Source organism: Microbispora sp. ATCC PTA-5024 (assembly GCF_000511135.2).
Classification (GTDB): domain Bacteria; phylum Actinomycetota; class Actinomycetes; order Streptosporangiales; family Streptosporangiaceae; genus Microbispora; species Microbispora corallina.
In genome coordinates this window covers 984,182-1,038,818 of record NZ_KI866524.1, presented here as the reverse complement: position 1 = coordinate 1,038,818, position 54,637 = coordinate 984,182, and the positions used below count along the sequence as shown (strand labels likewise).

The window sequence follows — 54,637 nt, the reverse complement described above, 5'->3', positions numbered from 1 at the left end:
GTCGACGAGGCCGGGCTGCCCGCCGCCGAACCGGACCGGCTCGCGGGCCCGTTCGCGCACATCGTCGTGGACGAGGCCCAGGAGCTGACCGACGCCGAGTGGCAGATGCTGCTGCTCCGCTGCCCGTCCCGGAGCTTCACCATCGTGGGGGATCGCGCCCAGGCTCGGCACGGGTTCACCGAGTCGTGGCGGGAACGGCTCGAACGGATCGGGCTCGACCGGATCACCCTGGCCTCCCTCAGCATCAACTACAGGACGCCGGAGGAGGTCATGGCGGAGGCCGAGCCGGTCATCCGGGCCGTGATCCCGGACGCCAACGTGCCGACCTCCATCCGCGGCAGCGGCCTCCCCGTCGTCCACGGATCCGTCTCCGACCTGGGCCCGATCCTCGACGCCTGGCTCGCCGAGCACGCCGAGGGCGTCGCCTGCGTCATCGGCGATCCCACCTTCGAGGAGACGTCCCGCGTACGGTCGCTGACCCCGGAGCTGGCGAAGGGGCTCGAGTTCGACCTGGTCGTGCTCGTCGACCCGGAGGCGTTCGGCACGGGGGTCGAAGGAGCGGTCGACCGCTATGTCGCGATGACCCGGGCCACCCAGCGGCTCGTCATCCTCACCGGCTCCTGACATCAGGTGCCGGCATCGTGATCGGATAATCGACCATGGAATTCTTCTGTTATCACCGGGACCGGCCCGGTTCCATGACCCTGCGCGACGAACTGCTGGAAGAGCACTGGTCCTACATGGACCGGTACGCGGCCGAGATGATCGCCCGCGGCCCGACCATCGCGGGCGACGGCGGCGACGACGACCCGGCCACCGGCAGCGTGCACATCGTCGACCTGCCCGATCCCTCCGCCGCCCGCGCGTTCGCCTTCGACGAGCCCAACTACCAGGCCGGCGTGTACCGGGACGTGCTGCTGCGCCGGTGGCGCAACGCCCTGGGGCGGACGATGTGGGACTTCTCCGGCGGCCGCACCGGCGGCAACCGCTACCTGGTGCTCGGCCTCGGTGCGGGGCAGGCCGCCGACCTCGCCGTACCGGCCGGTGTGGAGGAGGACCTGATCGCGTACGGGCCGCTGCTGTCGGACGACGGCGCCGCCTGGCTGGGTACGGCGGCGCTGCTCCGGGCGCGGGACGCGGACGCGGCGCGCGCCATCCTGACTCAGGACAGGTACGCCGACATCGAGGTGCACAACTGGGCGTTCGGTGGCAGGCCCTCGTGAACACCGGCGCGGGAGTAACGCGGTGTAGTAAGTTGGCGTCGAACTGGTGTACGAGGCCTGTCGCATCGCCGCGATGAGAAGGAGCGACCCGCATGACCGAGCCCGAGACCCACACCCTCGAGACGTCCGGCTGCGTCATCTGCTACGACGTACGGAAGGCCGAGGGGAGCGGCTCGCCGATCCTGCTGATGATCGGGTCGCCGATGGACGCCGGCGGCTTCACCGCCCTGGCCGGGCACTTCCCGGACCGTACGGTGGTGACCTATGACCCGCGCGGGATCGGGCGGAGCACGCGGGCCGAGGGCGCCGGCGAGTCGACCCCCGAGCAGCACGCGGACGACCTCCACCGGCTCATCGACGTGCTCGGCGGCGGGCCGGTGGACGTGTTCGCCAGCAGCGGGGGCGCCGTCAACGCGCTCGCGCTGGTGGCCCGGCATCCCGAGCAGGTGCGCACGCTTGTGGCGCACGAACCGCCGGCCGCGCAGGTGCTTCCCGACCGGGAGCAGGCGCTGGCCGCGGTGGTGGACATCCGCCGGACGTACGAGCAGAGCGGGTTCGGGCCGGCGATGGTGAAGTTCATCGCGGTGACCGGCCTGCGCGGCGAGATTCCGGACGGCTTCGCGGACCGCCCGGTCGCGAGCCCGGCCGAGTTCGGGCTGCCGGCGGACGACGACGGCTCCCGCGACGATCCGCTGTTCAAGCAGAACCTCATGACCAGCACCCACTACGAGCACGACTTCGACGCGCTGCGCGCGGCCTCCACCCGCATCGTCGTCGGTGTCGGAGCCGAGTCGGAGGGGGAGATGGCTCACCGCGCGGGCCTGGCCGTCGCCGAACGGCTCGGCACGAAGCCCGTGGTCTTCCCCAGCCACCACGGCGGTTTTCTCGGCGATGAGTTCGGCATGAAGGGCGACCCGGTCGCCTTCGCCGTCACGCTCCGCCAGGTCCTGACCGAGGAGCAGTAGCGGCATCGCGTGTCAGTCGCCAGCGAAAACGGCCGCGCCGCAGGCGTCCACGGCGCCTCATGGTGGAGGTGGTGGGCGTGGTCACGCGACCCTTCGGTCGTCGATGGCGTCACGGTCCCACTCGATGCCGAGGCCGGGCGCGGCAGGCGGCAGCGCGTGCCCGTCGGCGACCGCGATCTCCCCGCGGGTGATCGCCCTGAGCTGGGGGATGTGCTCCAGGTAGCGGCTGTTGGGCACCGCGCAGCACAGGCTCACGTGCAACTCCATCAGGAAGTGCGGGCAGACCGGCACGTTGTACGTCTCGGCGAGGTGCGCCACCTTGAGCCACGGCGTGATGCCGCCGATGCGCGCCACGTCCACCTGCACGACGCCCGCCGCCCGCCGGTGGAGGTACTCGCGGAACTGCGCCGGCGAGTAGAGCGACTCGCCGACCGCGATGGGAATGGTTGACGCCGCCGCCAGCGCCTCGTGCCCGGCGACGTCGTCGCCCGGCAGCGGCTCCTCGAACCAGTACGGGTCGTACGGCTCGAGGAGCCGGGCCCGCCGGACGGCCTCGGCCGGGGTGAGCGACTGGTTGGCGTCGAGCATGAGGTCGAAGTCCGGCCCGACGGCGGCCCGGACGGCTGCCAGGCGCTCCGCGTCCTCCACCGGCGAGCGGCCGATCTTGAGCTTCACCCCGGGCCAGCCCGCGGCCCGGCTCGCCGTGGCGCCCGCGATCAGCTCCTCTGTGCTCAGGTGCAGCCAGCCGCCCTCGGTGTCGTACAGGGGGATGCGGTCCTTCGCCCCGCCCGCGAGGACCCACAGCGGCTGTCCCGCGTCGCGGCACCGCAGGTCCCACAGGGCCGTGTCGACCGCGGCGAGCGCGAGGGAGGTGATCGCGCCGACCGTGGTCGCCCGGGTCGCGGCGAACAGGTCGCGCCACACGGCCTCCACCCGCCGGGCGTCCGCGCCGAGAAGCCGCGGTACGAGGTAGTCGCGCAGCAGCGCGAGGACCGCCGTGCCGCCGGTGCCGATGGTGTACGAGTAGCCGGTGCCGGCGCCGCCGTCGTCGGTCCGGATCTCGACGAAGACGGTCTCCTGCTTGACGAACGACTGGACGGCGTCGGTGCGGACGGTCTCGACCTCGAGATCGACGAGGTAGGCCTCGGCGTGGGTGATCGCGGGCAAGGGGAGGGCCTCCTGGCTGGGCGGACGATCGTAGATCCTATAGGATTCGTCTCAGGGGTATACACGTCAGGGCTCAAGCCCGGGGAGGATTGGGCTCGATGGCACGGCCAGAACCGATCCGGCTCAGGCGGTCCACGCTCGGCGACGACGTGTACGAGACGTTGCGGGCGCTGATCCTCGAACACAGCATGCGGCCTGGCGACCGCGTCAACATCGACGCGCTGGCCCGTGAGCTCGACGTTTCCCCCACGCCGGTCCGCGAAGCCCTGGCCCGGTTGGAGTCCGACGGGCTGGTCCGCAAGCGGCCTCTCGCCGGCTACACGGTGAGCCCTCTCCTCACGCGCGCCGAGTTCACCCAGATGTTCGAGATGCGACTCTTGCTGGAGTGCGCGGCCGCCCGGTGGGCCGCGGAGCGCGCCACGCCCGAGCAGCGGGAGGCGATCGCCGTGGAGGCGACGTCACCGACCTCGGAGGCGGACGACCCCGACGGCTGGCACGCGGCCTTCACCACGCACGACGCCCGGTTCCACGACCTGATCGCCGAGGCGTCGGGCAACCCGCTGCTCCACGACGGGGTCGAACGCCTGCACGTCCACCTCCACCTGCATCGCAGGTACTTCCCGTACGCCCACGCGGTCACCACGGTGGAGGAGCACCAGCGGGTCGCCGCCGCCATCGGGGCCGGCCGTCCAGAAGAGGCGGAGGAGGCCATGCGCGCCCATCTCAGCCGGGCGCGCGAGCGGCGGTTGCCGGCGTTCGACTGAACCAGGCCGCGGTTTGCAGGCTGGTCAGGGGCGGCCGTCGTACGACTCCTGGGCCGTCGCGACCTGGTCGAGCCTCGCCTCCACCCAGCGGGTCAGCTCCCAGATCCGTTCGGCGGCCTCGCGGCCGAGCGGCGTCAGCGAGTAGTCCACCCGCGGTGGGATCACGGGCTTGGCGTCGCGGTGGACGAACCCGTCGCGCTCCAACGTCTGCAGGGTCTGCGCGAGCATCTTCTCGCTCACGTCGCCGACCCGCCGGCGCAGCTCGCTGAACCGGTACGACCGCTCCAGCAGGGCGATGAGGACGAGGACCCCCCATCGGCTGGTGACGTGTTCGAGCACGGCCCGGGAGAAGCGGCAGAACCGGTCCACGTCCGGGACCTCGGTCGTCCTTACCTCCATCCCAGTACCTTACTTCAAAGTGGGTACTTACTTCCCGCCAGTAGGGCACCTAGGGTCGAGCCGCACGGATCCACCCACTGAGGAGAGAAGCACGTCGATGGGCATCGTCATCACCGCCGCGACGGGACGGCTCGGCCGCCTGGTCATCGGGGACCTGCTCGCGTCCGGGGTGCCGGCGGCCGGGATCACGGCCGTCGTGCGCGACAAGGACAAGGCCGCCGACCTGGCGGACCGGGGCGTACGGCTGCACGTGGCCGACTACGACCGGCCGGAGTCGTTCGCCGGCGCCTTCGGGCCGGACGACCGCGTGCTGCTCATCCCCGGAGGGGACCTGGGCAGGCGCGGAGCGCAGCACGCGGGCGTCATCGAGGCCGCCGGGGCGGCGGGCGTGGGCCAGGTGGCCTACCCCGGCGTGTTCGGCGGCCCGAAGGCCGACTTCCTGCTCGCGGCCGACCACCGGGAGACCGAGCAGCTGATCCTCGACTCCGGCCTGCCGTACACCTTCCTGCGCAACAACTGGTACTCCGAGGTCTACGCCGGGGACGTCGGCGACCTTCCCGGCGTCGTGGAGCGCGGGGCCGTCGTCACCAACGCGGCACCGGGAAGCCGCATCGCCACCGCCGCCCGTGCCGACTACGCCGCCGCCGCGGCCGTCGTCCTCCGCGAGGACGGCCACCTGAACACGGCGTACGAGCTGAGCGGCGACACCGCGTGGACGTTCGAGGAGTTCGCCGAGGAGGTGTCGCGGCAGACCGGCAGGACGGTCGTCCACGCCTCCGTCACCCCGGAGGAGCGCCGCGCGATCCTCGTCGGCGTGGGCCTGCCCGAGCCCGTCGCCGAGGTCTACGTCGACGTCGACCTCGCGATCGGGCGCGGCCTGCTGGCCGGCACGCCGGGCGACCTGTCGCGTCTCATCGGCCGTCCCACCACGCCGATCGCCCGGAGCATCGCCGGCGCGCTCGCGTCCTGAACGCCGTCCCCGGCAGGGGTCACATCCGGCCGACGAGGGCGACGATCAGGGCGGCCACGCCGTCCTTGACGACGGAGAGGACGGCGTCCTTGGCGCCGCCGGCGACGGCGCCGGCGAGCGCCCGCAGCCGGTTCGGCTGGGACTCCACGGCGGCGACGACCGCGCCGGGGTCGGCGACGCTCCCGTCCGCGTGGACCACGCCGTCGCGGGTCAGCTGGGCGACGAACGCGCGCAGCTCCGCGACGGCGGCGTCCACCTCGGCCCGCGACACCTCCGCGCCGTGGGTGACGACGAAGCTGTTGTTGCTGCCGCTCTGCGTGTACTGGTCGCGCCCGACCTTGCTCCCGAACACCTGATCCGGCATCGGCCACCCCTCCTGACGACGTTCACTTGTTGACGGTCATCGAGTTGCCGGCACCGCCGACCTGGTACTTGTCCCGGCCGACCTTCTCGCCGATCACGAGGTCACCGTGGACCTGAACCACGCGGTCGTGCGCCGGCGGGTCCTCGATGGCCCGGACGATCTCGCCCTTGATCCGGTGGATCTCGTTCCTGTCCGTCCCCGACAGCGCCGCGTACTGCGTGCCCGCCGTCTCGATCATCAGCGCGTACCGCGATCGCCTGACCAGCAGGCGGTGGAGCAGCACGAGGAGCAGGTACGCGATCCGGACCCCGGCGAGGACGGCGGCCCCGGCGGCGACCGTCCGGGCCAGGTCGTCGACGTCGACGCCGGTGGCGTCCAGGCCGAGACGGGGGACGAGTTCCGCGGCCGCGACGACGACCGCGGCCAGCAGGAGGGTCACGGCGATCTGCCGGAGCGGGTAGAGCGTCGCGAGCCGGCCGCCCCAGACCAGGCGGAGGCTCTGCACCCGCGAGATGTTCGCCAGCGGGTAGACCTCGTGCCCGATCTGGACGGTCCGCCTGCTGATGCGGATCTCTCCGACCCGTTCCCTGCCCATCTCGTCCCCACCTCCGGCCGTCGCGTGGACGGCGGCCCGTGCGCCATCGACGCCTCGATCGTGGAACGGGAAGGGCCCGGACGTGGAGAGTACCCCCCTACTCACATCATGGCGGCGGCCAGCGACCAGAGGCGGTCGGCGTTGCCCGGGTCGAGGGCGAAGGGGGCGACGCCGCCGCCGAACAGGGGCGGCGCCTCCCGCCTCACCTCGGCCTCGGCGCAGTCCTCGAAGTAGCGGCCGCCCACCCCGGCCAGCAGCGGCGAGGCGGCGGCGAGCACCGAGGTGGCGGCGCCCTGGGCCGGGGTCTTGCGGCGCTCGGGAGGGGTGCGCAGGCCGCCGGTGTGCCGCTGGAGGCCGGTGGCGATGGCCCCGGGGTGCACCGCGTTGGCCAGCACGCCGTCGTCCGCCCACCGACGGGTGACCGCCACCGCCAGGAGCACGCAGGCCGTCTTCGACTCCGCGTACGCCGGGAGGGGGGCGTACGGCCGGAACCGGTAGTCGAGGTCGTCGAACACCGGAGGCCCGAACAGGTGGGCGTTCGAGCTGAGCGAGACGACCCGGGCGCCGCCCGCCGCGGCGAGGGCGCGGTGGAGACCGACGGTCAGCGCGAAGTGCCCGAGAGCGTTCACGGCGAACTGCATCTCCCGCCCCTCCGGCGTCCGGGTGAGCTCCGGCAGCGCCATGATCCCGGCGTTGTTGACGAGGATGTGCAGCGGCCCGTCCCAGTCCTCGGCGAACCGCCGGACCGAGCCGAGGTCGGCCAGATCGAGGGCGGCGGCGCGCACGTCCCGGTTGCCGGTGGACTCCGCGATACCGGCCGCGGTCCCCGCGCCCGCCTCCCGGTCGCGTACGGCGAGCACGACGGCGGCCCCGGCGGCGGCGAGGGCGCGGGCCGTCTCGGTCCCCACCCCGGAAGAGGCTCCGGTGACCACGGCCCGGGCCCCGGTGAGGTCCACGCCGGCGAGGACCTCGTCGGCGGTCGAGCTGAATCCGAAGGGTGTCGTCAGGGTCTGTGTCATGGCGTCCACCCTGGACACATCCGTGACGTGGAGTAAGTCCCCGCCGACACTGGTAGTCGCGGGGACAGGATCCGCCGGCGGCCCCGGCCTACCCTGAAGCCATGGCGACCAGCAGCACCCTCGGCGACTACCTGCGCGTGCGCCGCGAGCGCCTGCGTCCGGAGGACGTCGGCCTGCCGCCGGGAGGCCGGCGACGGGTCCCGGGCCTGCGGCGCGAGGAGGTCGCGTTCCTCGCCGGGATCAGCGTGGAGTACTACCTGCGCCTGGAGCAGGGCCGCGACCAGAACCCGTCCGACCAGGTCCTGGAGAGCATCGCCCGCGCCCTGCGGCTCGACGGCGACGCCGTCGCCTACCTTCGTGAGCTGGCCCGTCCCGCCCGGCCCGCCGCGCGCAGGCCGTCCCGGCCCGAGCGGGTCAGCGCGAGCGTGCAGAGCCTGATCGCCAACTGGACGACGACGCCGGCCCTCGTCCACGGCCGGTACATGACGACGCTGGCCGCGAACCCGCTGGCCGTCGCGCTCAGCCCGTTCTTCGCGCCCGGCGTGAACACGCTGCGCGCCGCGTTCCTCGAACCGGAGATGCGCGTCTTCTACCGCGACTGGGACGAGATGACGGCCAAGGCGGTCGCGTACCTGAGGTCGGTCACGGGGCCGCTCGCGGGCGACCCGCGCTTCCTCGAGTTGATCGGCGAGCTCAGCCTGGGCAGCGACCGCTTCCGTACGCTGTGGGCCCGGCACGACGTCCGGCAGAAGACGAGCGGGCTGACCCGCCTGCTCCACCCCCAGGTCGGCCCGCTCGACCTGCGCTACGAGAAGCTCGCGCTCCCCGGCGCCCCGGGGCAGATGCTGGTGACGTACCACGCCGAGCCGGGCTCGGCCTCGTACGAGCGGCTGCATCTGCTCGGGCACCTGGCCGTCCCGTCCGCTCCGGCCCGGCCGTCCTCGCCGGCCGCCACCCGCCCCTGACGGCCCGGGCCGCCGCGTCAGGGGCAGGCCGACGGACTGCGCTGCGGCGGAGACGCCTGGTCAGGGGCAGGCCGACGGGCTGCGCGCCGGCCGGCACGTCGTCCCCCGGTGAGGGCGAGGTCGCCCGCCGCCGCCAGGACGGCCACCCCGAACAGCGCGGCCGTGATCAGCAGCAGAGCATCGCCGCCCAGCCCGGCCGCCGCCCCCGCCGTCGCCGACCCGACCGAGGCGAGCGCCACCTTCAGCCCCGCGCTCGTGACGAAGACCTGCGCCCGCGCGCCGGGCGGCGCGTACGCCTGGCGGGCGGCGAGGGTGGCCGTGAAGGAGACCGCGTTGGCCGCGCCGATCGCGGCGAACCCGGCGAGCGCCAGGGGATAGGCCGGCGCGAGCGCGCACAGGGCGGTGGTGGCCGCCGTCACCGCGAACAGCCGCAGCGCCAGCGTCTCGGGCTCCCCCCTGAGCGGGAAGACGGTTACGACCAGCGATCCGGCGAGGCTGCCCAGCCCGGTCGCCACCGTCAGCGTCGCGGCGGCGCCCGGCCGGTGCGTCAGGTGGGGCGCGAGCACGGCGGCGATGACGGGGAGTGCGCCGATCTGCGGCGCGCTGAGCAGGGTCAGCAGCGTCACCCGGCGCAGCGGCCCGATCCGGGCCATCACGGCCATCCCGGCCAGCACGCCGGGGGTCTCCTCCCCGGCCGGCCGTTCCCGGCCGTCGCGCGGCAGTGTCCACGTCAGCAGGGCGGCCGCCGCGGCCGCGCAGCTCAGGCCGAGCAGGGCGGGCAGCGGGCCGAGCAGCCCGGCGAACGCGGCCACCACGCCCGGCCCGGCCGTACCGGCGATGCCGTACGTCAGGGAGTCCCAGCCCTGGGCCCGGCGCTGCTCGCGCACGCTGGGGCCCACGATGCCGCCGAGCCTGCTGCTCAGGCCACCCGTCAGCAGGGGGCCGCACGCGCCGGCGACGGCCACCAGGGCCACGGCGGCGACGAGCGGAGCCCGGCCGAGGGCCAGCGACCCGGCGGCCAGCCCGGCGCCGTAGAGGAGGTACGCCACGGTCAGGATGCGGCGGCTGTCGCGGGACCGGTCGAGCCGATGGGCCGCCCACGGCCCGATGAGGTGCGGCGCGCTCAGCGCCGCCGCCAGCAGGCCGCCGGTCGCCGCGGCGTCGCGCAGGCGCAGCCCGGGGTCGAGCGCGAGCAGGACCAGCCCCACGGCCGCGCCGCCGTCCGCCGTACGGACGAGCACCGCCGCCGCCAGGTAGCGGACGATCCCCGGAACGCCCCGCCGCTCCGCTCGGTCCCGGCGCGGCTCCGGCGGTTCGCGTCGCCCGTCCGCGCGGTCCCGGCCCGGTTCCGGTACGTCGTGCCGTATGGCCCTGTCCCGGTCGCGTTCCGGTGCGTCGTGCCGTATGGCCCGGTCCCGGTCGCGTTCCGGTGCGTCGTGCCGCGTGGGCCGGTCCTGGCCGGATTCCGGCGGTTCGCGCCGCTCCTTCGCCCGGCCCGCCGGGAAGCCCGGCACGCTTCGCGGTCCCTCTGCCGTCACCGTCGCCCCCGATCCGCCCGCAGCGCGCGAGCGATTCAACCCTTTCAGACGATCTAGTCACCGGTCTAGGGGGTTACTGCCCTCCGCTCCACGGTCCATGACCGTCGGCGCGACCAGCCGGCGCAGCCGCCGACGTGCTGCACAAGACCGTGTACGGCATGGCCACCGGTGTGGTAGCCGACGCCCTGGCCGCCCGCAGTGGCCCCGGGCCCGGCCGCCGCCACGCGGCCGTACAGCCCGGACGCCACCACGACGTCGGGCCTGTGGGCGCCGGCTGGTTCCCCTCGCGAGAGCCGGACCGCCCGGGGGAGGTCGGCGCCCGGGGCCGGACGTAGACGCATGGTTCGCGCGTCCTCAGACGGACGGGACGCGGTGCGAGGCCGCCGGCGCTCCGGATCCGGCGGCCTCCGGGTCCGGAGAGACCGCACCGGTGCGGCCGGTAGGGGAATGACCTGCGGGTTCGCCGCTGTTCGTGACGAGACGGCGGGCCGTCGACGAGGCGGCTGCTACTCGACAGGGGGTACTCCATCATGACGACGACGGCCGATTCCATGCGGGCCCTGGTGCTGGAGGCGTACGGGCAGCCGTTGCGGCCCGCCGCTGTCACACGACCGGCGCCCGGTGCGGGCGAGGTGCTGGTCCGGGTCGGGGCGAGCGGCGTGAACCCGCTCGACATCAAGATCCGAAACGGCCAGGCGGCCCACGCCCGGGTGTCGCCGCCGGCGGTGCTCGGCATCGACGTCGCGGGCGTCGTGGAGGCCGTGGGCGCGGGCGTCACAGGCTTCGCGCCGGGCGACGAGGTGTACGGCATGACCGGAGGTGTGGGCGGCGTCCAGGGATCGCTCGCGGAGTTCGCCTCGGTGGACGCCCGGCTTCTCGCGCCCAAACCGGCCGCCCTGACCATGCGGGAGGCGGCGGCCCTGCCGCTGATCGTCATCACGGCCTGGGAGGGGCTCGTCGACCGGGCGCGGGTCCGGGCCGGACAGAAGGTGCTCGTCCATGGGGGAGCCGGCGGCGTGGGCCAGGCGGCCGTGCAGATCGCCCGCGCCCGAGGAGCCGAGGTGTACGCGACCGGCTCGGCCCGGAGCCTGGGGGCGATCGAGCGGCTCGGAGCCACCGCGATCGACTACGCCGCCACCCCCGTCGAGCGGTACGTCGCGGCGTACACGGACGGGGAGGGCTTCGACATCGTGGTCGACACGGTGGGAGGCGCGACGCTCGACGCCTCGTTCTCAGCCGTACGGACCTACGAGGGGCACGTCGTCAGCAGCCTGGGGTGGGGCGCGCACAGCCTCGCGCCGCTGTCGTTCCGCGGCGCCACGTACTCCGGCGTGTTCACCCTGCTGCCGCTGCTCACCGGCAGGGGCCGGGAGCACCACGGCGAGATCCTCAGGGAGGTGGCGGCGCTGGCCGACTCCGGCGCCCTGCGCCCGATCCTCGACCCCCGCCGCTTCACGCTCGAGACCGTGGAGGAGGCGCACAAGGCGGTGGCGAGCGGCGACGCCGCCGGCAAGGTCGTCGTCGAGGTCGTCCCGGCGATCACCTGAGCCGAACTCCTCGGGCGGACGCCTCTGGCGGGTCGCGCGGCGGAACCGCCCCGCCGGGCCCCGGGGGACACATAATGAAAGGCGATGAACACGGGGAGTGACGACGGGGTCGACGTCAGCGTGATAGTGCCGGCGTACAACTGCCGCGCGCACCTCGACCGGTGCCTCACCTCCCTGCTCGTGCAGCGGGTCAGCAAGCAGATCATCATCGTGGACGGCGGCTCGCCGGACGGCACGAGGGCGCTCCTCGATCTCTACGCGGCCCACCACCCCCGGCTGATCACGGTGGTCCGCGAGCCGCACCCGAGCACGCCGGGCGCCGCCCGCAACCGGGGCCTCGACCTCGCGACCGGCCGCTACGCCTTCTTCTGCGACGCCGACGACCACCTCGGCCACGACGCCTTATGGCGGATGGTGGCCGCGGGCGACCGCAACGAGTCCGACGTCGTCCTCGGCCGGGTCGTCGGCGACCCCGAGCGCGTCCCGGCGTCCGTCTACCGGGAGAGCGCCGAACGCGTGCCGTTACGCGGCAGCCGGGTCTACGACGACCTGTCCTGCTTCAAGCTCTTCCGCCGCTCGACCCTGCTGCGGCACGGCATCCGGTTCGACGAGGGCCTTCGCCTGGGCGCCGACATGGCCTTCGCGGTCCACGCCTACTGCCATGCCCGGATCATCTCCGTCGTGGCTGACCACGACTGCTACCACGTCAGCCGCCGCCGTGACGGCGACGCCCTCCCCGGGCCGCCGGCCGGCCGCGATCCGCTCGCCTGGCTGCGCACGGTCCGCGTCCCCATCGAGCTCATGGCCCGCCACGTGCCGGCGGGCCCGCTGCGCGACCACCTGCTCCTGCGCCACTTCCGCCGGGACGTCTTCCCCCAGCTCGGCGCGCCCTTCCTCGCGGCGGGGGAGGCCGACCGGGAGAAGATCGCGGTCGAGGTTGCCGACATCTGCGCCCAGTGGCTCACCGCCGGCGTGCGCGACCTCCTGGAGGCCGCCGACCGCGCCCGCGCCGCGTCGCTCGACGACCTCGGCCACCTCGTACGGCTGGCCCGCGTCGGGACGGCGACGCTGCGCCACCGCCTGACCGGGCTGGAGTGGGACGGCGACCGGCTCACGATCTCTGGAAGTGTCTCGCTCGCCGGGATGCGCGGCGAGCCGGGGCTGGTGCTGCGGGAACGGACGTCCCGGGAGGAGCGCACACCCCCGGTGACCCGGGTGGCCGACCTGTTCAGCGGCACGGTCGAGGCGTCCGCGCTCCCGCCCGGCGTCTGGGACGTCCACGCGGCCGTCGACTGCGAGGGCGCCCGCCGGCTGGTGCCCCTCGGCCCGGCCAGGGACGCGTCCGTCGCGGTCCCCGATCCGCGCTTCACGGGCGGTGTGGTCGTGGTGCCCTTCCTCACCCGGACGGGCGGCCACCTCGGGATCGACGTGGGCGGCCACGCGGTCCGGGTGCCCGGCGCCGTACGGCTCACCGCGACGGCCTGGCGCGGCAGACGGCTGCGGATCGAGGGGGAGGTCCGGGTCGGCCGGGCCCCGGCGGCCTCCGCCGTACGGCATCTCGTGTGGCGGGAGCGCGTGTCGGGCGAGGAGCGGCGGGAGGCGGTCGAGGTCGCCGGGCCGCAGGGGTTCGCCGCGGAGACGGGCGGCTTCCGCCCCGGGACCTGGGACGCCTACTTGGAGCTGGACGTGGGCGGCCCGCCCGCCCGGTTCCCCGTGAAGGTCGGCGGCCCTGACGCGCTCGACCGCCCGCTGCGCTGGTGGCGGGGGCCCGTGCAGTGGACGGCGCGGCCGTACGCGACGGCCGTGAACCGCAGGCTGAGCGTGTCGGTGCGGTTGGCGACGCCGCTCACCGTCGTGCGGCGCACGCTGCGCGCCCTGCGGCGCGGCTGAGCCGCCCCCGAGCCCGCCAAGCCGAGCCTGCCAAGCAGAGCCACTCCCGGCCCGCCAAGCCGAGCCGCCTCCGAGCCTGCCAAGCAGAGCCACTCCCGGCCCGCCAAGCCGAGCCGCCCCCGGCTCAGCGCCCTTCGCTCGCCCGGCGTGATCCGCAAGTAAAGTGGGCCTGGCTGAGGAGGTTCACCGATGAAGCTGCGGCTCGCGCGCCAATCGCTCTCCAATGCCGTCGTCGTGGCCGTCGAGGGCGAGCTCGACCTCTTCACGGCGCCGTTCCTGCGGGACGAGGTGCGTGAGGCCATCAAGAGCGACGGGCCCACGCTCGTGCTCGACCTGGCCGCCCTGTCGTTCATGGACTCCAGCGGCCTCAGCGTGCTCATCGAGGCGTGGCGGCTGGCCACCAGCCAGGGCGGGGTCGTGTGCCTGGCGTCGCCGCAGCCCCCGGTCGCCCGCATCCTGAAGACCACCGGGCTCGACCGGCGCATCAAGGTCTATCCCGATGTCGATACCGCGATTTTGCGTCACCCCGAGTAGAACTTCATTCGGTTGGCGCGTTAAGGTCCCGCTATGGATCTGAACGGAGCAGCAGCAATCATCTCGGGCGGCGCCAGCGGCCTCGGCGAGGCGACGGCCCGCGAGCTGGCCCGCATCGGCGCGACCGTGGTCATCGCCGACCTCAACGCCGAGCGCGGCAAGGCGCTGGCCGACGAGCTCGGCGGCGTGTTCGCGCAGACCGACGTGTCCGACGAGGGCTCGGTCCAGGCCGCCGTGGACGCCGCGGTCGCCACCGGCAGGCCGTTGCGGGCCGTGGTCAACAGCGCGGGCATCGGCTGGGCCTCCCGGACCGTGGGCCGCGACGGCTCGCCGCACGACCTCGCGTCGTACCGCAAGGTGATCGACGTCAACCTGATCGGCACGTTCAACCTCATGCGCATCGGCGCGGCGGCCATGGCGAAGACCGAGCCGGCCGACGCCGACGGCGCCCGCGGCGTGGTGATCAACACGGCCTCGGTCGCCGGCATCGAGGGCCAGACCGGTCAGGTGGCCTACTCCGCCTCCAAGGGCGGCATCATCGGCATGACCCTGCCCGCGGCCCGCGACCTGGCCGCGATCGGCGTGCGGGTGCTGACCATCGCCCCCGGCATCATCGACACCCCGATCTACGGGAGCGGGCCGGAGGCCGAGGCGTTCAAGGCCAAGCTGTACGCGCCGGTGCCGTTCCCCAAGCGCATGGGCCGGGCGTCGGAGTTCGCCCACCTCGTACGCTCGCTCGTCGAGAACGACTACATGAACGGCGAGGTCATCCGCTTCGACGGCGGCATCCGCTTCCAGCCCAAGTGACCGCAGGGGAGATCAGGTGTCCGACGCTGCCGAGGCGGAAGAAGTACTCGTAGAGGTGGACGGCGGGGTCGCCGTCATCACGATCAACCGGCCCAGGGCCAGGAACGCCGTGAACGGCGCCGTGGCGCGCGGCATCGCCGCCGCCCTGGACGACCTGGACGAGCGGAGCGACGTGTCCGCCATCGTCCTCACAGGGGCGGGCGGCACGTTCTCCGCCGGCATGGACCTCAAGGGCTTCCTCACGGGCGACCTGCCCGTGGTGGAGGGCCGGGGGTTCGGCGGGCTCGTCGAGGCGCCGCCGCGCAAGCCGCTGCTCGCCGCCGTCGAGGGGTACGCGCTCGCCGGCGGGTTCGAGCTGGCCCTCGCGTGCGACATCGTCGTCGCGTCGGAGGAGGCCAGATTCGGCCTGCCGGAGCCCAAGCGCGGCCTGGTCGCGGGTGCCGGCGGCGTGATGCGGCTGCCGCGCCGCATCCCGTACCACGTCGCGATGGAGATCGCGCTGACCGGCGACCACTACCCGGCGTCCCGGCTGTACGAGCTGGGGCTCGTCAACCGGGTCACCCCCGCGGGCGGCGCGCTGGAGGGCGCCCTCGGGCTGGCCCGGACGATCGCCGCGAACGCGCCGCTGGCGCTGGCCGCCACCAAGCGCGTGATGATCGAGTCGGCCGACTGGTCGCGGGACGAGATGTTCAGGAAGCAGGGCGAGATCGTCAACCCGGTGTTCGGCTCCAAGGACGCCATGGAGGGCGCCGCCGCCTTCGCCGAGAAGCGGGCGCCCGTCTGGAAGGGCGAGTGACGCCTCCGCTGGAGGACGACGCCCGGGGCTCGCGAGTCCCGGGCGTTTCCATACATAAGCCTGTGCTTACGGGGCAGATCGCTCGTTCGTGAGCGGGACTGCGTACCGTAAGGCCATGAGTGATTCCGGGACCGGACTTCCTCCATCCGGCCGGTCGATGAAGGACCGTACAGCGAGGCTCGTCAGCGGCGCCCTCGGCAGCGCGATCCTCATGATCGCCCTCGTGGGTGTCATGTGGGCGGTCGAGGTGGTCGACTACGTCGAGGACGGCCGGCTCGACCGGTACGGCATCGTGGCTCACGAGCCGGATGGACTGACCGGAATCGTCTTCGCCCCGTTCCTGCACGCGGGGTTCGGCCATCTCATGGCCAACTCGGTGCCGCTGCTGATCCTGGGCTTCGTGGCGGCGATCCGGGGGATCGGCCGGTTCCTCGCCGCGAGCCTCGTGATCATCGTGGTGAGCGGGCTGGGCGTGTGGTTCACCAGCCCGCCGAACACGCTGACAATCGGCGCAAGCGGCCTCGTGTTCGGATATTTCGGCTTTGTCGTGGCCCGGGGGCTCTTCGACCGCCGGGCCCTCGACATCGTCCTCGGCGTCGTCGTCGCCGTGCTGTACTACTCGATCCTGTGGGGCGCCCTGCCGTCCCAGCCGGGCATCTCCTGGCAGGGCCACCTCTTCGGGCTGATCGGCGGTGTCCTCGCCGCCTGGCTGCTGCGCCGCCGCGCCTCCTGACGGGCGCGGCGGCGGACCGCGGCGGACGGCGGTGCCTAGAGCCGCTCGACCACGTGATCGACGCAGGCGGTCAGCGCCTCGATGTCGGCCGGGTCGATCGCGGGGAACATCGCGATGCGCAGCTGGTTGCGGCCGAGCTTGCGGTACGGCTCGGTGTCCACGATGCCGTTGGCCCGCAGCACCTTGGCCACGGCCGCGGCGTCGACCGAGTCGTCGAAGTCGATCGTCCCGACGACGTTGGAGCGCTGCGCGGGGTCGGCCACGAACGGGGTCGTGTACGACGTCTTCTCCGCCCAGGTGTAGAGCCGGGAGGCCGAGTCGGCCGACCGGGCCGTGGTCCAGGCGAGGCCGCCCTGGGAGTTCATCCAGTCGATCTGGTCGGCCAGCAGGAACAGCGTGGCGACGGCCGGCGTGTTGTAGGTCTGGTCCTTCGACGAGTTGTCGATGGCGGTCGGCAGGCTGAAGAACTCGGGTACGAAGCGCCCGCTCGCCTCGATCTCCGACACCCGGTCGAGGGCCTTGGGCGAGAACAGCGCGATCCACAGGCCGCCGTCCGAGGCGAAGCTCTTCTGCGGGGCGAAGTAGTAGACGTCGAACTGCTCGGCCGACACGGGCAGGCCGCCCGCGCCGCTGGTCGCGTCGACGAGGACGAGCGACTCGTCGTCCACGACGCGCTCGATGGGCATGGCGACGCCGGTCGAGGTCTCGTTGTGGGTGAGCGCGTAGACGTCCACGCCCTCCTCGGCGCGGGCCCGGGGGTGGCTGCCGACCTCCGACTTGATCACGGTGGGCTCGGCCAGCCAGGGGGCCTTGGCGGCCACCGCGGCGAACTTCGAGGAGAACTCGCCGAAGTGGAGGTGCTGCGACTTCTCCCGGATGAGCCCGAAGGAGGCGATGTCCCAGAAGGCCGTCGTGCCGCCGTTGCCGAGGACGACCTGATACCCCTCGGGGAGGGAGAAGAGCTCGGCGAGGCCCGCGCGGACCCGGCCGACCAGGTTCTTCACGGGCTTCTGGCGGTGGGACGTGCCCATGACGCTCGCTCCGGCCTCGGCGAGAGCGGCGAGCTGCTCGGGACGTACCTTCGAGGGCCCGCAGCCGAAGCGGCCGTCGGCGGGCTTGATGTCAGCGGGAATCACGATGTCAGCCACGTGGTCCAGCGTAGTGAGCCCGGGCCGTGGTCCCGACGCGGGTCCGGATTCTGAGACCCACGTCTCACCGCGTCATCGCGGCATGCCGGACGCCGGACCCTGAAAAGGACATGTCACCGGCACGCGAAGGGCCCGCGGTCGTGGGGACCGCGGGCCCTCTCGGGGCGGTTCAGATCCTGCCGACGACCTCGGTGGCGCCGGGGACCTCGCTGATCGAGCGCTGCTTCGGGCCCACATAGTCGGCGCTGGGGCGGACCAGCCTGCCCGTGCGCTTCTGCTCCAGGATGTGGGCGGCCCACCCGGCCGTGCGGGCGCAGGTGAACATCGAGGTGAACATGTGCGAGGGAACCTCGGCGAAGTCGAGGATCACCGCGGCCCAGTACTCCACGTTGGTCGCCAGGACGCGGTCCGGCTTGCGGGCGTGCAGCTCCTCCAGCGCGGCGGTCTCCAGCGCGGCGGCGACCTCGTAGCGCGGCGCGCCCAGCTCCTTCGCCGTACGGCGAAGGACGCGGGCCCGCGGGTCCTCCGCGCGGTAGACGCGGTGGCCGAAGCCCATGAGCCGCTGGCCCTTGTCGAGCTCGCTCTGGACGTACTTGCGGGCGTCGCCCATCTGCTCGACGCCCTCGATCATGTGCAGGACGCGGGCCGGGGCGCCGCCGTGCAGCGGGCCGGACATCGCGCCCACCGCGCCCGACAGGGCGGCGGCCACGTCGGCGCCGGTGGAGGCGATGACGCGGGCGGTGAACGTGGAGGCGTTCATGCCGTGCTCGGCCGCCGAGGTCCAGTAGGCGTCGATGGCCTTGACATGGCGCGGGTCGGGCTCGCCACGCCAGCGGATCATGAAGCGCTCGACGATGCTCTCGGCCTCGTCGACCCGCTTCTGCGGGACCATGGGCAGGCCGAGGCCGCGGGCCGACTGCGCCACGAACGACAGCGCGGTGACCGAGGCGCGGGCGAGGTCGTCGCGGGCCTGGTCGTCGTCGATGTCGAGCAGCGGGCGGAAGCCGAAGGCGGGCGCCAGCATGGCCAGCGCACTCTGCACGTCTACGCGGATGTCGCCGGAATGGACGGGAACGGGGTACGGCTCCGCCGGGGGAAGACCCGGCTGGAACGTGTTGTCGACGAGCAGGCCCCAGACATGTCCATAGGAGACGTTGCCCACGAGCTCTTCGATGTCGACGCCCCGGTACCGCAGGGCGCCCCCTTCTTTGTCCGGTTCCGCGATCTCGGTCTCGAACGCGACCACGCCTTCGAGCCCGGGTTTGAAGTCGGACATTCTCGGCCGCCTCCCTCTCTTGTGAAGTCCAGAGCCTTGATGTCGAGATACCGGCGGGTCAATTTAACCCTCAGCGTGGCACTGTTGTGCCCCCGGCCCTCCCCCACGCCGTTCTCCCTGGTAGGGGGTAACGCGCGGGACATCAACCGAGCGCGCAAGAATACCGTTCCGTGGACAGCGCTTCGCAACTCCCCGGGCTCCGCCACAGTTACGAGGGCGAGCCCCTGCTCGAGTCCGGCATGGCCGACGACCCGGTGGAGCAGTTCGCCGTCTGGTTCGGCGACGCGGTGGCCGCGGGCCTGCCGGAACCCAACGCGATGATCGTGGCCACCAGCTCCGCGGGCGGCCGCCCCTCCGCCCGCACCGTCCTCCTCAAGGGCTTCGACGAGCGCGGGTTCGTCTTCTTCACCAACTACGAGTCTCGCAAGGGCCGCGACCTCGCCGAGAACCCGCGTGCCTGTCTGCTGTTCCCCTGGCATCCGATCCGGCGCCAGGTCCGCGTCGAGGGCCGGGTGGTCCGGCTCCCGCGTGAGGACAGCGCCGCCTACTTCCATTCCCGCCCGTACGGCTCCCGCATCGGGGCGTGGGCCTCCCGCCAGTCGGCCGTGGTCGCCTCGCGGGAGGAGCTCGACAGGAGGTACGAGGAGCTCACCAGGCGCTGGCCGCAGGACCCGCCGCTGCCGGACTTCTGGGGAGGCTTCCGGGTCATGCCGTCCGAGGTCGAGTTCTGGCAGGGGCAGACCGACCGCATGCACGACCGGCTGCGCTACCGCCTGACGGGAGGCTCCTGGGTGCGCGAGCGGCTCGCGCCCTGAGACCGGCGGCCCCGGGGCCGCCGCGCGTGCGCACGTCACCGGTCAGGGCAGCGCCGCGGCGACCCGGATGTCCGCCAGGAAGCCGTCGTAGGCCGCGTCCCTGTCCGGTGCGCGCAGGATGGCGGACGGGTGGATGGTCGCCACGTAGTACGCGCCGTCGCGGCGGGGGACCGGCTCCCCCCGGTGCCGGGTGACCCGGAAGGACGGCCCGAGCAGCGCCCGGGCGGCCGTGGCGCCCAGCACCACCGTCACGAGCGGGTCCACCAGCCGCATCTCGGCCTCCAGCCAGGGGCGGCAGGCGTCGATCTCGGCCGCGTTCGGCTTCTGGTGGATGCGCCGCTTGCCGCGTGGCTCGAACTTGAAGTGCTTGACCGCGTTCGTCACGTAGACCCTTTCGCGGTCGATCCCCGCCTCTTCGAGCGCCTTGTCCAGCATGCGACCGGCCGGGCCGACGAACGGGGCGCCCCGCCGGTCCTCCTGGTCGCCGGGCTGCTCGCCCACGAGCATGAAGGTGGCGTCGGGGACGCCGTCGCCGAACACGGTCTGGGTGGCGTTCCGGTAGAGGTCGCACCCCTCGCAGTGCCGGGCGGCCTCACGGAGCGCGGGCAGGCTGACCTCGCCAGGAAGGAATCGTTCGGCTCCGATGTTTCCCATCCTGGGTCGCTTCCCCAATAAGGTCACCTGCGAACGCGGGGGAGGTCGTAGCATCGATTTACAAGGACTGGAGGAGCCTTGACCGCACACGGCCTGATCGATACGACGGAGATGTATCTCCGTACGATCTTCGAACTCGAAGAGGAAGGCATCGTGCCTCTGCGCGCCCGCATCGCGGAGCGCCTGCAGCAGAGCGGTCCGACGGTCAGCCAGACGGTGGCCCGTATGGAGCGCGACGGCCTCGTCAAGGTGCAGGGGGACAGGCATCTCAGCATGACCGAGCGCGGCCGCACCCTGGCCATCCGCGTCATGCGCAAGCACCGCCTGGCGGAGTGCCTTCTCACCCAGGTCATCGGCATGCCGTGGGAAGAGGTCCACATCGAGGCGTGCCGGTGGGAGCACGTGATGTCGGAGTCGGTGGAGAGCCGGCTCGTGAACCTTCTCGACAATCCCCGGTTCTGCCCGCACGGCAACCCGATTCCCGGTCTTGACGAGCTCGGGGTGGCGCAGTCCGGATTCTCCGCAGATGAGATGGTGTCTCCCATGGCGAACCTCGCCGGTGCGGCGGAGACCCCGGTTGTAGTGCGCCGAATCAGCGAACAAGTGCAAAGCGACCCCGCCGTGATGCTTAAACTCAAGCAAGTTGGGATACAACCCGGACGCGAGGTGACGCTCGCGGCGAGCGACGACGGTGTGCGGGTGACGGGTGATGGTGAGGCGGGCAGCACGGCCGTGGATCTTCCGCGCGACGTCGCCGCTCACGTTTTCGTCACCAGACGATGACGGAAAGAGTTGTGCCTGGTTGAATCCCATAGGGAGTCCCTCATTTCTCGCGACCCAGCCCTTGCAGGAGCGCCCGTGCCCGGCATAGCGAAAGCACCCCGTCGAGGGGTGGTCGTGGGATGAGACGCTGGGGAGACCTGTCACAGGACACCGACGACCACCTCACCGCCGGCTCCGTCCTCGATCACGCCGAGATGGCCGTGGTCGTCACCGACCGCTTCAGCAACGTCCTCTACTGGAACCCGTTCGCCGAGCAGCTGTTCGGCCGGGTCGGCGCTCCCACCGGCAAGGAGTCCCTGCTCTCGCTGGGGATCATGGAGAAGGACCACCCCCTCGCCGTCGACCTCGCCAAGCACGTGCTGCGGGGCGGGGTGTGGGAGGGCACCTTCGACGTGGTCCGCGGCGACGGCACGATGATCTACGTGCGCGCCCAGGCCGTCCCGCTGCGCCACCCGTCCGGCTCCGTCACCGGCATCGTGATCACCGCCCGCGAGGCGATGCGCAGCAACGAGCGCGAGAAGGACCGCTTCGGCCTGCTTGAGCGCATCGGCGAGCGGCTCGCCGGCTCGCTGTACGTCGAGGAGACCCTCAACCGCGTCGCCGAGATGCTGGTCCCCCAGTTCGCCGACCACTGCTTCATCGAGCTCGTCGAGGGCGACCGGCTGATCCGCAAGGTGTCGACGCACGTCCACGGCTGGACGCCGCCGCCGGACAGCTGGCAGCCGGTGGGCGGCGAGATCAGGTACCCGCCCGGCCACTACGCCGACACCGCCATCCGCCGCCAGGAGACGATCCTCGTCGAGGACTTCTCGCAGGTCAGCTATCCCGCTCCGAGCGAGGGCGCGGCCCGGGTGTGCGGGGAGATCGGGATGACCTCGGCGATCGTCGCGCCGCTGTGCGTGCGCGGGGAGACGCTCGGGCTGATGTACCTCGGCATGTCCAACCTGACCGACCGGCGCTCGCCCCACTACGACACCTTCGACCGCGACTTCGTGGGCGCCATCGCGACCCGGGTCGCGCTCGCCGTCGACAACGCGCTGCTCTTCGAGGAGGAGCGCCACACGGCCGAGTCGTTCCAGAAGAACCTGCTCCCGCGTCAGCCGCTGCCCTCGCTCGACGGCCTGGAGATCGCCGTCCGCTACTACCCGGCCGCGCCGCTCGCCTCCCACGGGCAGGGCATCCAGACCCAGGTCGGCGGCGACTGGTACGACGTGATCCCGCTGTCGGCCGGCCGCGTCGGCATCGTGATCGGGGACGTCGAGGGCCGCGGGGCCAAGGCGGCGGCGGTCATGGGCCAGCTCAGGGCCGCGTTGCGGGCCTTCGCCCAGGACGACAAGCCGCCGGCCGACATCCTCGCCCGCCTGGACGAGTGGACCAGGATCGTCGCCGCGCCGGAACACGACGACTTCGGCGCCGACATCACCAACCCGCCGATCGTCACCTGCCAGTACATGGTGTACGACGCGTGGTCGCGCCAGCTGTCGTTCGCCAACGCCGGTCACGCCCCGCCGCTGCTGATCGTCGACGGCAACGTGACGGAGCTCGACATCACCGAGGTCGGCCAGCCCCTCGGGGTGCGCGCCAAGGGCGTCCACGCCGACCTGGTCTACAAGGAGGAGACGCGGACGCTGCCGCCCGGCGCGACGCTGCTCCTCTACACCGACGGCCTGGTCGACCGGCGGCCGCCGCGCGACGCCGAGGGCGCCCCGCCCAGCGACGACGAGACGCTCGGGGTGCTGTTCGAGAAGCTCGCCAAGGTCTCCAACGAGCCCGTCGAGCGGATCGCCGACATGGCGACCGTCGCCGTCCCCGGCGAGATCGACGACGACATGGCGATCCTCGTGGTCAGGTCCGCCGGCAGCGAGCTGGAGGTCGAGGAGCGCACGTTCCCGGCGCAGCCGATCATGGTGAGCGAGGCGCGCCGCATGGCGGCGGAGGCGTTCGCCGCCTGGCAGGTCCCCGAGGAGCGTGCCGAGCTGGCCTGCCTGCTGGTCTCCGAGGTCGTGACCAACGTGGTCCTGCACGCGGCGAGCGCCAGCGTCCCCCGGCGGGAGCTGGTCTTCGACGGCCCGCCGCTGCCGTTCGACGAGTCGTGGGACGTGCCGGGGTTCGAAGAGGAGATCGCCGGCGACAAGGAGTTCATGCTCCGGCTGCGCCGCGGCGGGGAGTCCATCTGGGTCGAGGTCTTCGACCAGGACCTGCGGCTGCCCCGCATCCGCAGCGCGGGCGAGAACGACGAGGGCGGCCGCGGCCTCTACCTGGTCGACCAGCTGGCCCGGCGCTGGGGCTCGCGGCCGACGCGCGAGGGCAAGGCCGTCTGGTTCGAGATCCCCATCGGCGGCCGCTGACCGCCGGGTCGTTCCTCCGGCCAAGGCCGCAGCGGCCGAGGCCGCAGCGGGCGAGAAGGCGGCGGCGGTCTCCCGCACGCCCGCGCCGGTCCCGGACGGCGTGGAGCGCCGGCGTGCCGACCTGACCGGCCCCGGACGGCGTGGAGCACCGGCGAGCCGACCTGCCCCCCCGGCGGCACGGCGGCCGGGGCGTGTGCGGGTCGTGTGCGGTCGTGTCCATGGGCGCGGACGCTGGCCGGTGCGGCCGTTCGGTGCTTGACTCGCAGGTATGGAGCTCGCCTACGACCGCCGGGGCAGCGGGCCGCCGCTCGTCCTGCTGCACGGCATCGGCCACCACCGGCAGGGTTGGCTGCCGGTGCTGGACCTGCTCGCCGAGCGGCACGACGTCATCGCGGTCGACCTGCCGGGCTTCGGCGAGTCCCCGCCGCTGCCGGCCGGCATCCCGTACACGCCGGAGACGCTCGGCGGCGCGGTCGAGGAGTTCTGGCGGGGGCTCGGCGTCGACGCCCCGCACGTGGCGGGCAACTCGCTCGGCGGCTACATCGCGCTCGACCTGGCGTCGGGCGGGACCGTCCGCTCGGCCGTCGCCCTCTCGCCGGCCGGGTTCTGGTCCCGGCCGGAGCACCTGTACGCGCGCATGGTGCTGCGCGTGCTGCGGGCGACCGCCGACGCCGGGGGAGGCGGGCTGGCCGCCGCGCTGACCTCGACCCGGTGGGGCAAGGCGGCCGCCATGGGCCTGCTGGTCGCCAGGCCCGAACGGATCTCCGACGAGGCGGTGCTGGCCGCGGCTCACGCGCTGGGGACCTGCCCGGGCTTCGACGAGACCCTTGAGGCGATGTCCTGGACGCCGCCGCCCGCCCCGCCCAAGGTGCCGATCACGCTCGCGTGGGGCGAGCACGACCGGCTGCTGCCGCCGTACCGGCAGGCCGTACGGGCGGCCCGGTGGGCGGGGCAGCGGGTCAAGATCCTCCAGGGGTGCGGCCACCTGCCGATGAGCGACGACCCCGCGCTCGTGGCGCGGATCGTCATCGAGGGCAGCCGCGACTCCTGACGGTCCGGGGGCCTTCCCCTCCGGCAAGCCCGCGCCGGAGGCGAAAGCCGCGCATACTGATCAGCATGGACCCCGGACTCATCCTTCTGGTCTTCCTGGCGTTCCTGTTCGCGTGGCTGCTGAACCGGGTGCGCAGGTTCTTCCGGCTGGGCCCGGTGGCCTACGCGGGCGTGATGATCGTGTTCGTCATCGCCATGCTCGCCATCTGGGGTCAGCAGCACCGCTGACCGGGGTCAGAAGCCGAACGAGCGGCCGATGATCTCCTTCATGATCTCGGTCGTGCCGCCGTAGATCGTCTGGACGCGGCTGTCGAGCCATGCCTTGGCGACCGGGTACTCCAGCATGTAGCCGTAGCCGCCGTGAAGCTGGAGGCACCGGTCGATGACCTTGTTCTGCAGCTCGGTCGTCCACCACTTGGCCTTGGCCGCGTCCACGACCGTCAGCTCCTTGGCGTTCAGCGCGAGGATGCACTTGTCGACGTAGTGCCGGGCGATCTCCACCTCGGTCGACAGCTCGGCCAGCAGGAAGCGGGTGTTCTGGAACTGCCCGATGTTCCTGCCGAAGGCCTTGCGGCTCCTGCAGTACTCGATCGTCTGCTCCAGCACGGTCTCGGCGGCGGCGACGGCCGCGACGGCGATCGACAGCCGCTCCTGGGGCAGGTTGACCATGAGCTGGATGAAGCCCTGGCCCTCCTCGCCGCCGAGGCGGTTGGCCACCGGCACCCGGACGTTCTCGAAGAACAGCTCGGCCGTGTCCTGGGCGTGCATGCCGACCTTCTCGAGGTTGCGGCCGCGGGTGAACCCCTCCATGCCGCGCTCGACGACCAGCAGGGTCGTGCCCCGCGCCCCGGCCGTGGGGTCGGTCTTGGCCACCACGACGACGAGGTCGGAGTTGATGCCGTTCGTGATGAACGTCTTCTGCCCGTTGACGACGTAGTGGTCGCCCTCGCGGACGGCGGTCGTCCGCACCCCCTGCAGGTCGCTGCCCGCGCCCGGCTCGGTCATGCCGATGGCCGTGATCAGCTCGCCGGAGGCGAACCCGGGCAGCCAGCGCTGCTTCTGCTCGTCGTCGGTCATGTCGACGAGGTACGGCGCCATGATGTCGTTGTGCAGGCCGAAGCCGAGGCCGGTCGCGCCGTGGCGGATGATCTCCTCGACGATCACCGTGTTGTAGCGGAAGTCGGTGATGCCCGACCCGCCGTACTCCTCCGGGACCGAGAAGCCGAACATGCCCAGCTCGCCGGCCTTCTTCCACACCTCTCTCGGGACGATGCCGTCCTGCTCCCACTGCGCGTGGTGCGGGACCACCTCGCGAGCCATGAACTCGCGGACGGTCTCGCGGAAGAGGTCGTGCTCCTCGTCGAAGAGGTCTCGCCGCATCGGGTACGCCTTCCGAAGTCGCGTGGTCGTTGCCGCGGCCAGAATACGATTCTAGTCTCTCGGGGTCGATTGTCGCGGCTCGTCACGTTAGTGGACGAGTCGATTACAACTCCGCCACCATCGACGATTACACCCCATAAGCCCCTGACGTAACCCGTAAGATCTAGCCTCGGTTTGCTGTTCTTGCCCGTGGGGCCAGGCTTCCCGATCGGAGCGCGTCGTGGTTCGGTGGAGAGCGGGGCGGCGCACGCTCGCCGCCGCGGTCGTGAGCGTGGCCGGAGGGGTGCTCCTCGCGCTGCCCCTGACCTCGGCCAGGGCCGAGGCGGTCGAGATCGACCTCAACTACACGTGCGTCTCCGGCCCCCAGGGCGTGGCGCCCACGCCGGTCAACCTCAAGGTCACGCTCACGCTGCAGACCGCCTTGGCCGTGGGCCAGCCGCTCGACGTCCGCTGGGGCGTCGCCTACCGGGACGGCACGCGGTTCCTGTCGCCCGGCCTGTTCCAGCCCGGCGCCCGCCTGTCGGCGACCGGCGTCTCCGGGATCAGCGGCGACCTGTGGAACGGAGAGCTCAACTCCCTCGGCTACAAGGACCAGGCGCTGCTGCAGAACGGCGGGCCGATCGAGCTGCCGGAGCTGATCTCCGGCGCGGTGTCCACGACCCAGGCCGGGACGCTGGAGCTGGTGCCCAAGAAGCTGTTCATCGACTTCACCCCGCCGGCGTCCGAGACGGTCGTCAACGACGACGACCCCTCGATCGGGTACGTCGGCTCCGACTGGGCCGACTACAACGACCGCGCGCCGCAGTTCAAGGACATCCACGAGGACGTCCACGCGAGTGAGGTGTCCGGCGCGGAGGTGTCCTTCCCCTTCACCGGCACGGGCGTCGACTTCATCACCGAGCAGGACTACCGCGCCGGGCAGGTGCAGTTCGCGATCGACGGCAAGCCGGGCATCCCGGCCACGGCGGACGCCTCGAAGGACGAGAACGGGAACCCGGTGGTGGTCGCCAACCAGGGCAACCACACGCTGTGGGGCATGCGCGGCCTGCCGTACAAGCAGCACACGCTCACGGTGAAGAAGCTGGACGCCAAGTGGGCCATGGTGGACGGCTTCCGCGTCGTCACCGAGCAGATCATGACCCCGCCGAAGCAGCTCCAGGCGGTGTGCACGCCGACCAAGAAGCCGACGGCCGTCCGGGTGACGATCGGCGGCGGCGACGGTGGCGGCGGGACGACCCCGCCCACGAGCCCGTCTTCCTCGGGCTCTCCCAGCGGTTCGCCGGACCCCAGTGGCTCCACGCCTCCTCCGTCCGGTTCGCCCAGCCCGAGCGGCTCGGCCGCCTCCGGGTCACCGAGCTCGACTCCGTCCCAGTCGCAGAGCCAGGTCGTCGCGGTGGTGGTGCAGGGAAGCCCGACGCCGACGGCGACCACGACCGTCACGCTGACCGCCACGCCGACCGTGGCGCAGGTGCGGGTCACCCCCAAGGGCGGGGCGCAGACCGGTGAGGAGCCGGTCCGCACCTCCGCGTCCGGCCCGCTGCTCGTCGGGTCGGGCGGCGTGATGCTGGTGATCGGCGTGTTCAGCGGGGTGGCCCTGCTCAGGCGCAGGGCGGCCCACTCGGGCGACCGGAACCTCACGGTCTGAGGAGGATCACGATGACCGCCACTCCTCCCGAAGGCCAGGCCTCCCAGCCTCAGCAGCCCGCGACGCCCGCGAAGCGCCGGTCGCTCCCGCAGCCCGTCCTCGCGACGCTGCTCGTGGCCGGGTCGTTCGGCGGCATCGTGGCCGTGATGGCCGGCATGCTGGCCGTCCTCGCGCCCTCCTCCGGGACGGAGGAGGTGCCCGGGTACCAGACGACCGTCCAGGACGCGGGGAACGTCGCGTTCCTGCCGCCGACCGTCGGCCCGGGCGGCCCGGGAGTGCCGCTGACGGCGGCCGACCCGACGGCCCCGCCGCCGGCGCCCGCGCTCCAGCCGTTCCCGCCGCTGTCGCTGACGACGACCACCGCCTCGTCCTCGTCGCTGCCGGTGAACGTCCCGACATCCTCGTCCTCGTCGTCGAAGACGGCCACGGCGCTGAAGACGTCCAGCCGGCCAGTCAAGATCAGCATCCCGTCCATCGGCGTCAAGGCGAAGGTCGGGGCCGTCGGCGTGCAGAAGTCCGGTGAGATCCAGGCGCCGCCGCTGAGCCGGCCGAGCCTCACCGGCTGGTACCGCCTCGGCCCGGCCCCCGGCGACCAGGGGCCGGCGATCATCCTGGGCCACGTGAACACCCGTACGGGCGCGGCCGTTTTCAGCCGCCTGCACGAGCTGAAGCGGGGCAACAAGATCTCGGTGCTGCGCGCCGACGGGAAGATCGCGATCTTCACGGTCGACGGCGTCGAGCAGGTGGGGAAGACGACGTTCCCCACCAAGCGCGTCTACGGCAACACGATCACGGCCTCGCTCCGGCTGGTGACCTGCGGCGGCGTCTTCAACGCCAAGCGGCACAGCTACACCGACAACATCATCGTGTACGCGACGCTGACCGGCGTGCAGGGCAAGTGACGTTCACGGCCGGGGTCAGCCTCCCCGACCGATCGTGATCACGTCCTGAGCCGGGCCGTCCGGCTCCGCGGCGTCGTCTTCCGCCCGCCGTCCGGCTCCCCTGCGGGTGAGCAGCGCCGCCGCGCCCGCCGCCAGGACGAGGACGGCGGCCAGCGGGTACGGCACGCCGCCGGACGCCGAGGGAGCTTTCGCTGGCGTGGCCGGCGTGGCCGGCGTGGCCGGCGTGGCCGGCGTGGCCGGCGTGGGTGCGGCCGGCGTGGCCGCCGGTGTCGCGGGAGCGGCCGCGACCGGAGTCGACGACCACGGGAAGCCGGGCGGCTTCGCGTCGCCCCAGTAGTCCTTGACCTCCCCGCCGGGCGCGGCGGGGAACTCCGGCGGCACCGGCCGCAGTCCGCCCGGCACGGTGAGCAGGCCGAGTTCGCACGTCCCGAAGACGCCCTGGACGCCCTGCAACCGCCAGACGCCCGGCGGCAGGATGATCGTGACGGCGTAGTGGGCCGGCTCCGGCAGTCGCGTGCCGGCGAACGTGACGGCCTTGTCGTTCTCCCCGACGATGCGAAGTCCGGTGGTGCCGAGCTCCGCGGCCGTGCCGTCGAACGGGTGGGTGCCGTGCTGGAGGACCCAGTAGCCGACCGTGTAGGCCACCCCGGGCTCCATCCGGGAGGGGAGCGGGTCGAGCTCGGTCACCGCCCAGTTCCCCGCGTACGCGGGAGGCGCCCATGCCAGGATCGCCGCCACTGCGGCGAGCGCCACGAGTAGTCGTCTCATGCACCCGATACACCGGGAATGCCGTGAAGGTTCCCTGAGTGTTTCCTGGCATAAGTTCGCTTTTGGCGATGACCGCGGTCAAAGCCTGGAAGACTGGGCCCGCTTGATCGTGACCGCGGTGGTGGGAGAGACAGCTGTGCCCAACGTGAGCGCCCGGCACAGAAGTGCGCGGCGGCGCATCGCCATGCGAGCGGCCGCGGCGGCGGGAGCCGGTGCGATCGCGCTGATGGCCTGGCCGGTGCTCGCGCAGGACGGCTCCGCCACCGTCCTCTATTCCTGCACCGCCCTCGGCGGCACGGCGACCGCGACGTACCCCGTCACCGTCGCCCTCCAGGCCCCCGACGGCGTGACGCCCGGGCAGACCGCGCAGATCACCTGGAGGATCACGCCCGGCAGCCCCGGCACCGGGCAGTCGCCGATGGTCGCGGGGACGAGCCTCGCGAGCGGCGACGTGATCGTGGCCGAGGGGACCGCCGAGGCCACCGGAGACCCGGTCGCGGGCGGCGCGAGCCCGACGCCGTCGAGCAGCGGCAGCCCGTCCCCGTCGAGCAGCACGAGCCCGTCGAGCAGCACGAGCCCGTCCGGCGCGTCTCCGTCTCCGAGCCCGTCCAGCCCGAGCCCTTCTAGCAGCGGCACCACGCCGTCGGGCGACGGCACCGGCTCCGAGTTCTCGGACGCCGCGGCCGACAGCGGAACGCCCACCGACTCTGGAACGCCCACCGACTCCGGAACGCCCACCGACTCTGGAACGCCCGCGGACACCGCGTCCTCGCCGGGCGGCGCGGGGACCGGCTCCTCGAGCCCGGAGGCGACGGACACGACCGGCGACCCGTTCTCGGCCGCCGTGCCGGCGGTCACCGTGACGCCCGTCGCCTCGGCCGCCGTCAGCACCGCCGTGCCGGCCACGGCCACGCTGGCGCCCATCCCCGACATGGTGATCACCCTCACGCCGACCGCCGTGGGGACGGTGGGCGTGGTGGCCGGCGACTTCGGGCTGGAACTCGCACCGCAGGGCGGGACGACCACCCACGACCTCTACACCTGCACCGCTCCCGAGTCCGGCTCGCGGGCCTCGGTCGCCCTCACGATCGTGTCGTCCGCCGGCACGAGCCCGAGCGCCACGCCGAGCGACGACGGCACGGACGACGGCGGCGGCGACTCTCCCGCCCCGACCGAGACGGTCACGGAGACCACCACGGCGTCGGCGACCACGACGGTCACCTCGACCGTGTCGTCGACCGCGACCGTCACCCACCGGACGACGGCCCAGATCTCCCGGACTCCGCTGGGCGGCGCGCAGACCGGCGGCGGCGGCGAGATCGGCCCCGACGGACGGATCTTCGTGCTCGCCGGCGCCGTCCTGATGGCCGCCTCCGCGTCCGGCGGCCTCATGCTGCGCAGATCCGGCTCGCGGACGTCGGCGCGAGGCGTGCGCCATGTCTAGGACCCGTACGCCGGAAGCAGCCTTCCTTGACCGTTCTATGACGGATTCCCGGCAGAGAGAGGCCATTAGGGGGGCTTTGTCCGTAGGATCTCTACCTGACCGTGACCGTATGCTGGAATGCTGGTACGCCTGTTACTGCGGGGATCCGGGATGGGAGAGAAGTCAGTGCTGAAGTCCAAGGCACGCGGCCGAGTCGTCCGGAGGGCCGCCGGGGCCGGAGTGGTCAGCGCGGGCGTCCTCCTCGGCGGTCTGGCGGTCGTCAGCGCGCACGCCGACACCAAGACGGTTAGCTACACGTGCACCCCGTCGTCGGGCGCCGCCGTCACGCACGACTTCACGGTGTCGCTGACCGCGAACGGCAGCGCCGCGGTCGGCACCGCCTTCACCGCGACGCTGACGCTGTCGTCCGGGGCCTCCGCGCTGCCCGCGCCCGTGGCCATCGGGGCGGACAAGTGGATTCAGGTCGAGCCGTCGATTTCGGCCTCGGGCGCCGCAGGGGTGTCCACGCCGTCCCCCTCCGCCTCGCTCGGTTCGACGCCCGTCGGCTCGCCCATGGGGGCCCTCCCCGTGGCGACGATCACGGTCACGCCGTCCACGGGCGCGACGGCGGTCGTCCTCACGGCGAGGGACTTCAAGCTGAACCTGCTCGGCTCGGCCGCGAGCGGCTCCACGACGCCCGAGCTGCTCTACGACTGCAAGATCTCGACGACCGGGGTGTCCACGCTGCCGGCGGTCGCGACGGTCGCCGTCGGGACGGCGTCCTCGACGCCGTCGGCGAGCACCTCGCCCAGCACCTCGACGAGCCCCACTCCGCGGCACACCCGGACGGTGTACGAGACCGTCACGGCGAGCCCGTCCAAGTCGCGGCGCTCGGGGCAGGTCACCCACACGCCCGGCGGCGGCGCCGCGACGGGCGGCGGCGGCGAGGCGGGCCCGGACGGGCGGGTCCTCGTCCTCACCGGCACCGGCCTGATGCTCGCCGCGGCCACGGGCGGCCTCATGATGCGGGCCCGCCGGCGGCCCGTGCGGCAGTAGGACGGGGTCGTGACGACGCCGCCTGGACAGTACCCACCGGGTCAGCCCGGGCAGCCGCCGTACGGCGTGCCCTACGACCCCCGCCTGCACGGGCATCCCCAGCCGGTGTGGGGCCCGCCGGTCTACCAGCCGGTCATGCTGCCCCAGGTCCAGCCGCCGCCGCAGGAGCCCGAGGAGCCGAGGGGCGGCGGCACGCAGGCGATCCGCGGCGTGCTCATCCTGGCGGCCGTGGTCGGTCTGGTGACCGTCGTCCTCGGTGCCGTCTTCATGGTCAGCTCGCCCGACGAGTACGCCCCGCCCGAGCGGACGGGCCTCAACCTGGCCAAGGGGCAGGGCGGCCTCGCGCCGAGCGTCGGTCCGGGCGGCCCGGGGCAGGCGCTCACCCAGGCCGTGCCCACGGCGCCCCCGCCGGCGCCGCCGGCTCCCGCGGCGCCGGCCATGCAGCCGTCCTCGCCGAAGCGGCTCATCATCCGCAAGCTCGGGATCAACGCGCCGATCGTCTCGGTCGGCACGGACAAGACCGGGGCGATCGAGACACCGCCGATCAACAACGCCAACCTCGTTGGCTGGTACCGCGGCGGACCCACCCCGGGCGAGGCCGGGCCCGCCGTCATGCTCGGTCACAAGGACACCACCACCCGCAGCGCCGTCTTCAGCCGCCTGCACGAGCTGCGGTACGGCGACCAGATCGAGGTGACCCGCATGGACGGCACGGTCGCCGTGTTCATGGTGGGCGGCGTCGAGCAGGCGAACAAGCAGACCTTCCCGACCAACCGCGTCTACGGGCAGGCGGCCAACGCGGAGTTGCGGCTCATCACCTGCGGGGGTGCCTACAACCGTACGACCGGCCATTATGTCGACAACGTCATCGTGTACGCGACGATGACGAGCACGCATCTCGCCAAGGCCAAATCCTAGGGACACGACCGGACGGGGGACCCTTCCCGAAGGGCATGTGGATCGCGGTCCGTGGGGCTATCGTCTCTTCGACCGATCATGAGGAGGGCCCGTGGGCTGGTTCTCGAATCTTCTGCTGCCCGGCCGGCTGAGGACGGGACCGACGGTCCTGCTTCCCGCCCGCCCGGACCCCAAGACGCTGCTGGCCATCGCCCAGCTCGCCGACCCCGCCGCCAGGCCCGACGGCGACGGAATCCTCGCGGGCGGCTCGCGCATCCTCCCCGCCGTCGAGCTCGGCGTCGACATGCTGGCCAAGCTCGGCGTCGAGGGCGAGGAGCGGCTGTGGGCCTGCCGGATCGCCGCCGAGGGCCCGCTGCCCGTCGACTTCTTCGACAAGACCCTGGCCGAGGGCATCGCCTACCGGCTGGGCGGCTGGTCGCTCTGCCAGGGCGAGCCGACCGACCCGGTCGAGGACGAGCGGCGCTACCCCGTGGTCTACCTGCCGGCCGCGCCGACGCCGGAGGAGACGCTGCCCGTCCTCGCCGGGCTGCTGCGCCCGGTCAACGAGCTCGACAGCGCCCGGTGGCCGGACGGCGAGCTGGTCGACGGCATCGTGCACGTCGCGATCCGCCAGGGGCGGGTGACCGACGTGTACGCCGGGGCGGACACGGTCGTCACCGTGGAGGAGGGCCACCGGGTCCCTCCGGCCGTCGGGGTCCGCTGGCCGTACCTGACGGAGGTCGCCGTCCTGCGGGTCTCCCCGCTGCCGCCCCGGCCGCCCGCCGAGGCCGTCGAGGTGGCCGACGTGGATGCGAGAGCCGTAGAAGATCTGGAGGCCGCGGGGGAGCACGGTCAGCGGGACGGGACGGCGGACGACGAGGCGACTGCGACGGCGCAGGACGGCGCGACGGTCGACGGCGCGACGGTCGACGGCGCGGCGCTAGACGGCGCGGGCGGCGGGCCGGAGAGCGACGAGACCGAGGAGCCCGAGGAGCCGTCCGAAGAGGCGTCCGGGGAGGCGTCCGAGGACGAGGACGACCTCGCGTACGGCCCGGAGACCGGGTCGGCCGACGCCGAGGAGGCCATGCTCGCCCGCGCCACGCTGGCGCTGACCCTTGCCGACCGCCTCCAGGGGATCGCCGCGGACTCCGGGGCGTTCCAGCTCGGGGAGGCCGAGGACGTGTTGCCCGGGCGGTACGCCTGACGCCCACCCGGACCGTCCGCAGACGAAAGTTCTGATGTAACCTCTCATTGACCGAACATTGCTCGGTTTCCTATGGAGGCACTGTGGCAGAGGCGTACATCGTCGGGGCGGTCCGGACCCCGGTCGGCAAGAAGAAGGGCGGGCTGTCCACGGTCCATCCGACCGACCTTGCCGCTCACACCCTAGCCGCGCTCGTCGAGCGCACCGGCGTCGATCCGGCCGCGGTGGACGACGTGATCATGGGCTGTGTCATGCAGTTCGGCCCGCAGTCGATGGACATCGCCCGGAACGCGTGGCTGAGCGCGGGCCTGCCGGAGACCGTCCCGGGCGTCACGATCGACCGTCAGTGCGGCTCCTCGCAGCAGGCCGTGCACTTCGCGGCCCAGGGGGTGCTGTCCGGGACGCAGGACCTGGTCGTCGCGGCCGGCGTCGAGTCGATGTCGATCGTGCCCATGGGGTCGAGCATCACGGCGGCCCTGGAGAAGGGAATGCCGTTCCCGTTCGGCGACAAGTGGGTGGAGCGGTACGGCAAGCAGGAGATCTCCCAGTTCCGCGGCGCCGAGCTGATGTGCGAGAAGTGGGGCTTCAGCCGCGAGGAGCTGGACCGGTACGCCTACGAGAGCCACCAGCGGGCGGCCAAGGCCATCGCGAACGGCCACTTCAAGGAGCAGATCGCGCCGATCAACGGCGTGGAGGACGACGAGGGCCCCCGTCCCGACACCACGCTCGAGAAGATGGCCGAGCTGAAGACCCTCCGGGAGGGCGGCCGGATCACCGCGGCCACCTCGTCGCAGATCTCGGACGGCTCGGGCGCCGTGCTCATCGCCTCCGAGCAGGCGGTGCGGGAGCACAACCTGACCCCGCGCGCCCGGATCGTCACGCTGTCGCTGGTCGGGGACGACCCGGTCTACATGCTGACCGCGCCCATCCCGGCGACCCAGAAGGCGCTGAAGAGGGCCGGCCTGAGCATCGACCAGATCGACGTCGTCGAGATCAACGAGGCGTTCGCCCCGGTTCCGCTGGCCTGGCTCAAGGAGATCGGCGCGGACCCGGAGCGCACCAACCCGAACGGCGGCGCCATCGCCCTCGGCCACCCGCTCGGCGGCACCGGCGCGATCCTGATGACCAAGCTGCTGCACGAGCTGGAGCGCACCGGCGGCCGGTACGGCCTGCAGACGATGTGCGAGGGCGGCGGCCAGGCCAACGTCACGATCATCGAGCGTCTCTGACCTCGCAGGACATGAGAAGGGCACCCCGGGCCGGCCCCGGGGTGCCCTTCTCCGTCACTTGGTGCGGGGAATGCGGCGCGGCGCCCGGATCGGGCGGGCCGGCATGGGCGGCGCCGGCGTCTGACGCGCCGGCGGGAATCCGTGCTTGGGCTGCGGCTGCGGTGTGCGCGGCTGGTCCTTGCCGCGCTTGGCGTAGGGGTGAGCAGGCATGCGGAATCTCCTTGTACGTACGGGACGCGGCACCGAGGTGCCGTCACTCAGCCGCCGCGTCGGGAAGGACAGGGCCAGAAAGCTGAGGCGCGACCGGTCGGGCGTGCGGGGACGCCCGGCGGATCAGCGGTCGCCGTACAGAATCCACATGCCGCGACCGTAACAGCCCGCCCGGCCGCGGCCCAACAGGTTTTCCCGCCGCACCCTCACCCGCTCCGCCGCGCTCCTCGCCACGTCCGCCGTCGCGGTCGCGACCTTCGGCGTGATGTCGAGCCCGGCGCAGGCGATGCAGCCGGGCGACGGCTGGTACCGCTGCCACGTCTCCGGTTACGGCTGGATGTGGTGCTACGACGTCTGATCTCCAAGGAGACACCGTGGACCGCCCCCTCGACGCGGGGGGCGGTCCACGCGTGTTCCAGGCTCGTGACGATCAGCGGACGTGCCGGTGGACGTCCTCCGCCTCCGACGGACCGGGCCGCTGCGCCGCGATCCAGGGTCCGTCGAGCGAGGGGTCGAGCACGCCGTCCTCCAGGAAGGCGTACCGCCCCTCCAGCACCCGCCGGGTCAGCCGCACGTCCGCGCTGTCGGTGTTGTCCCACAGGCGGTCGAACAGCGCCTCGGCCCGCACGCGCGCCTGGCGGCAGAACGCGTCCGCCAGCTCGTACGGCCGGCGGCCGAGCTCGGCCCCGTCCTCCTGGGCCCGCACGCACACCGCCGTGATCGCGAACAGCTCCGCGCCGATGTCGACGATCCGGGCGAGGAAGCCCTGCTTGTGCTCCAGCCGCCCCTGCCAGCGCGACATGCCGTAGAACGTGGACCTGGCGAGCTTGCGGCTGGTCCGCTCGACGTACCGCAGGTGCTGGGCGAGCGGGCCGAACTCGGCGTACGAGCTCGGCAGCTGTCCCGGCCCGGCCAGCAGGCTCGGCAGCCATCGGGCGTAGAAGCCGCCGGCCCGGGTGGCGGCGCGGCCCTTCGCCCTGATCCCGGCCTTGGGATCGATGAGCTCGCCGGCGACCGACAGGTGGGCGTCCACGGCCTCCCGGGCGATCAGCAGGTGCATGATCTCAGTGGATCCCTCGAAGATGCGGTTGATCCGCAGGTCGCGGAGCATCTGCTCGGCAGGAACGCCGCGCTCGCCCCGGGCGTGCAGCGACTCCGCGGTCTCGTAGCCGCGCCCGCCCCGGATCTGAACCAGCTCGTCGGCCGCCCGCCACGCCATCTCCGACCCGTACAGCTTCGCCAGGGCCGCCTCGATCCGGATGTCGTTGCGCTCGTCGTCCGCGAGACGGCTGCACAGGTCGACGACGGCCTCCACGGCGTACGCCGTCGCGGCGATGAACGCGATCTTGCCGGCCACCGCCTCGTGCTCGCCGATCGGGCGGCCCCACTGGACACGGGCCGTGCCCCACTCGCGGGCGATCCCGGCGGCCCACTTCGCCGCGCCCGCGCAGGTGGCGGGCAGCGACAGGCGGCCGGTGTTCAGCGTGGTCAGGGCGATCTTCAGGCCCTGCCCCTCGCGGCCGATGAGGTTGTCGGCGGGGACGCGGACCTGGTGGAAGCGGGTCACCCCGTTCTCGATGCCGCGCAGGCCCATGAACGCGTTGCGCCGCTCGACCGTGATGCCGGGCGAGTCGGCCTCGACGACGAACGCCGAGATCTTGGCGCCGGTCCTGGCCATGACGACGAGCAGGTCGGCCACCACGCCGTTCGTGGTCCAGAGCTTCACGCCGTCGATGACGTACGCGTCGCCGTCCCGGACGGCGGTCGTGCCGAGCCGCGCCGGGTCGGAGCCCACGTCCGGCTCGGTCAGCAGGAACGCCGAGATCTCCCCGGCGGCGCACCGGGGCAGGAACCGCTGCTTCTGCTCCGGCGTGCCGAACAGCCGCAGCGGCTGGGGGACGCCGATCGACTGGTGGGCCGACAGCAGCGCGCTCAGCGCGGGGGAGTACGACGCCACCATCTGGAGCGCCTTGCTGTAGTAGAGGTGGCTCAGCCCGAGGCCGCCGTACTCCTCCTCGATCGTCATGCCGAAGGCGCCGATGGCCCCCAGGCCCTTGACCACCTCGTCCGGGATGCGCGCGGTGCGCTCGATGAGGGCGGGGTCGACCTTGTCCTGCAGGAACCGGCGGAGGGCACGGAGGAAGTCGTCGCCCTTCTTGACGGCCTCCTCGGTGAGACGAGGGGCGGGATGGACCAGATCGAGCCGGAAGTCGCCCAGGAAGAGCTGCCTGCCGAAGCTCGGGCGCGTCCACTCCGTCTCGCGGGCCTGCTCGGCGACCTCTCGGGCCCTGGCGTAATCGGTCATCGGCGACCTCCTCACGGTCCCTGCTCACGAAGCCATGCCCGATACCTACCCGCCAGTAGCCTCCTGCATCGCGGGAAGTTCGATGCTTACGACCGTGCCGCCTCCGGGGGAGGAGATGATGTGGCAGCGGCCGCCGTGCGCCTCGGCGATGGCCTTGACGATCGACAGGCCGAGACCGGCGCCGTCCGACAGTCGCTCCTCGCCCCGCTGGAACCGGTCGAACGCCCGGGACGCCTGCTCGGGCGGCATCCCCGGCCCCTTGTCGGCCACCTCCAGCGCCACCGCGTCGTCCGTCCTGAACACCCGCACCGTCGCCGGGGTGCCCTCGGGCGTGTGGGCGCGGACGTTGCCCAGCAGGTTGACCAGCACTTGCCGGATCCGGGCGTCGTCGACGACCGCGACCACCGGGTGCGGCGCGTCGACCGCGATCGGGTGCCCCGAGTCGAGGGCCGTGGAATCCGCGGCCACCTCCCGCGCGATCTCCGACAGATCGGTCTCCGAGCGTTCCAGCACGGCCCCGCGGTCGAGGCGGGCGAGCTCCAGCATCTCGCCGACCAGGCGGCCCATCCGCCCCGCCTCGCCCTCGATCCTGCCCATGATCTTCGGCAGGTCCTCCGGGGGGATCGCCCCGGCCCGGTACAGCTCGGCGTACCCGCTGATCGTGGACAGCGGCGTGCGCAGTTCGTGCGAGGCGTCGGCGGCGAACCGGCGGACCCGCTCCTCCGACGCCCCCCGGTCGCGGAACGCCTCGCCGATGCGGTCGAGCATCAGGTTGATCGCCCCGCCCAGCCTGCCGATCTCCGTCGAGCCCTCGGGCATCCGCTCCGACAGATCGCCGCCCTCGGCCACCCGATGCGCGGTGACCGCCATCTTCTCGAGGGGCCCGAGGCCGCTCGCGATCAGCAGCCGCCCGCCCACCGCGAGGAACAGGATGAGGAACCCGCCCGTGACCAGCTCGCTGAGCACCAGATGCCGGACCGGGTCGTCGACCGCGTCCATCGGCACGGCCACGATCACCAGGCGGTAGCCGCTGCGGGCCAGGGCCGCCGCCGCGATCAGCTCGTATCGTCCCGTCGGGTCGAGGCTGAACGTGTTGCTCTGCGTCGAGTAGGCCAGCAGGCGCTGCTTGCCGAGGGCCTCCACCAGCCGCGGCACCTCCGACGCCTCCGACGCGTCGCCGCTGACCAGCCGGGCCCGCTCAAGCGTGATGTTGTACGACGCGACGGCGTAGGTGGAGCCCGTCAGGGCCTGCGAGACCGGCTCCTCGTCCACGAACCGCCGGGCCGCCGTGGCCGTCGCGGCGAGGACCTGCCCCTCCAGCCGGGTCAGCAGGTGCCCGCGCAGGACGACCACGCTGACGAACGAGAGCACCACCAGCAGGACGGCGCTCACCCCCAGCAGGCCGGCGAGCAGGCGCGTCCGCAGGGACATCACGGGCTCTGCGGCGGGCGCAGCGAATAGCCGATCCCGCGCTGCGTGTGGATCAGCGCGGGCCCGAGAGGATCGAGCTTGCGCCGCAGATAGGAGATGTACGTCTCGAGGACCTGCGACGACCCGCCGTACCCCCAGACCTCCTCCAGCAGCTGACGCTTGGTCAGCACGAGCCCGGCGTGCTGCATGAGGAAGGCCAGCAGGCGGAACTCGGTCGGCGACAGCTCCACCGGGACGCCGCCCCGGCGCACCTCCCACCGGCCCTCGTCGAGCTCGAGGTCGGCCACGCGCAGCAGGTTCCCGCTGGCACGCTCGGCCTCTGCGGGCACGGTCGTGCGCCGCAGCACCGCGCGGATGCGGGCCACGAGGGCCTCCACCGAGAACGGCTTGGTGACGTAGTCGTCGCCGCCGAGGGTCAGACCCTTGACCGTGTCGGCGACCGTGTCGCGGGCCGTCAGGAAGATCACCGGAGCGCCGACGCCGTCGGCCCTGATCCGGCGGCACACCTCGAACCCGTCGACGTCCGGCAGCATGACGTCGAGGACGACCAGGTCGGGCCGGGACGTGCTCACCTCGTCCAGCGCCCCCTTGCCGGTCCCCACCGCCGTGACGCGGAAACCGTGGAAGCGCAGGGCCACGTCGATGACGTCCCGGATGTTCGGATCGTCCTCCACGACGAGGATCCTCGTCTCGCTCATGCCACCCCCTCGCCTGTCGGCTCGGGGTCGCATTCGCGAATCGCGCTGTGCTTGTCGATTCGCTCGCTTCGCTCGCTCATGCCACCCCCTCGCCTGTCGGCTCGGGGTCGCATTCGCGAATCGCGCTGTGCTTGTCGATTCGCTCGCTTCGCTCGCTCATGCCACCCCCTCGCCTGTCGGCTCGGGGTCGCGTTCGAGCCTGGTGATTCGCCTTCTTCTCGCACTCATGGAGCACCCATTGTGCAGGTGCGGGGCCTCCGTCGCACCTGGAGGCCCCACACCTGCCATCCCCTCAGTTCCCCTGAGCGGTCCGGTTCCGGACGACGACGGCCGTGGCGGCCGGGTATCCGGAAGGAGAGGAGGCCGGCGTGCCCACGACCGTCGCGTCGTCGCCGACGGCGACGGCGGACAGGGCCGAACGGCCGCCGTCCCGGCGCACGCGGGTAGAGGCGCCGGTGGACCAGGTCCAGGACAGGCCGTCCGCGCTCCTGACGGTGACGGTGGCGGCCGTCCGCGCGGTCACGGTGCCGCGCTGCCAGGTGCGCACCACGAAGGCGCCGCCCTTCGCACGGAACGTGGCCTGGCCGTGGATTCCGGCCGTGCGCCGGTGCGCGCGGAGGGCGGACGTGGCGCCGGCGGCCTGACCGGGCCGGGTGTACGACGCGGCCGGTGCCGCTGCCGCACCGGTCTGGCCGCCGACGAGCGCGGCGCCGCCGCTGAGGAAGCCGGCGGCGGCCGCAGCCGCGGCGCCCATGGCCAGCTTCCTCATTCAGCACTCCTCTGCCGGGTGACCGTTTAAGACAAGCGGTCCCCGCTTGGCCTAGAGGAGGAGATTCATGGGAAAACCCTGAGAGTCGTCAGCCCGGGACGCGGGCCACGCAGAAGACCGTCTGTCCGAACGGCGGCCGGACGAAGCGCTCGATGAGCCGCGTGGTGGGCACCACGGTGCGGTCGTAGATCTTCACGAGCCGGGGGTCGGGGTAGCCGACGCCGCCCCGCCGCACGGCGGCCCACCAGGCGATGCCGCCGAGGAAGTTGATGGGCTTCAGCACGTCGATCCCCAGCCCGGCCTCGGTCACCGTCTTGCGCAGCGTGGCGGGGGTGTAGCGGGTGACGTGGCCGACCTTGCGGTCGAAGTCCCCGTAGAGCTGCATGTAGCCCGGCACCCAGATCACGATCCGGCCGCCCGGGGCCGTCACCTTCGCCAGCGACCGCAGCGCCTCGGCGTCCTCCTCGATGTGCTCCAGGACGTTCATCATGACGACGGTGTCCACCGGCTCGGCCAGCGGGATCTCGGTCGGCAGCCCGAACTGGAGCACCGACACGTCGGAGCGGTCCGCGAAGCGCTTCTCCAGCTGCTCGACGCAGTAGGGGTCGAAGTCGCTGACCACCAGGCGGTCGAGGCGGGGGAGGAACTGCTCGGCGAAGTGTCCGAGCCCCGACCCGATCTCCAGCAGCGAGCGGCCCACGTGCGGCGCGACCATGTCGAACTCGTACTGCCGGTAGTTTTTGGCCTCGTCGCCGCCGAGGTGGTTCTCGAGAGCCTCGTCTCCGGCCGCCGGCTGAACTACACGGTCATATCCAGACATAGGATCCTCGTTTACGCGGGCTGACGGTCTTGGAGAGTCTAGTGCCCGCCCGTTCGGGCGGTGTGCGTTCTTCTGGACGGCATGCCCGCTCGATCGTAGGCTTCACCTCCCATCCCGACCGGATTCATCCCCCTATGGACGACGACGAGGCCGTTGCACGTTCCCTGGCCGGTGACCTGGACGCCTACGAGGTGCTGGTCACCCGGTACAGCGCGGCCGCCCACCGTACGGCGAGCCTGCTGGGCGCGGGGGACGAGGCCGACGACGTGGTGCAGGAGGCGTTCGTCAAGGCGTTCCGCCACCTCGCGACCTTCCGGCGGGAGGCGGCCTTCAAGCCCTGGCTCCTGCGGATCGTGGCCAACGAGACCCACAACGTCACCCGCTCGCGCGGCCGTCGCGCGGACCTAGGGCTGCGTCTGGAGGCGCGGGGCGAGCCCGGCGGACCGGAGGACCCGCAGGACGCCGCCGTCGCCGCGGACGGCCGCGGCCGTCTGCTGGACGCGGTGCGGCGGCTGCCCGAGCGGGAACGCGAGGTGCTGGTCTGCCGGTACTTCCTTCAGCTGTCCGAGGCCGAGACGGCCGAGGTCCTCAAGGTGCGGCTCGGCACGGTGAAGTCCCGGGCCTTCCGCGGCCTGAAGCGCCTGCGAGAGGAGGTGGGCCGTGAGCTCCTCGCCTGACCGCCCGGACGACCGCCCGGACGAGCGCCTGGCGGACCTGGAGGCCGACCTCCTCGCGCTCGGCGAGAGCCTCGACGTTCCCGCCCCGCCTCCCTCCGGCGTCGCCCGGGCCGTCCGCGCCCGCCTGGAACGCGAGGCGGCGCCGGGGCACGAGGCGGTCCCCGGGAGCGGGCCCGGCACGGAACCCGGGCGCGCGGACCGGAACCGGTGGGGCATGCTGCGGCGCTTCCGGCCGTCGCCGCGCCGGGTCGCCGCCGGGGTCGCCGTCGTCCTCGCCGTGCTGCTCGGGGCCACCCCGCAGGGCCGGGCCGCGGTCGCGTCGGTGCTGCGGTTCGCCGGGGTCGAGATCCACGTGGGCGAGCCCGGGCCGCTGCCCACGGGCGTCCCGCGGCCGCTGCCGGGCGAGCGGCGGGTGACGCTCGACGAGGCGCGGGCGTCGGTCCGCTTCCCGGTGGCCGTGCCGTCGGCGCTGCCCGAGCCCGCCGACGTCCGCGTGGCCGACGGCGGACGCGTCGTGACCCTGTTCTGGCCCGGGATCCGGCTCGACGAGTACGACGGCACGCTGGGCGTGGTGTTCCGCAAGGATCTGGGCGAGCCGTGGCCGGAGGAAGAGCCGCAGATCCGGGGCTGGTGGATCCAGCAACCTCACGGCGTCTCGTACGTGCCGTCGCAGGGAGTCCCGCGTGAGGAACGGGTGGCCGGGCCCACGCTCATCTGGCAGCGCCACTCGGTCGGCCTGCGCCTGGAGGGCCCGGACCTCGCCGGCGCCCTTCGCATCGCCGCGTCGGTCCGCTGACCGTACGGCCGGCGCCAAATCAGGCGGGGGCGGCGAGCCAGGCGTCGATCTCCGACAGCACCTCTTTCTTCACCGACTCGGGCGCGGCCGAGGACCGGATCGACTGGCGGGCCAGCTCGGCCAGCTCTGCGTCGTCGAAGCCGTACACCTCACGGGCGAGCTCGTACTGCGGCAGCAGCCGGGCGCCGAACAGCAGCGGGTCGTCGGCGCCGAGCGCGATCGGCACGCCCGCCTCGAACAGCCGGCGCAGCGGCACGTCCTCGGGCCGCTCGGCGACGCCGAGGCCGACGTTGGACAGCGGGCACACCTCGCACGTGATCTGCCGGTCGGCGAGGCGCTCCATCAGCCGCGGCGACTCGGCGGCGCGTACGCCGTGGCCCACGCGGTCGGCGTCGAGGTCGTCGACGCACTCGGCGACGCTTCCCGCGCCCAGCAGCTCGCCGCCGTGCGGCACGGCCAGCAGGCCGGCACGCTTGGCGATCCGGAAGGCGTGGTCGAAGTCGCGGGCCCGGGCGCGCCGCTCGTCGTTCGACAGGCCGAACCCCACGACGCCCCTGTCGCTGTACTGCGCCGCCAGGCGGGCGAGCGTCCTGGCGTCGAGGGGATGCCGGGTGCGGTTGGCGGCCACGATCACGGCGATGCCGACGCCCGTGGCGCCCGAGGCCCGCCCGGCCGCGTCCAGCACCAGCTCGAGCGTCTCCGTCAGCCCGCCGAACCGCTGCGCGTATCCCGAGGGGTCGACCTGGATCTCCAGCCACCGGGAGCCCTCGCGCGCCTCGTCCTGCGCGGCCTCCAGCAGCAGGCGGCCGACGTCCTCGGGCCGCCTGAGCACGGACCTGGCGATGTCGTACAGCCGCTGGAACCTGAACCACCCGCGCTCGTCGGTGGCGCGCAGCTTGGGCGGCCAGTCCTGCTCCAGCGCGTCCGGCAGGTGCACCCCCTGCTCGCGGGCGAGCTCGATCAGCGTGCCGTGCCGCATCGAGCCGGTGAAGTGCAGGTGCAGATGGGCCTTGGGGAGTTTGTCGAGTGGACGCGGCATCTCCATATCCTCCCGCATCCCGCTCTCAACCTCCCGCCCGCCTCGCACGTTGGGGACGGGCGAAAGGGGAGTCCATGACCGAGGAAGACGAGGCGGCCTTCGACGAGTTCCTGGCCGCGCGCAGCACCGCCCTGCTCCGTACGGCGATCCTGGTCTGCGGGGCGTCCACGCCCGACGCCGAGGACATGGTCCAGAGCGCGCTGGAGAAGGTCTACCGCCACTGGCCGCGCATCCGGCACGACAACCCGGAGGCGTACGCCCGGCGCGTCGTCGTCAACGGCGCGATCAGCCGGGCCCGCAGGAGGAAGGTCCTCCAGGAGATCACCTTCGCCCACCCGCCGGACACGCCGGTCGAGTCCCCGGACGTCGGCCTGCGGCAGGCCCTCCTCGACGAGCTCAGGAGGCTGCCCGCCCGCATGCGGGCGGTGCTCGTCCTGCGCTACTGGGAGGACATGTCCGAGGCCGAGACGGCGGCCATGCTCGGCTGCTCGGTCGGGACCGTGAAGAGTCAGGCGGCGCGGGGCCTGTCCCGCGTCCGCGCACGAATGGGACACATGGAAGGGGCGTCCGCATGAACGTGGAAGAGGCGCTGAGGGACGCGATGGGCGCGCAGGTCGCCGGCGTGCACGCGTCGCCGTCGATCGGGCAGGCCGTACGGCGGCGCAGGCGCCGTCACCAGGTCCGCTTCCGCACGGCGGGGGCGGCGGCGGTGACGGTCGCGGTGGCGGGAGCCGTACCGGCCTACCTGACCCTGCAGGACGCGACGGGACACCGGGGGTCTCCGGCTCCGGTGGGGGCGGCGGCCCCCTCGGGGGGACCGTCGGCCGCCGTCTCCGGCGACGACGTGGCCGTGCCCCGGATCGTGGTCCCGAACGTCGTCGGCGTCGCCGCCGAACGGGCCAGGGCGACGCTGGAGGACGCAGGGCTCACCGTGGCCTTCCGCAAGACCGTCACGCCCGGCGCGACGCCGGGCACGATCGTCTCCCAGGACCCGCCCGCCGCCGCGCAAGCCACGCCCGGATCGCAGGTCGCGGCCGTCATCGCGACCACCGACCGCCCCTCGGCGACGCCGACCCCGGACCCGTCCGGGAGCCCTGACGGGATGCCGCAGGACCTCGGCGACCTGAGCGACGGACGGGCCTTCGGCGGCGTCCACGTCGGATACCTCCCGAAGGGCCTCGTTTGGGGCGAGTGGTCCGGCAAGGACGGCTTCGGCACGCACAGCTACGCCACGAGCTGGGTGGAGCGCGGCATGGAGAAGACCGGGCTGTACAGCGTCGAGATGGTCGTCTACCGCGGCGCGGCCGCCGGCGACCTGGCGGGCCGCGTCAAGGCCGCCCGCGGCACCGGCACGCCCGTCGATCTGGGCGGCACGACGGCCTACCTCGTGTCGGAGGCCGAGGGGAACACGACCCGCGCCGTCATCTGGACCCTCCGGCCCGGCCTGGGGGTCGAGGTGATGATCAGCCCGGACTACCGGGCGAAGCTGGGCGAGGACGCCGCCGACGCCGAGCTCCGCGAGATCGCCGCCCACGTCACCCCCGCCGGCTGACCGACTGCGGAATCTTCGCACTCACCCGTGGGTCGTCTTCGCACTCACCCCTGGGTCATCTTGGTAGTGTGCAGGTCATGGCCGCCGACGCGTACATCCCTCGTCTCGTAGACCCGCTGATCGAGGAGATGTTCCGGACCCTTCCAGCGATCATGCTGGTGGGGCCGCGTGCCACGGGCAAGACCACGACGGCCGCACGTCATGTGGAGACCGTCGTCCGGCTCGACCGCGAGCAGGACAACGCCCCCTTCCTGGCCGACCCCGACGCCGCCCTGCGGCGGCTGCGGGAACCGGCGCTGCTCGACGAGTGGCAGGTCGTCCCGGAGGTGCTCGGGGCGGTCAAGCGGGCGGTGGACGCCGGCCACCGCCCCGGGCGTTTCATCCTCACCGGCTCGGTCTGGTCCGACTTCGGTGGGCGTACGTGGCCGGGGACCGGACGCGTCGTGCGGCTGGACATGACCGGTCTCGCCGTCAAGGAGATCGAGCGGACCACCGGCAGGCCGTCGTTCGTCGATCTCCTCGCGGAGGGCCGCATGGAGGAGCTCGCGACGCCGGCCCGGCCCCCGGATCTCGTCGACTACGTGACGATGGCGTTCAGGAGCGGATACCCGGAGGCGCACCGGATGCCGGACCCCGTCCGGAGCCGATGGCTGGAGAGCTACGTCGAGCAGACCCTCACCCGGGACATCGAGACACTGGACGGACGCCGCGACCCGGCCCGGCTCAGGGCCTACCTCGAGGCGCTGGCGCTCAACACGGCCGGCGTGGTGACGGACAGGACGCTCTATGAGTCGGCAGCCGTGAACGCCCGCACGGCGGAGGCGTACGAACGGCTGCTGCGGGATCTCCTGCTGGTCGACAAGATCCCGGCCTGGTTCAGCAACCGGCTCAAGCGGCTGGTTCGCGGGGCCAAGCGGTACGTCGTCGAGTCCGCGCTGGTCCCGGCCCTGCTGCGGACCGGGCCCGAGGCGGTCCTGCGTGACCCTGACCTGCTCGGACGGCTGGTCGACACGTTCGTGGCCCAGCAGCTCAGGGCGGAGACGCCCGTGTCCGCGTCCCGCCCCCGGATGTACCACCTGCGCCAGGACCAGGGACGGCACGAGGTGGACATCGTCCTGGAGCTGGGCATGGGCCGGGTGGTGGGCATCGAGGTGAAGGCGAAGGCCGCGCCACGAGCGGACGACGCGAAGCACCTCGCGTGGCTCAGGGACGAGCTGGGCGACCGGTTCGTCGCCGGGGTGGTCCTGCACACAGGGCCGGCCGTCTACGACCTGGGTGAGCGGATCGTGGCCGCGCCCATCTGCGCGATCTGGAGCTGAGGGCGGACACGGCGACGGCCCGGGCGGAGTGAGTCGCCCGGGCCGCCGGAGGAACGCTCAGTGGGCCTCGCCGAGGAGCTTGGCCACCCGGCTGACGCCCTCGGCCAGGTCGTCGTCGCCCAGGGCGTACGAGAGGCGGAAGTAGCCCGGGGTGCCGAAGGCCTCGCCGGGCACCAGCGCGACCTCGGCCTCCTCCAGGATGAGCTCGGCCAGCTCCCCGGACGTCTGCGGGCGCCGGCCGCGCAGCTCCTTGCCGAGAAGGGCCTTGACCGACGGGTACGCGTAGAAGGCGCCCAGCGGCTCGGGGCAGAGGACGCCCGGGATGTCGTTGAGCATCCGGACCATCGTCTGCCGCCGCCGGTCGAACGCCTCGCGCATGCGCGCCACGGCCGACAGGTCGCCCGAGACGGCGGCGAGGGCCGCGGCCTGGGAGACGTTCGCGACGTTCGAGGTCGCGTGCGACTGCAGGTTCGTGGCGGCCTTGACCACGTCGGACGGGCCGATCAGCCAGCCCACCCGCCAGCCGGTCATGGCGTACGTCTTCGCGACGCCGTTCAGCACGACCACGCGCTCACGCAGCTCGGGCACGGCGGTCGCGATGCTGGAGAACCGGGCGCCGCCGTACACGAGGTGCTCGTAGATCTCGTCGGTGACGACCCACAGGCCCTTGTCGAGGGCCCAGCGGCCGATCTCCTCGACCTGCTCCGGCGTGTACACGGCCCCGGTGGGGTTGGACGGGGAGACGAACAGCAGCACCTTGGTGCGGTCGGTCAGCTTCTCCTCGAGCTGGTCGACCGTGGCCAGGTAGCCGGTCGTCTCGTCGGTGACCACGTCGACCTGCACGCCGCCCGCGAGCTTGATCGCCTCCGGGTACGTCGTCCAGTACGGCGCCACGACCAGCACCTCGTCACCCGGGTCGAGCAGCGTGGCGAACGCCTCGTAGACCGCCTGCTTGCCGCCATTGGTGACGAGCACCTGCGACGCCTCGACCTCGAACCCGCTGTCGCGGCGCGTCTTGTCCGCGATGGCCTGCTTGAGCTCGGGCAGGCCGCCCGCCGGCGTGTACTTGTGGAACTTGGGGTTCCTGCACGCCTCGACGGCCGCCTCGACGATGTAGTCGGGCGTGGGGAAGTCGGGCTCGCCGGCGCCGAAGCCGATGACCGGGCGACCGGCGGCCTTCATCGCCTTGGCCTTGGCGTCCACGGCGAGCGTCGCGGACTCGGAGATCGCGGAGATACGCGCGGAGATGCGAGGTCGGGTCATGCCCCCATCGTTCCAGACGCGCCGTTCGGTTTCCTCGGCATATCCAGGATCCGGACAGGTCCGCACGGTACTTTTGAGCAGCACACGGCGGTACCCGGCCGGCGTCCCTTCACCGCGCCGGCCGCGTGGTTCGACGAAGCGGTGATTCCCACGTACACTTCACCGACTAGTGGGCCACGCGAGCGATGTACGGATGCGTAAGGACGTTTCTCGGGTATCGTGGTGCACGGCTTAGGGCACTAGCGCAATTGGTAGCGCACCGGTCTCCAAAACCGGCGGTTGGGGGTTCGAGTCCCTCGTGCCCTGCGGAGTGCGGTCCGCGCAACAATGGCGTGAAAGCGCGCCGCGCGATGCGACGGACACGACGGATCAGGTGAGGATTGTGGCGATCGACACCCGCGGCGAGACCGCTGGAAAGCCAGGCAAGCCAACCGGTGAGAAGAAGGTCAGGCGCACCTCGCCCGCACTGTTCTACCGGCAGGTCGTCGCCGAGCTGCGCAAGGTCATCTGGCCCCGGCGAACCGACCTGGTCACGTACACCACGGTCGTCCTGGTCTTCGTTGTGATCATGGTCGGGGTCGTGGCCGGACTAGACTTCCTTCTGACGAAGGGCGTGCTCTGGGCCTTCGGCGGATCCTGATCCGTCCGAGACGTCGCAGCGCGTCAAAGTCATCGATCGAAGAAGGAAGAGTCCCGTGTCCGAGTCCCCGATGCCGGCTGACGGCTCCCGTGACGAGTGGGAGACCGAGCCGGACGAGGCCGTAGCAGAGGTCGGCGACACCGAGACCGGCGACGTCGAGTCCGCCGGCTCGGACGATGCCGGCGACGACGCCGCCTCGGCCGAGGCGGAGGTCGACGAGGACGGCGACATCGTCCCGGACGTCGACCCGATCGAGGAGTTCAAGCGTCAGCTCCGCGGCCAGTTCGGCGAGTGGTACGTCATCCACTCCTACGCCGGTTACGAGAACCGCGTGAAGCAGAACATCGAGAGCCGCATCGGCTCCCTCAACATGGAGGACTTCATCTTCCAGGTCGAGGTGCCGACGCACACGATCACCGAGTTCAAGGGCGGCAAGAAGACTCCGATCAAGGAGCGTGTCCTGCCCGGTTACGTGCTGGTGCGCATGGACCTGTCCGACGAGTCCTGGGCCGCCGTCCGCAACACTCCGGGCGTGACGGGCTTCGTGGGCCTGTCGAACAAGCCCAGCCCGCTCAACCTCGACGAGGTCGCCAAGCTCCTCGCGCCGGAGCCGACCGAGGAGGCCAAGAAGGCGACCGCCAAGACCGCCGCCGCGACCGTCGACTTCGAGGTCGGCGAGTCCGTCACGGTCATGGACGGCCCCTTCGCCACGCTTCCCGCCACCGTCAGCGAGATCAGCGCCGAGTCGCAGAAGCTCAAGGTGCTCGTGTCGATCTTCGGCCGGGAGACCCCGGTGGAGCTGTCGTTCAACCAGGTCTCGAAGATCTGACGCCTTCGCATAGACTCGATAGCCGTCCTCACCGCGTTTCCGGGAGTCGTCCTGCGGCGGCTCCCACACGCGTGTGAGGGTTCTGTAGGAAAAAAGGACCCGGAGAAAACAGATGCCTCCAAAGAAGAAGATCGCGGCGCTGGTCAAGGTCCAGCTTCCCGCTGGTCAGGCCACGCCCGCGCCGCCGGTCGGTACCGCCCTCGGTCCGCACGGCGTCAACATCATGGACTTCGTCAAGCAGTACAACGCGGCGACGGAGTCCCAGCGGGGCAACATCATCCCCGTCGAGATCACCATCTTCGAAGACCGCACCTTCACCTTCGTCACGAAGACGCCGCCGGCGCCCGAGCTGATCAAGAAGGCCGCCGGTCTGCAGAAGGGCAGCGCGAACCCGCACAAGGACAAGGTGGGCAAGCTCACCCGCGACCAGCTGCGGCAGATCGCCGAGACGAAGATGCAGGACCTCAACGCCAACGACATCGCCGCCGCCGAGAAGATCATCGCCGGCACCGCCCGCTCCATGGGCATCACCATCGCCGACTAGCCCTCGGCGCCGCGGACGCGGCGACGTCGGCAGCCGGCAGCGGCGTGGCAGACAAGCAGAGTGGGAGGGCCTGCGCGGGCCCGGACCACGAACTCCATGAAGGAGACCCATCGTGAAGCGCAGCAAGAACTGGAAGAACGCGGCGGCCCAGGTCGACCGCGCGAGCCTCTACAGCCCGCTGGACGGCGTCCGGCTGGCCAAGCAGACCGCGACCACCAAGTTCGACGCCACCGTCGAGGTCGCCCTGCGCCTGGGCGTCGACCCGCGTAAGGCGGACCAGATGGTCCGCGGCACCGTCAACCTCCCGCACGGCACCGGCAAGACCGCCCGGGTCCTGGTCTTCGCGACCGGTGACCGTGCCGAGGAGGCCCGCGCCGCGGGCGCCGACATCGTGGGCTCGGACGAGCTGATCGACGAGGTGGCCAAGGGCCGTCTCGACTTCGACGCGGTCGTCGCCACGCCGGACCTGATGGGCAAGGTCGGCCGCCTGGGCCGGGTGCTCGGCCCGCGCGGTCTCATGCCGAACCCGAAGACCGGCACGGTCACCCCGGACGTGACCAAGGCGGTCACGGACATCAAGGGCGGCAAGATCGAGTTCCGTGTCGACCGGCACGCGAACCTGCACTTCATCATCGGCAAGTCGTCCTTCGAGGAGCGCCAGCTCCTGGAGAACTACGCCGCCGCGCTCGACGAGGTGCTGCGTCTCAAGCCGTCGGCCGCCAAGGGCCGTTACCTCAAGAAGGTCACCTTCACCACGTCCATGGGCCCGGGCATCCCGGTCGACCCGAACGTGACGCGGGCGATGACCGCCGAGATCGACGCCTGAGCCCTCTCCGGCACAGCAGCGAAGGCCTCCGTCCCACGGGACGGAGGCCTTCCGCGTTTCCGTGCGTCCTGCGGCAGTTGTGCAGGGTTTGTGGATGATCCATGAGGGTTTGCGGGCGATCGCCGCGCGGCCCGCGTTAGGCGCATAGGGTCAAGGGCAGGTAAATCGGGGAGACGAAAGGGATGGAAACATGCGCCGACTACTGGTGGCCGCCGGAGCGGTGGCCGCGATCACGGTCGCGGGATGCGGGACGACCGCGGCTCCGTCTCTGGAGAACGCCAAGCTCTCGGCGGCCGAAGTCCTGCAGCAGACCGCGCAGAAGGCCGACGATGTCACCTCGTACTCCGCCGACCTCGTCGTGAACGTCAGCGACAAGCAGGGGGGCACGGGCGGCGTCCAGGGCACGATGCTCTACAAGAAGACCCCGCAGATCGCGTCCGACATCACGCTCAACCAGGTGGCGTTCGGCGGGCAGAACCTGCCGGGCGGCGTCCGGGTGATCCTCCAGGGTGACGTCGCGTACGTGAAGCTCGACATGCTCAAGACCCTCGTGGGCGCCACCAAGCCGTGGATCAGGCTCGACCTCAAGCAGCTCGGCTCGAACGCCGGCGTCAACGTCGACCAGTACCTCGCCCAGGCCCAGCAGATCGACCTGAAGACCAGCGTGGCGCTGCTCACCGCGTCCAAGGACGTCAAGTCGGTCGGCACCGAGAGCGTGGGCGGCGTGGACACCACGCACTACTCGGGCACGTTCCCGGTGGACCAGGCCGTCAAGCAGCTTCCTGCGGACGCCCAGTCGCGGATGCGGGGCCAGCTCGCCGATGCCAAGGACGTCAAGTTCGACGCCTGGATCGACGGCCAGGGCCTGCCGCGCAAGATCGAGCTGAACGGCGGCAAGGCCGACCAGGGCACGTTCAAGGCGACCGCCCTGTTCAAGTCGTTCAACGAGCCGGTCACGATCGACGCGCCCCCGGCCGACCAGGTCGGCGAGCTGCCGCAGAACCTCCGGCCGGGCAACTGATTTGGCTTCCTAGGGATTGACACGTATTCTGTCTCCTGCCGAAGACCGCCGGTCGTCGCCGGGCAAACCCCGGTGACCGAAGGATCCACGGAAGTGGGCGACCCGCGCAGGTATGGAGACGCTTGGGACGTTTCACGTCCATCCAAGCCCCGTGCGCCTGCGCCGGGGCTTGTTCGTTTTCCCGGGCCTTCGCCGGCGGCACATCTGGAAGGAGGCCCATGGCGAAGGCAGACAAGGCCGGTGCGATCGCCGAGCTCGCGAACGAGTTCGAAGGCTCCAGCGCCGCCGTTCTGACCGAATACCGCGGTCTCACCGTCGCCCAGCTCAAGCAGCTGCGCGTCTCGCTCGGTGGGAATGCGAAGTTCGCCGTGGCGAAGAACACGCTGACCAAGATCGCGGCGAACAACGCCGGGATCACCGCCCTGGACGACCTGCTCCAGGGCCCGACCGCCATCGCGTTCGTCAAGGGCGACGTCGTGGAGGCGGCCAAGGGTCTGCGTGACTTCGCCAAGGCCAACCCCCTCCTGGTGATCAAGGGCGGCGTCGTCGACGGCAAGTCGATGACCCCCTCGGAGATCACCCAGCTTGCTGACCTCGAGTCCCGTGAGGTGCTCCTCGCGAAGCTGGCCGGTGCGCTGAAGGCCAAGCAGTCCCAGGCTGCCGCCACCTTCGCCGCGCTGCCCACGCAGATGGCTCGACTGGCCGAAGCTCTGCGCGCCAAGCGCGAAGAGGCCGGCGAGTAGGTCCGCGCAGCGGGCGGGGGAGCGCGCACCGCGGTCCCTTTTCACTTTTGTTAGATCCACTGGAGGAACACCATCATGGCGAAGCTCAGCACCGACGAGCTGCTCGAGACCTTCAAGGAGATGACCCTCCTTGAGCTGTCCGACTTCGTGAAGGTCTTCGAGGAGACCTTCGACGTCAAGGCCGCCGCCCCCGTGGCCGTGGCCGCCGCCCCGGCCGGCGCCGGCGGTGCCGCCGCCGCCGAGGAGGCCGAGGAGCAGGACGAGTTCGACGTCATCCTCGAGGCCGCCGGCGACAAGAAGATCCAGGTCATCAAGGAGATCCGCGCCCTGACGAGCCTGGGCCTCAAGGAGGCCAAGGACCTCGTGGACGGCGCTCCCAAGCCCGTCTTCGACGGCAAGGTCAACAAGGAGCAGGCCGAGAAGGCGAAGGCCGCCCTGGAGGGCGCCGGCGCCACCGTCACGGTCAAGTAAGACCGTTCCGGGTCGAGCCGACCACGCTTCACCGGAAGGGGCGGGTCCATCCAGGTGCCGGATGGCCGCCCCTTCCGCATGCCCGGAGTCCGTACGGGCTCCAGACCCTATGGGCACACCCGCGGCCGGTGATCTATGTTGCGGGTTAGGATCCGGCGTCCGGCGACGTGATCAGGGGGTGGGCGACCATGCGGCGCGCGCTGACCCTCGGCCTGGTCCTCCTCGTCGCCGCGCTGGCGGCCCTGGTCGTGCGGCTGGGGCAGGACAGGAGCGCCGCCCAGGCGCTCGCCGACGAGCGCGAAGCAGCCGTCCGGGCGGCGGCGTCCCACGCCGTGGCCCTCCTGTCGGTGGACCACCGGACGATCGACGACGGCATAAAACGGGTCCTGGCGACGTCCACCGGGCCCGAGCGGGAGCGGTTCGCGGCCGGCCAGACCGACCTCAGGGACGCCACGATCAAGAACAAGGTCGTGCAGACCGGCGTCCTGCGGGCCACCGCGCTCGCCTCGTTCGGCGCCGACCGACGTACGGCGGAGGTCCTGGTGGTGGCCGACGCCGTGATCCACTGGGAGGACGGCAGGAAGGCCGCCCCCGAGGAACGGTTCTTCCGGTGGCGGATGGACCTGGTCAAGACGTCCGGCTCGTGGCTCGTGGCCGGGTCGGAGCTCGTCCAGTGACCCCCGGGGAGGGGCGGCGGCCCCCGGGGCGGCTCAGACGCCTCCTGGTGGCCCTGTCGGCCCTGGCGGCCGTCGGGCTGGGTCTCGCGGCACTGTCGGCCTACCGCGACCTTCGGAGCCTCCAGGACGCCGAGAGGGCCGGAGGGAGCGCCCTGGCGGCCGCGCGGGCGTACGCGCCGGAGATGCTGTCGTACGACTACCGGACGATCGACAGGGACCTCGCGCGGGCGGGCGCGCACGCGACGGGCGCGCTCGCCGAGCAGTACCGCCGCCTGCCGGCCGCGATCGGACCGGACGCCCGGCTGCGTCACAAGGTGCAACAGGCCGTGGTGGCGGCGGCGGGCGTCGAGTCGCAGTCGCCGGACGAGGTCCGGGTACTCGTGTTCGTCAACCTGGTCACCAGCAGGACCGATCCGGGGGCGGCCCGGCCGACCCAGCAGGTGGTCCAGAGCAGGGCGAGACTGGTGCTGGTCACGCAGGGCGACGGCTGGCGGGTGTCCGCCCTGTCGACCCTTCTGGGGGACACGCCCGCCCGCTGAGGGGCGTGACTAAATTGTTAGCAAAGACTGCGTTTGGGATGGGCCGCCCCGTGGGATGACGAGGGCACGGCGGCGTCGACCGACGGTCAGCGTTGGACCCTCCGTGTGACAGAGCGTTACCTGGACCGGCTCCCGGGTAGGGACTGGATCCGTCGGCGTTCGGCAGTCACACGGGCGGGAAAAACCCAGCGTGGTGCCTGTCAGTTAGGCGAAATGTCGGCTCTCGGGCTTGACGTTTCGGCGCGGACGGGTGATGCTGCCACCAACGTGGAGCGCAGAGCGAGAGCGGAGTGGACAGGTGTATGCCTATCGGCTACACTGCCCCTTTGCGCTGCCCTTTGACGACCGCTTCTCTGAGTAATGCTTGGTCCTGGTCGTCTGGCGTGCGTGTAGTCAGTCCGCGAGCCCTCGGAAGGACATCTGTTGGCAGCCTCGCGCAACGCCTCCGCCGTACCCGCCGGTCCCCGTACCGTGTCGTTTTCACGTATCGGGGAGCCGCTCGAAGTTCCCGACCTTCTCGCCCTGCAGACCGAGTCGTTCGACTGGCTGCTCGGCAACGAGAAGTGGAAGGGCCGGGTCGAGGCGGCTCGCCAGGCCGGGCGCAAGGACATTCC

At 72.2% G+C, this 54,637-nt stretch carries 59 protein-coding genes and 1 tRNA gene (1 of these 60 only partly in view); 40 read left to right on the top strand and 20 right to left on the bottom strand.

The features are described 5' to 3' along the window. From helR to MPTA5024_RS25350, 3 genes are all read left to right on the top strand, one after another. Window positions 1–624, top strand: partial view of an RNA polymerase recycling motor ATPase HelR gene (helR, locus tag MPTA5024_RS25360; RefSeq protein WP_036328649.1) — the final stretch only. 1,524 nt of this gene lie to the left of the window's left edge; the window shows 624 of its 2,148 coding nt (coding positions 1,525–2,148); its start codon lies off the left edge, out of view; the stop codon is at window positions 622–624. 35 nt (window positions 625–659) lie between these two features. After that, a complete protein-coding gene (locus MPTA5024_RS25355) occupies window positions 660–1,223 on the top strand; it encodes a YciI family protein (protein WP_036328647.1) in 564 nt (187 codons plus the stop codon). Window positions 1,224–1,315: 92 nt separating this feature from the next. Continuing rightward, window positions 1,316–2,188 (top strand): alpha/beta fold hydrolase, encoded by an 873-nt coding sequence (locus MPTA5024_RS25350; RefSeq protein ID WP_036328644.1) that lies wholly within the window; start codon window positions 1,316–1,318, stop codon window positions 2,186–2,188. A gap of 81 nt (window positions 2,189–2,269) precedes the next feature. On the opposite strand, the gene MPTA5024_RS25345 is transcribed toward MPTA5024_RS25350, so the two are convergent. After that, window positions 2,270–3,355, bottom strand: coding sequence for a mandelate racemase/muconate lactonizing enzyme family protein (locus MPTA5024_RS25345; protein ID WP_036328643.1), 1,086 nt, complete (start codon window positions 3,353–3,355; stop codon window positions 2,270–2,272). Between the two features lie 98 nt (window positions 3,356–3,453). On the opposite strand from MPTA5024_RS25345, the gene MPTA5024_RS25340 reads away from it, so the two are divergent. Continuing rightward, window positions 3,454–4,119, top strand: a complete 666-nt coding sequence (locus tag MPTA5024_RS25340; RefSeq protein WP_036328639.1) for a GntR family transcriptional regulator — start codon at window positions 3,454–3,456, stop codon at window positions 4,117–4,119. Window positions 4,120–4,143: 24 nt separating this feature from the next. On the opposite strand, the gene MPTA5024_RS25335 is transcribed toward MPTA5024_RS25340, so the two are convergent. Continuing rightward, complete coding sequence (locus MPTA5024_RS25335; protein WP_036328637.1) at window positions 4,144–4,518, bottom strand: winged helix-turn-helix transcriptional regulator; 375 nt, start codon at window positions 4,516–4,518, stop codon at window positions 4,144–4,146. Window positions 4,519–4,615: 97 nt separating this feature from the next. Here MPTA5024_RS25335 and MPTA5024_RS25330 point away from each other — a divergent pair, with 97 nt between their 5' ends. Beyond that, complete coding sequence (locus MPTA5024_RS25330) at window positions 4,616–5,488, top strand: NAD(P)H-binding protein (protein WP_036328635.1); 873 nt, start codon at window positions 4,616–4,618, stop codon at window positions 5,486–5,488. Window positions 5,489–5,507: 19 nt separating this feature from the next. On the opposite strand, the gene MPTA5024_RS25325 is transcribed toward MPTA5024_RS25330, so the two are convergent. The 3 genes from MPTA5024_RS25325 to MPTA5024_RS25315 form a co-directional block, all read right to left on the bottom strand. Then, window positions 5,508–5,852 carry a hypothetical protein gene (locus MPTA5024_RS25325; RefSeq protein WP_036328633.1) on the bottom strand — a complete coding sequence of 115 codons (345 nt, stop codon included), beginning with the start codon at window positions 5,850–5,852 and terminating at the stop codon, window positions 5,508–5,510. A gap of 22 nt (window positions 5,853–5,874) precedes the next feature. After that, window positions 5,875–6,447, bottom strand: a complete 573-nt coding sequence (locus MPTA5024_RS25320) for a DUF6232 family protein (RefSeq protein WP_036328630.1) — start codon at window positions 6,445–6,447, stop codon at window positions 5,875–5,877. A 101-nt stretch (window positions 6,448–6,548) separates the two neighbouring features. Continuing rightward, complete coding sequence (locus MPTA5024_RS25315; RefSeq protein ID WP_036329460.1) at window positions 6,549–7,466, bottom strand: SDR family NAD(P)-dependent oxidoreductase; 918 nt, start codon at window positions 7,464–7,466, stop codon at window positions 6,549–6,551. 101 nt (window positions 7,467–7,567) lie between these two features. Here MPTA5024_RS25315 and MPTA5024_RS25310 point away from each other — a divergent pair, with 101 nt between their 5' ends. Beyond that, complete coding sequence (locus MPTA5024_RS25310; RefSeq protein ID WP_036328628.1) at window positions 7,568–8,431, top strand: helix-turn-helix transcriptional regulator; 864 nt, start codon at window positions 7,568–7,570, stop codon at window positions 8,429–8,431. Window positions 8,432–8,448: 17 nt separating this feature from the next. Here MPTA5024_RS25310 and MPTA5024_RS25305 read toward each other — a convergent pair whose 3' ends face one another. Beyond that, window positions 8,449–9,672, bottom strand: coding sequence for a hypothetical protein (locus MPTA5024_RS25305; protein ID WP_198167361.1), 1,224 nt, complete (start codon window positions 9,670–9,672; stop codon window positions 8,449–8,451). 827 nt (window positions 9,673–10,499) lie between these two features. Here MPTA5024_RS25305 and MPTA5024_RS25295 point away from each other — a divergent pair. The 6 genes from MPTA5024_RS25295 (at window position 10,500) to MPTA5024_RS25270 (ending at window position 16,276) form a co-directional block, all read left to right on the top strand. Beyond that, window positions 10,500–11,516, top strand: coding sequence for a zinc-dependent alcohol dehydrogenase family protein (locus MPTA5024_RS25295; RefSeq protein ID WP_036328622.1), 1,017 nt, complete (start codon window positions 10,500–10,502; stop codon window positions 11,514–11,516). An 84-nt stretch (window positions 11,517–11,600) separates the two neighbouring features. Further along, window positions 11,601–13,406, top strand: a complete 1,806-nt coding sequence (locus tag MPTA5024_RS25290) for a glycosyltransferase family 2 protein (RefSeq protein ID WP_051458618.1) — start codon at window positions 11,601–11,603, stop codon at window positions 13,404–13,406. A gap of 189 nt (window positions 13,407–13,595) precedes the next feature. Further along, window positions 13,596–13,940 (top strand): STAS domain-containing protein, encoded by a 345-nt coding sequence (locus MPTA5024_RS25285; RefSeq protein WP_036328620.1) that lies wholly within the window; start codon window positions 13,596–13,598, stop codon window positions 13,938–13,940. Window positions 13,941–13,973: 33 nt separating this feature from the next. Beyond that, window positions 13,974–14,747, top strand: a complete 774-nt coding sequence (locus MPTA5024_RS25280; protein ID WP_036328618.1) for an SDR family NAD(P)-dependent oxidoreductase — start codon at window positions 13,974–13,976, stop codon at window positions 14,745–14,747. 16 nt (window positions 14,748–14,763) lie between these two features. Continuing rightward, window positions 14,764–15,543 (top strand): crotonase/enoyl-CoA hydratase family protein, encoded by a 780-nt coding sequence (locus MPTA5024_RS25275; RefSeq protein WP_036328616.1) that lies wholly within the window; start codon window positions 14,764–14,766, stop codon window positions 15,541–15,543. A 157-nt stretch (window positions 15,544–15,700) separates the two neighbouring features. After that, on the top strand, window positions 15,701–16,276 hold the full coding sequence (locus tag MPTA5024_RS25270) for a rhomboid family intramembrane serine protease (RefSeq protein WP_157099703.1): 576 nt from the start codon (window positions 15,701–15,703) through the stop codon (window positions 16,274–16,276). A gap of 35 nt (window positions 16,277–16,311) precedes the next feature. Here MPTA5024_RS25270 and serC read toward each other — a convergent pair whose 3' ends face one another. Continuing rightward, window positions 16,312–17,424, bottom strand: a complete 1,113-nt coding sequence (gene serC / locus MPTA5024_RS25265; protein ID WP_036328611.1) for a phosphoserine transaminase — start codon at window positions 17,422–17,424, stop codon at window positions 16,312–16,314. Window positions 17,425–17,593: 169 nt separating this feature from the next. Continuing rightward, window positions 17,594–18,700, bottom strand: coding sequence for a citrate synthase 2 (locus MPTA5024_RS25260; RefSeq protein WP_036328610.1), 1,107 nt, complete (start codon window positions 18,698–18,700; stop codon window positions 17,594–17,596). Window positions 18,701–18,870: 170 nt separating this feature from the next. Here MPTA5024_RS25260 and pdxH point away from each other — a divergent pair, with 170 nt between their 5' ends. Next, window positions 18,871–19,515, top strand: coding sequence for a pyridoxamine 5'-phosphate oxidase (gene pdxH, locus MPTA5024_RS25255; RefSeq protein WP_036328608.1), 645 nt, complete (start codon window positions 18,871–18,873; stop codon window positions 19,513–19,515). Window positions 19,516–19,557: 42 nt separating this feature from the next. Here pdxH and MPTA5024_RS25250 read toward each other — a convergent pair whose 3' ends face one another. Further along, window positions 19,558–20,169, bottom strand: a complete 612-nt coding sequence (locus MPTA5024_RS25250) for a UdgX family uracil-DNA binding protein (RefSeq protein ID WP_036328606.1) — start codon at window positions 20,167–20,169, stop codon at window positions 19,558–19,560. Between the two features lie 78 nt (window positions 20,170–20,247). Between MPTA5024_RS25250 and MPTA5024_RS25245 the strand changes: the two genes are divergently transcribed. From MPTA5024_RS25245 to MPTA5024_RS42580, 4 genes are all read left to right on the top strand, one after another. Next, a complete protein-coding gene (locus MPTA5024_RS25245) occupies window positions 20,248–20,952 on the top strand; it encodes a metal-dependent transcriptional regulator (RefSeq protein WP_036328604.1) in 705 nt (234 codons plus the stop codon). Window positions 20,953–21,071: 119 nt separating this feature from the next. Next, window positions 21,072–23,300, top strand: a complete 2,229-nt coding sequence (locus MPTA5024_RS25240; protein ID WP_036328601.1) for an ATP-binding SpoIIE family protein phosphatase — start codon at window positions 21,072–21,074, stop codon at window positions 23,298–23,300. 268 nt (window positions 23,301–23,568) lie between these two features. Beyond that, window positions 23,569–24,351, top strand: a complete 783-nt coding sequence (locus MPTA5024_RS25235; protein ID WP_036328599.1) for an alpha/beta fold hydrolase — start codon at window positions 23,569–23,571, stop codon at window positions 24,349–24,351. A gap of 65 nt (window positions 24,352–24,416) precedes the next feature. Continuing rightward, window positions 24,417–24,578 carry a hypothetical protein gene (locus MPTA5024_RS42580; protein WP_198167360.1) on the top strand — a complete coding sequence of 54 codons (162 nt, stop codon included), beginning with the start codon at window positions 24,417–24,419 and terminating at the stop codon, window positions 24,576–24,578. Between the two features lie 6 nt (window positions 24,579–24,584). Here the strand turns inward: MPTA5024_RS42580 and MPTA5024_RS25230 are convergent, their stop codons facing one another. Beyond that, entirely contained in the window at window positions 24,585–25,730 is a 1,146-nt protein-coding gene (locus tag MPTA5024_RS25230; protein ID WP_036328597.1) for an acyl-CoA dehydrogenase family protein, read from the bottom strand. 220 nt (window positions 25,731–25,950) lie between these two features. Between MPTA5024_RS25230 and MPTA5024_RS25225 the strand changes: the two genes are divergently transcribed. Together MPTA5024_RS25225 and MPTA5024_RS25220 are read left to right on the top strand one after the other, a co-directional pair. Further along, a complete protein-coding gene (locus MPTA5024_RS25225; RefSeq protein WP_157099702.1) occupies window positions 25,951–27,375 on the top strand; it encodes a hypothetical protein in 1,425 nt (474 codons plus the stop codon). A gap of 11 nt (window positions 27,376–27,386) precedes the next feature. Further along, on the top strand, window positions 27,387–28,277 hold the full coding sequence (locus MPTA5024_RS25220) for a class F sortase (protein ID WP_051458617.1): 891 nt from the start codon (window positions 27,387–27,389) through the stop codon (window positions 28,275–28,277). A 15-nt stretch (window positions 28,278–28,292) separates the two neighbouring features. Here the strand turns inward: MPTA5024_RS25220 and MPTA5024_RS25215 are convergent, their stop codons facing one another. Next, entirely contained in the window at window positions 28,293–29,045 is a 753-nt protein-coding gene (locus MPTA5024_RS25215; protein ID WP_157099701.1) for a hypothetical protein, read from the bottom strand. A 270-nt stretch (window positions 29,046–29,315) separates the two neighbouring features. Continuing rightward, entirely contained in the window at window positions 29,316–29,969 is a 654-nt protein-coding gene (locus MPTA5024_RS25205) for a hypothetical protein (protein WP_051458616.1), read from the bottom strand. Between the two features lie 7 nt (window positions 29,970–29,976). On the opposite strand from MPTA5024_RS25205, the gene MPTA5024_RS25200 reads away from it, so the two are divergent. From MPTA5024_RS25200 to MPTA5024_RS25180, 5 genes are all read left to right on the top strand, one after another. Further along, a complete protein-coding gene (locus MPTA5024_RS25200) occupies window positions 29,977–30,489 on the top strand; it encodes a hypothetical protein (protein WP_157099700.1) in 513 nt (170 codons plus the stop codon). A 150-nt stretch (window positions 30,490–30,639) separates the two neighbouring features. Then, the gene (locus MPTA5024_RS25195) at window positions 30,640–31,524 is read left to right on the top strand and encodes a hypothetical protein (RefSeq protein ID WP_036328588.1); all 885 of its coding nucleotides are present in this window, start codon (window positions 30,640–30,642) and stop codon (window positions 31,522–31,524) included. 9 nt (window positions 31,525–31,533) lie between these two features. Continuing rightward, a complete protein-coding gene (locus MPTA5024_RS25190; RefSeq protein ID WP_036328586.1) occupies window positions 31,534–32,442 on the top strand; it encodes a class F sortase in 909 nt (302 codons plus the stop codon). A 91-nt stretch (window positions 32,443–32,533) separates the two neighbouring features. Beyond that, entirely contained in the window at window positions 32,534–33,625 is a 1,092-nt protein-coding gene (locus MPTA5024_RS25185; protein WP_036328583.1) for a hypothetical protein, read from the top strand. An 83-nt stretch (window positions 33,626–33,708) separates the two neighbouring features. Beyond that, entirely contained in the window at window positions 33,709–34,854 is a 1,146-nt protein-coding gene (locus MPTA5024_RS25180; protein WP_036328581.1) for an acetyl-CoA C-acetyltransferase, read from the top strand. A gap of 54 nt (window positions 34,855–34,908) precedes the next feature. Here the strand turns inward: MPTA5024_RS25180 and MPTA5024_RS41285 are convergent, their stop codons facing one another. From MPTA5024_RS41285 to MPTA5024_RS25155, 6 genes are all read right to left on the bottom strand, one after another. Beyond that, on the bottom strand, window positions 34,909–35,064 hold the full coding sequence (locus tag MPTA5024_RS41285; protein ID WP_157099699.1) for a hypothetical protein: 156 nt from the start codon (window positions 35,062–35,064) through the stop codon (window positions 34,909–34,911). 430 nt (window positions 35,065–35,494) lie between these two features. Continuing rightward, window positions 35,495–37,369: an acyl-CoA dehydrogenase family protein gene (locus MPTA5024_RS25175; RefSeq protein WP_036328579.1), complete on the bottom strand. Its 1,875-nt coding sequence runs from the start codon at window positions 37,367–37,369 to the stop codon at window positions 35,495–35,497. A 45-nt stretch (window positions 37,370–37,414) separates the two neighbouring features. Continuing rightward, window positions 37,415–38,800, bottom strand: a complete 1,386-nt coding sequence (locus MPTA5024_RS25170; RefSeq protein WP_036328577.1) for a sensor histidine kinase — start codon at window positions 38,798–38,800, stop codon at window positions 37,415–37,417. After that, window positions 38,800–39,498: a response regulator transcription factor gene (locus MPTA5024_RS25165; RefSeq protein WP_036328575.1), complete on the bottom strand. Its 699-nt coding sequence runs from the start codon at window positions 39,496–39,498 to the stop codon at window positions 38,800–38,802. The genes MPTA5024_RS25170 and MPTA5024_RS25165 overlap by 1 nt, the downstream gene beginning before the upstream one ends. 292 nt (window positions 39,499–39,790) lie before the next feature. Further along, window positions 39,791–40,267 carry a hypothetical protein gene (locus MPTA5024_RS25160; RefSeq protein ID WP_036328573.1) on the bottom strand — a complete coding sequence of 159 codons (477 nt, stop codon included), beginning with the start codon at window positions 40,265–40,267 and terminating at the stop codon, window positions 39,791–39,793. Window positions 40,268–40,355: 88 nt separating this feature from the next. Then, complete coding sequence (locus MPTA5024_RS25155) at window positions 40,356–41,087, bottom strand: class I SAM-dependent methyltransferase (RefSeq protein WP_036328571.1); 732 nt, start codon at window positions 41,085–41,087, stop codon at window positions 40,356–40,358. Window positions 41,088–41,221: 134 nt separating this feature from the next. Here MPTA5024_RS25155 and MPTA5024_RS25150 point away from each other — a divergent pair, with 134 nt between their 5' ends. After that, window positions 41,222–41,764, top strand: a complete 543-nt coding sequence (locus tag MPTA5024_RS25150) for an RNA polymerase sigma factor (RefSeq protein WP_036328569.1) — start codon at window positions 41,222–41,224, stop codon at window positions 41,762–41,764. After that, entirely contained in the window at window positions 41,748–42,560 is an 813-nt protein-coding gene (locus tag MPTA5024_RS25145) for a hypothetical protein (protein ID WP_051458614.1), read from the top strand. Before MPTA5024_RS25150 ends, MPTA5024_RS25145 begins: the two co-directional genes overlap by 17 nt. A gap of 19 nt (window positions 42,561–42,579) precedes the next feature. Here the strand turns inward: MPTA5024_RS25145 and MPTA5024_RS25140 are convergent, their stop codons facing one another. Further along, window positions 42,580–43,605, bottom strand: a complete 1,026-nt coding sequence (locus tag MPTA5024_RS25140) for an adenosine deaminase (protein WP_198167396.1) — start codon at window positions 43,603–43,605, stop codon at window positions 42,580–42,582. Window positions 43,606–43,673: 68 nt separating this feature from the next. Between MPTA5024_RS25140 and MPTA5024_RS25135 the strand changes: the two genes are divergently transcribed. The 3 genes from MPTA5024_RS25135 to MPTA5024_RS25125 all read left to right on the top strand — a co-directional run bounded on the left by MPTA5024_RS25135 (window position 43,674) and on the right by MPTA5024_RS25125 (window position 46,470). Further along, window positions 43,674–44,174: a SigE family RNA polymerase sigma factor gene (locus tag MPTA5024_RS25135; protein ID WP_036328567.1), complete on the top strand. Its 501-nt coding sequence runs from the start codon at window positions 43,674–43,676 to the stop codon at window positions 44,172–44,174. After that, window positions 44,171–45,151, top strand: coding sequence for a PASTA domain-containing protein (locus MPTA5024_RS25130; RefSeq protein ID WP_051458613.1), 981 nt, complete (start codon window positions 44,171–44,173; stop codon window positions 45,149–45,151). The genes MPTA5024_RS25135 and MPTA5024_RS25130 overlap by 4 nt, the downstream gene beginning before the upstream one ends. Window positions 45,152–45,228: 77 nt before the next feature. Then, on the top strand, window positions 45,229–46,470 hold the full coding sequence (locus MPTA5024_RS25125; RefSeq protein ID WP_036328566.1) for an ATP-binding protein: 1,242 nt from the start codon (window positions 45,229–45,231) through the stop codon (window positions 46,468–46,470). 57 nt (window positions 46,471–46,527) lie between these two features. Here the strand turns inward: MPTA5024_RS25125 and MPTA5024_RS25120 are convergent, their stop codons facing one another. Next, complete coding sequence (locus MPTA5024_RS25120) at window positions 46,528–47,733, bottom strand: pyridoxal phosphate-dependent aminotransferase (protein ID WP_036328564.1); 1,206 nt, start codon at window positions 47,731–47,733, stop codon at window positions 46,528–46,530. A 233-nt stretch (window positions 47,734–47,966) separates the two neighbouring features. Here MPTA5024_RS25120 and MPTA5024_RS25115 point away from each other — a divergent pair. The 11 genes from MPTA5024_RS25115 to MPTA5024_RS25065 all read left to right on the top strand — a co-directional run. After that, a tRNA-Trp gene (locus tag MPTA5024_RS25115) sits at window positions 47,967–48,039 on the top strand. 76 nt (window positions 48,040–48,115) lie between these two features. Continuing rightward, window positions 48,116–48,373: a preprotein translocase subunit SecE gene (secE, locus tag MPTA5024_RS25110; protein ID WP_036328561.1), complete on the top strand. Its 258-nt coding sequence runs from the start codon at window positions 48,116–48,118 to the stop codon at window positions 48,371–48,373. Window positions 48,374–48,428: 55 nt separating this feature from the next. Continuing rightward, window positions 48,429–49,202 carry a transcription termination/antitermination protein NusG gene (gene nusG, locus MPTA5024_RS25105; RefSeq protein WP_036328559.1) on the top strand — a complete coding sequence of 258 codons (774 nt, stop codon included), beginning with the start codon at window positions 48,429–48,431 and terminating at the stop codon, window positions 49,200–49,202. 112 nt (window positions 49,203–49,314) lie between these two features. Beyond that, on the top strand, window positions 49,315–49,746 hold the full coding sequence (gene rplK / locus MPTA5024_RS25100; RefSeq protein ID WP_036328557.1) for a 50S ribosomal protein L11: 432 nt from the start codon (window positions 49,315–49,317) through the stop codon (window positions 49,744–49,746). 112 nt (window positions 49,747–49,858) lie between these two features. Next, window positions 49,859–50,572: a 50S ribosomal protein L1 gene (gene rplA / locus MPTA5024_RS25095; RefSeq protein ID WP_198167359.1), complete on the top strand. Its 714-nt coding sequence runs from the start codon at window positions 49,859–49,861 to the stop codon at window positions 50,570–50,572. Between the two features lie 190 nt (window positions 50,573–50,762). Next, the gene (locus tag MPTA5024_RS25090; RefSeq protein ID WP_036328553.1) at window positions 50,763–51,593 is read left to right on the top strand and encodes an LppX_LprAFG lipoprotein; all 831 of its coding nucleotides are present in this window, start codon (window positions 50,763–50,765) and stop codon (window positions 51,591–51,593) included. 218 nt (window positions 51,594–51,811) lie between these two features. Further along, window positions 51,812–52,336 carry a 50S ribosomal protein L10 gene (gene rplJ / locus MPTA5024_RS25085; protein WP_036328551.1) on the top strand — a complete coding sequence of 175 codons (525 nt, stop codon included), beginning with the start codon at window positions 51,812–51,814 and terminating at the stop codon, window positions 52,334–52,336. A 75-nt stretch (window positions 52,337–52,411) separates the two neighbouring features. Then, on the top strand, window positions 52,412–52,807 hold the full coding sequence (rplL, locus tag MPTA5024_RS25080) for a 50S ribosomal protein L7/L12 (RefSeq protein WP_036328549.1): 396 nt from the start codon (window positions 52,412–52,414) through the stop codon (window positions 52,805–52,807). A gap of 188 nt (window positions 52,808–52,995) precedes the next feature. After that, the gene (locus MPTA5024_RS25075; RefSeq protein WP_036328547.1) at window positions 52,996–53,484 is read left to right on the top strand and encodes a hypothetical protein; all 489 of its coding nucleotides are present in this window, start codon (window positions 52,996–52,998) and stop codon (window positions 53,482–53,484) included. Further along, window positions 53,481–54,023, top strand: coding sequence for a hypothetical protein (locus MPTA5024_RS25070; protein ID WP_084369969.1), 543 nt, complete (start codon window positions 53,481–53,483; stop codon window positions 54,021–54,023). Before MPTA5024_RS25075 ends, MPTA5024_RS25070 begins: the two co-directional genes overlap by 4 nt. 423 nt (window positions 54,024–54,446) lie before the next feature. Then, window positions 54,447–54,637, top strand: a 191-nt coding sequence (locus MPTA5024_RS25065) for a hypothetical protein (protein ID WP_036328543.1), incomplete at its 3' end; no start/stop codon positions are given.

Bases quoted from the DNA above. Each gene is read 5' to 3' on its own strand.
- MPTA5024_RS25325 (WP_036328633.1), bottom strand. From the start codon at position 5,852: ATGCCGGATCAGGTGTTCGGGAGCAAGGTCGGGCGCGACCAGTACACG.
- MPTA5024_RS25310 (WP_036328628.1), top strand. From the start codon at position 7,568: ATGGCGACCAGCAGCACCCTCGGCGACTACCTGCGCGTGCGCCGCGAG.
- MPTA5024_RS25285 (WP_036328620.1), top strand. From the start codon at position 13,596: ATGAAGCTGCGGCTCGCGCGCCAATCGCTCTCCAATGCCGTCGTCGTG.
- MPTA5024_RS41285 (WP_157099699.1), bottom strand. From the start codon at position 35,064: ATGCCTGCTCACCCCTACGCCAAGCGCGGCAAGGACCAGCCGCGCACA.
- MPTA5024_RS25320 (WP_036328630.1), bottom strand. From the start codon at position 6,447: ATGGGCAGGGAACGGGTCGGAGAGATCCGCATCAGCAGGCGGACCGTC.
- MPTA5024_RS25195 (WP_036328588.1), top strand. From the start codon at position 30,640: ATGGGAGAGAAGTCAGTGCTGAAGTCCAAGGCACGCGGCCGAGTCGTC.
- rplL (WP_036328549.1), top strand. From the start codon at position 52,412: ATGGCGAAGCTCAGCACCGACGAGCTGCTCGAGACCTTCAAGGAGATG.
- rplJ (WP_036328551.1), top strand. From the start codon at position 51,812: ATGGCGAAGGCAGACAAGGCCGGTGCGATCGCCGAGCTCGCGAACGAG.
- MPTA5024_RS25260 (WP_036328610.1), bottom strand. From the start codon at position 18,700: ATGTCCGACTTCAAACCCGGGCTCGAAGGCGTGGTCGCGTTCGAGACC.
- MPTA5024_RS25130 (WP_051458613.1), top strand. From the start codon at position 44,171: ATGAACGTGGAAGAGGCGCTGAGGGACGCGATGGGCGCGCAGGTCGCC.
- MPTA5024_RS25175 (WP_036328579.1), bottom strand. From the start codon at position 37,369: ATGACCGATTACGCCAGGGCCCGAGAGGTCGCCGAGCAGGCCCGCGAG.
- MPTA5024_RS25090 (WP_036328553.1), top strand. From the start codon at position 50,763: ATGCGCCGACTACTGGTGGCCGCCGGAGCGGTGGCCGCGATCACGGTC.
- MPTA5024_RS25155 (WP_036328571.1), bottom strand. From the start codon at position 41,087: ATGTCTGGATATGACCGTGTAGTTCAGCCGGCGGCCGGAGACGAGGCT.
- MPTA5024_RS25280 (WP_036328618.1), top strand. From the start codon at position 13,974: ATGGATCTGAACGGAGCAGCAGCAATCATCTCGGGCGGCGCCAGCGGC.
- MPTA5024_RS25215 (WP_157099701.1), bottom strand. From the start codon at position 29,045: ATGAGACGACTACTCGTGGCGCTCGCCGCAGTGGCGGCGATCCTGGCA.
- MPTA5024_RS25355 (WP_036328647.1), top strand. From the start codon at position 660: ATGGAATTCTTCTGTTATCACCGGGACCGGCCCGGTTCCATGACCCTG.
- MPTA5024_RS25230 (WP_036328597.1), bottom strand. From the start codon at position 25,730: ATGCGGCGAGACCTCTTCGACGAGGAGCACGACCTCTTCCGCGAGACC.
- MPTA5024_RS25235 (WP_036328599.1), top strand. From the start codon at position 23,569: ATGGAGCTCGCCTACGACCGCCGGGGCAGCGGGCCGCCGCTCGTCCTG.
- MPTA5024_RS25150 (WP_036328569.1), top strand. From the start codon at position 41,222: ATGGACGACGACGAGGCCGTTGCACGTTCCCTGGCCGGTGACCTGGAC.
- MPTA5024_RS25200 (WP_157099700.1), top strand. From the start codon at position 29,977: ATGGTGATCACCCTCACGCCGACCGCCGTGGGGACGGTGGGCGTGGTG.
- MPTA5024_RS25125 (WP_036328566.1), top strand. From the start codon at position 45,229: ATGGCCGCCGACGCGTACATCCCTCGTCTCGTAGACCCGCTGATCGAG.
- MPTA5024_RS25220 (WP_051458617.1), top strand. From the start codon at position 27,387: ATGACCGCCACTCCTCCCGAAGGCCAGGCCTCCCAGCCTCAGCAGCCC.
- MPTA5024_RS25270 (WP_157099703.1), top strand. From the start codon at position 15,701: ATGAAGGACCGTACAGCGAGGCTCGTCAGCGGCGCCCTCGGCAGCGCG.
- MPTA5024_RS25140 (WP_198167396.1), bottom strand. From the start codon at position 43,605: ATGGAGATGCCGCGTCCACTCGACAAACTCCCCAAGGCCCATCTGCAC.
- MPTA5024_RS42580 (WP_198167360.1), top strand. From the start codon at position 24,417: ATGGACCCCGGACTCATCCTTCTGGTCTTCCTGGCGTTCCTGTTCGCG.
- rplK (WP_036328557.1), top strand. From the start codon at position 49,315: ATGCCTCCAAAGAAGAAGATCGCGGCGCTGGTCAAGGTCCAGCTTCCC.
- MPTA5024_RS25340 (WP_036328639.1), top strand. From the start codon at position 3,454: ATGGCACGGCCAGAACCGATCCGGCTCAGGCGGTCCACGCTCGGCGAC.
- MPTA5024_RS25315 (WP_036329460.1), bottom strand. From the start codon at position 7,466: ATGACACAGACCCTGACGACACCCTTCGGATTCAGCTCGACCGCCGAC.
- MPTA5024_RS25170 (WP_036328577.1), bottom strand. From the start codon at position 38,800: ATGTCCCTGCGGACGCGCCTGCTCGCCGGCCTGCTGGGGGTGAGCGCC.
- MPTA5024_RS25295 (WP_036328622.1), top strand. From the start codon at position 10,500: ATGACGACGACGGCCGATTCCATGCGGGCCCTGGTGCTGGAGGCGTAC.
- MPTA5024_RS25350 (WP_036328644.1), top strand. From the start codon at position 1,316: ATGACCGAGCCCGAGACCCACACCCTCGAGACGTCCGGCTGCGTCATC.
- MPTA5024_RS25075 (WP_036328547.1), top strand. From the start codon at position 52,996: ATGCGGCGCGCGCTGACCCTCGGCCTGGTCCTCCTCGTCGCCGCGCTG.
- MPTA5024_RS25120 (WP_036328564.1), bottom strand. From the start codon at position 47,733: ATGACCCGACCTCGCATCTCCGCGCGTATCTCCGCGATCTCCGAGTCC.
- MPTA5024_RS25335 (WP_036328637.1), bottom strand. From the start codon at position 4,518: ATGGAGGTAAGGACGACCGAGGTCCCGGACGTGGACCGGTTCTGCCGC.
- MPTA5024_RS25240 (WP_036328601.1), top strand. From the start codon at position 21,072: ATGAGACGCTGGGGAGACCTGTCACAGGACACCGACGACCACCTCACC.
- MPTA5024_RS25250 (WP_036328606.1), bottom strand. From the start codon at position 20,169: ATGGGAAACATCGGAGCCGAACGATTCCTTCCTGGCGAGGTCAGCCTG.
- MPTA5024_RS25135 (WP_036328567.1), top strand. From the start codon at position 43,674: ATGACCGAGGAAGACGAGGCGGCCTTCGACGAGTTCCTGGCCGCGCGC.
- MPTA5024_RS25290 (WP_051458618.1), top strand. From the start codon at position 11,601: ATGAACACGGGGAGTGACGACGGGGTCGACGTCAGCGTGATAGTGCCG.
- MPTA5024_RS25330 (WP_036328635.1), top strand. From the start codon at position 4,616: ATGGGCATCGTCATCACCGCCGCGACGGGACGGCTCGGCCGCCTGGTC.
- MPTA5024_RS25160 (WP_036328573.1), bottom strand. From the start codon at position 40,267: ATGAGGAAGCTGGCCATGGGCGCCGCGGCTGCGGCCGCCGCCGGCTTC.
- MPTA5024_RS25205 (WP_051458616.1), bottom strand. From the start codon at position 29,969: ATGGGCGCCAGCGTGGCCGTGGCCGGCACGGCGGTGCTGACGGCGGCC.
- MPTA5024_RS25165 (WP_036328575.1), bottom strand. From the start codon at position 39,498: ATGAGCGAGACGAGGATCCTCGTCGTGGAGGACGATCCGAACATCCGG.